The following is a 56319-nucleotide window of genomic DNA, read 5'->3' as shown; positions in this document are numbered from 1 at the left end:
CAGATGCGCGGCTTCGATCAGCGGCGTGCGGCTCGGCGTCGTCGTGATCGCGACGTCCGCTTCGGCCAGCGCATGAGCGACATCGCGTGCGGCTTCGCAGCGCACGCCGAGCGTTGCGGTCATCTCTTCGGCAAACCGCTCTGCGTTGGACCGATTGCGCGCCCACACGCGAACGTGTTCGACGCGGCGCACCAGCATCAGCGCCTGCAGTTGCAGACGCGCCTGTTCGCCCGCGCCGAGCACCGCGACTTGCGGCGTGTGCTGCTTCGCGAGCCAGCGCGCCGCGACTGCGCCGGCGGCTGCGGTACGCACCGCCGTCAGATAGCCGTTATCGAGCAGCACCGCTTCGGTCAGGCCGGTCTTTGCGGACAGCACCAGCATCAAGCCATTCAGGCTCGGCAAACCGAGCGCCGGGTTATTAAAGAAGCCCGGACTCACCTTGATCGCGAAGCTGTCGAAGCGCGGCAGATAAGCGGTCTTGACATCGACCTCGCCGTTTTGCGCGGGCAGATCGAGACGCAAGATCGGCGGCATCGCGACATCTTCCGTAGCCAGCGCGAGGAAGGCGGCTTCGACCTGATCGATTGCCGCGAGATCGAGCGGCACGAGTTCGCGAAGCTGCGCTTCGCCGAGCAATGTGATGGACGTCATGAGCTTTGATGAAAATGGGATTGCGCGGGCATCGCATTGACGATGCGGCGATGCAGATCGATGTCGATATTCGCGCCGGTCACAATGATGACCAGCGGGCCGCGTTCAGCACGCGTGTCGTGCAGCAAGCCGTCGAGCAGCGCGGCGATGCCGACTGCGGCCGCGCCCTCCACGACGAGACGCTCATGCTGATAGGCATGCACGATGCCGCGCGCAATCGAGTCTTCATCGAGCAACAACGTGCTGTCGATGAGATCGCGCGTGAGCTGGTACGTATAGCGGTTTTTGAGGCCGATGCCGCCGCCGAGCGAATCGGCCAGCGTATCGAGTTCCTCGACAAGCACGGGCCGTCCGGCTGCGAGACTCGCATGCATCGCTGCGCCGCGCGCCATCGTCACGCCGGTCATGCGAATCGCGCGATTCGCGCTTCGGGCCGCGAACGCGACGCCTGCAAACAGACCGCCGCCGGACAACGGGACGGCGATATGCGCGACGTCCGGCAACGCTTCGACGATCTCGAGCCCGATGGTCGCCTGCCCCGCGATCACGTTGAGATCGTCGAACGGGGGCACATAAGCAAAGCCCTCTTCGCGCACGAGCCGCAGCGCTTCATGCTCCGCATCGTCCTGGCTTTTGCCGACAATGCACACTTGCGCGCCGAGCGCGCGCACGGCCTCTACTTTGTTGCCGGGCACGAGCGCCGACATGCAGACCGTCGCCTCGATACCGAGCGCACGCGCCGCATGCGCCACCGCACGCCCATGATTTCCCGTCGATGCAGTGACGACCTTGCGACAGCCCTGCTCCACGAGTTGAGCGAGCGCGTTGGTCGCGCCGCGCAGCTTGAAGCTGCCGGTGGGCTGCACCGTTTCGAGCTTGAGGAACACCGGCGCACCGGCAATGGCCGACAGGCTCGGCGATTCGATGAGCGGCGTGCGCAACACGCGCCCCTCGATACGGCGACGCGCGCGATAGACATCGGCCAGCGACAGAACAGCGGACATGAACTCGGCCCTGCACGAAAGGGTTAATCCGATGCCTGCGCTGCTTCACGACGACTAACGCGTCATGCCGGCTGCGGCCGCATCGTTTGAATGCAGCCCAGTCTAATGTTCTAAAAAACGATTTCTATTGTCCTAGTTCATTTCCCGCACACTGCGCGAGCCATGCAGCGTTTATGTGAAATCGTGCACCTGAGGATACTGCTCGAACACCTCGCGCATCGTGTCGAGCGCCGCCTTGTAGGTATCGTCGCTCACTTCCGCGCCGACACACACGCGCACTGCGTTCGGCCGGTCCGCGCCGCGCACGAGAAACGGATCGGCGGAAGTCACCGCGATGTCGCGATTGCGCAGTTCCCGCACGAGCCGCTCGGCCTGCCAGTGCTCGGGCACGCGCAGCCACGCGGACAGCGCTTGCGGATGCGCGCCAAGCACATAGCCGCCGAGCGTTTGCTGAAGCAGCGCCTGGCGTCTTCCCAGGCGTTCGCGCTGAACCTGCACGAGGCGCTCCGCTGTGCCGTCGACGATCCAGCGCGTCGCGACCTCGGCCATCGGCGACGTGGCCATCCAGCTACTCACGCGCAACACGCTTTCCGCGCGTAGCGCGAGCCGCCGCGGCGTGGTCAGATAGCCGATGCGCAAGCCCGTCAGCACCGACTTCGTCATGCTCGTGCAGTAGAACGACAACTCGGGGATGAGGCTCGCAATCGGCGTCGCGGCCTTGGCGGGCAACGGTCCGTAGACGTCGTCCTCGATCACGTACACGCCGTAGCGCTCCGCAATCCGTGCGATCGCCCGGCGGCGCGAGTCGGGCATCATCGCGACAGTGGGATTGTTCAGCGTGGGCGTGCAGACGAGCGCACTGATCCGCTCGCTGTCGCACATCTCTTCGAAATGCTCGGGATGGATGCCGTATTCGTCGATCTCGAGTCCCTTGAGCGTGAAGCCGAGCACGTTGGCCGAGCCGATCACGCCGTGATCCGTGAGGCTTTCGCACAGCACGGTATCGCCGGGACCGACGAGCGACGCGAGCGCGAGAAAGATGCCGTGCGCCGCGCCGTTCGTCACGAGCAGCGTATCCGCCGAAGCCGGCATGCCCAACGACGCGAGCCACGCCACGCCCGCCTGCCGATGATGCTCGAAGCCCGCGATCGGCCGGAATGCGCGAATCCACGGCTGGTCGTCGAGCGTGGACAGCGTCGCGCAGACCTTGCGCCACATCGCATCGTGCTCGGGCGTATGAATGATGCGCGCAATCGAAAAGTCGACCACCGAGCGCTCGGCCGTGTCGAGCATGTAGTTCGACATGGTTTCCGTGACCCGCGCCGCAACGAAACTGCCGCGCCCGACCTCGCAGCGAATCAGCCCTTGCCGCTCGAGCTCCTTATAGGCGTTGGTCACCGTCTGCACGCTGATCGCCAGTTCCGCGGCGACATCGCGCTGCGGCGGGAGCCGCGCGCCCGCAGGCAGCGACGCGCTTTCTATATCGCCCGCAATCGCCTTCACCAGCCGTTTGTATTTCGACTCCACGCCGTGCACCGCACGCACCGCATCACGCCACTGCCCAATCACTTGCATCCTCCGTCATTCGATGTCGCGAGCCCGTGCGACGAGTTACCGCGCCCGTCCTGTCGTCGTATACCCTTGCCCGACAACCGCGTATAAGCCCGCCATGCCGCCTATTCACGCTTCTCATACTGCCGCGAAACAGGCCCGGAAAATTATTGTCCTAGAGCAATCGGATTAAAAAATTGGCTTTGTATGCTGCATTCAGGGTTGCGGCGGAAGGCCGGGCAAGACGCCTAATTCATCGCCTAATTCATCACCTCATTCACCACTGCTATCAACGGAATCGATATGAAAGCGAAGCGCACTTCAGGATTGCTGGGAGCCCTCTGCGTCGCCGCGGCGACCCTGAGCATGGCGGCGCAACATGCGTCGGCTGAAACGACGTTGCAGCGCATCCAGCGCACCGGCGAAGTACGTATCGGCTACGCGAACGAAGCGCCGTTCGCGTACACGACGCCGGACGGCAAGGTGACCGGCGAGTCTCCGGAAATCGCCCGCAAGATTTTTGCGCGGATGGGCGTGAAGAAAGTGGACGGCGTGCTGACCGAATGGGGCTCGCTGATTCCTGGCCTGCGCGCGGGCCGCTTCGACGTGATCGCGGCCGGCATGTACATCACGCCGGAGCGCTGCAAGCAGGTCGCGTTCGCGAATCCGCAGTATCAGATCCAGGACACGCTGCTCGTGCCCAAAGGCAATCCGAAGAATCTTCATAGCTACGCGGATATCGGCAAGCAGCCCGACATCAAGCTCGCGGTGATGGCCGGCGCGGTCGAACTCGCCAATTCGCGCGATGCCGGCGTGAAAGACGCCCAACTCATGCAAGTGCCCGACACGACCGCGCAATTGCAGGCCGTGCGCGCGCGCCGCGCCGACGCCGCGGCGGGCACCGCGTTGACCATGAAGGGCCTCGCCGCGAAAGCCTCCGACCAGGTGGAAGCGGTTGCCAATTTCAAGGGCGACCCGAAGCACACCGGCTACGGCGCGCTCGCGTTCCGCCCGGAAGACACGGACCTGCGCGATGCGGTCAACAAGCAATTGCACGATTGGCTCGGCACGCCCGATCATCTGCAAACCGTCGGCGCATTCGGTTTCGACAAAACCAATCTGACGACGCGCACCGCCGCCGACATCTGCGGCAAGTAAGCGAGTCTCGGGCGTGCCGGCCACGCCGGCTCTGAATTCAAAGGCGTGTGCACGCGCACATGCCGTCATGCAAGCGAGGACCCGCCATGCGTGAACTGTTTCCCCTGCTGCTTCAAGGCACACTCGTGACGGTCGAGATCGCCGCGCTGGCCACGGTGCTCGCGATCGCGATGGCGTTTATCGCGACCGCCGCCAAGCTCGCGCCGTGGACGCCGCTGCGCTGGCTCGGCAATGCGTACGTCGAGATATTCCGCGGCACCTCGTTGCTCGTGCAACTGTTCTGGTTTTTCTTCGTGCTGCCGCTGCCGCCGTTTCGCATCGAAATGACGCCGTTTACGGTGGCTATCGTCGGACTCGGTTTGCATTACGGCGCGTACGGTTCCGAGATTTTGCGCGGCGCGTTGCGTTCGGTGCCCGGCGGACAATTCGAGGCCGCGCTCGCGCTCAACATGTCGCCGCTCACCAGAATGCGCCGCATCATATTGCCGCAAGCGATGATCAATGCGCTGCCGCCCGCGACCAATCTGATGATCGAGTTGCTCAAGGGCACCTCGCTCGTGTCGCTGATTACGCTCTCCGATCTGACGTTTCGCGCACGGCAACTCGACGAAGCGACCTTCAAGACCGCGGAGATTTTCATGCTCACGCTCGTCATCTACTTCGTGCTCGCGCAGATTCTGGTTGCGTTGATGCGGCATTTCGAGCGCCGCGTGAGCCACGGCATTCTCCAGAGGGCCGCCCGATGAGCAGCTTCTTCGACCTGCATTACGCGGAGCAGATTCTGCCGGCGCTGTTGCGCGCGTCGATGTACACGATCTTCATCACGTTGATCGGCTTTGCGATCGCGCTCGTGCTTGGCCTCGTGCTGGCCGTGCTGCGACGCAGTCCGGTCAAGGCAGTGTCGCGCACAGTCGGCTTTATCGTCGAATTCATTCGCAGCACGCCGCTGCTGATTCAGGTCTACGTACTGTTTTATGTGCTGCCGGTGTATGGCATCACGATGTCCGCATTGACGGCGGGCACTGTCGGTATCGCGCTGCATTACGCGTGCTACACGTCGGAGGTGTATCGCGCGGGACTGAACGGCGTGGCGCGCGGCCAGTGGGAAGCGGCGTGCGCGTTGTCGTTGTCGCCGTGGCGCACGTATAGCGGCGTGATTCTGCCGCAGGCGATTCGCCCGGTGATTCCCGCGCTCGGCAATTACCTGGTGGCGATGTTCAAGGACACGCCGGTGCTGTCGGCGATTACCGTCGTCGAATTGATGCAGCAGGCGAAGAACATCGGCTCCGAAACGTTCCGCTATCTCGAGCCGATTACGCTGGCCGGCATCTTCTTTCTGTTAATCAGCATCACGTTCGCGCAACTCGTGCGGCGGCTCGAATACGGTCTGAGGTTGCCATGACCGTGAGAACCGACGTCGACACCCCGACCCCGCCGCATTCGGCCTTATCCGTGGAGAACCCGATGAAACGAGACGATCCCGCTTCCGTACTCGACCCGCAGGCCGGCGCACCGGGCGAGGCGCCCATGGTGCGCTTCGCCGGCGTCACGAAGCGCTATGGCGCGCTGACGGTGCTCGACGAACTCGACCTGGATATTGGCCGCAACGAGAAAGTCGCGATCATCGGTCCGAGCGGTTCGGGCAAGTCGACGTTGCTGCGCGTGCTGATGACACTCGACCCGCTCACGGGCGGCATGATCGAAGTAGACGGCGAGCCGCTCACGCATATGCGCAAGAACGGCGAGCTGGTGCCCGCATCGCTGAAACATTTGCGGCGCGTGCGCAGCAAGATCGGCATGGTGTTTCAGAGCTTCAATCTGTTTCCTCACATGACGGCGCTCGCGAATACGATAGAAGCACCGATGCAGGTACTCGGCCTTTCGCGCAAGGAAGCGACCGAGCGCGCACGCGATCTGCTGTCGCTCGTCGGCCTCGAGGACAAGTGCAATCACTATCCGTCGCAGTTGTCGGGCGGTCAGCAACAGCGCGTCGCGATTGCGCGGGCGCTGGCGATGCGGCCCAAGGTGATGCTATTCGACGAAGTGACGTCGGCGCTCGATCCCGAGTTGTGCGGCGAAGTGCTGAACGTGATTCGCCGGCTTGGCAGCGAGCACAATCTGACCATGCTGATGGTCACGCATCAGATGGGCTTCGCGCGCGAATTCGCGGACCGTGTGTGCTTTTTCTCGCAAGGCAAGATCATCGAGCAAGGTCCGCCGCAGCAGTTCTTCAGCGCGCCGCAGCATGAGCGCACGCAGCAGTTCCTGCGCGCGGTGAAGGAAGCGGTGTAGCGTCAGGGCGGCGCTTATCGCGCCGCTTCATGCGGTCACGCGGTGCCGCGGCGGCCGCGTGCGATTTCATCGCCGGCGTCGTGCGGCAGGCGCGCGGTGACCGGAATCGACAGGAACGAGAACAGACCGACCACCACGAACGCCGGCCAGAAGTCGGAGAACACGATGCTCGAATGGCCCTGCACGTTATGCGAAATCTGCAGCACGATGCCCGCGATGGTCACGCCGAGCCCGAGTGAAATCTGCTGGATCACGCTGGCGACACTCGTCGCGCGGCCGACGTCGCGGCTCGGAATGTCGGCATACGCCAACGTGTTGAGCGAAGTGAACTGAAGCGACGGAAAGAAACCGCCGAACAGCACGACACACCAGATCAACCAGTGCGGCGTGCCGGGAAAGAACAGGCCGTAGACTGCAATCGCCACGCCCGCACAGCCCGCGTTGAACATCAGTACCGTGCGAAAGCCGAAGCGTCCGAGTATGCGTGAGGCTGCCGCCTTCATGAAGATCGAGCCGAACGCGGAAGCGCAGGTGATCGAACCCGACACGAATGCGGTCATGCCGAGACCTTCCTGCAACGCGAGCGGCAACAGATACGGCACCGCGCCGAGGCCAATGCGAAAGAGCGATCCGCCCGCCACGCTCGCGTGAAAACTGGGAATGCGCAACAGGCGCAGATCGAGCACCGGCGCTTCCACGCGATTCGCGTACAACACATAAATCACGAGCAGCACGACGCCGACGCCGCACATGCCGAACGACACCGGGTTCGACACGAGTTCGCCGCCCACCAGCGAAAGCCCGAGCATGAAGAGCGACGCGCCGCTCGCGGACAGCAGAAAGCCGGTCCAGTCGAGCGGGCCCGGATGCGCTTCGCGCACATTGGCGATGTGCTTGTTCGCCAGCCAGATGCCGAACAGGCCGATCGGAATATTGACGAAGAAGATCAGCCGCCAATGCAGATACGTCGTGATGAATCCGCCGAGCGGCGGACCGACCACCGGCCCGAGCAACGCGGGCACCGTCAGATAATTGACCGCACGTATGAAGTCCGACTTCGGCACCGAACGGAAGATGATGATGCGGCCGACCGGGACCATCATCGCGCCGCCAATGCCTTGCACGAAGCGCGCGACCACGAACATGCCGAGCGACGTGGACGCCGCGCACATCAGCGAGCCGGCCATGAAAATGCCGATCGCCGTGCGAAACACCGTGCGCGAGCCGAAGCGGTCCGCGACCCAGCCGCAAATCGGAATGAATACGCCGAGGCCGATCACATACGCGGTAACGGCGAGCTTTAGCGTGATGGGGTCCTGACCGAGATCGCGGGCCAGCACGGGCAGCGACGTCACGATAACCGTGCCGTCCACGTTTTCCATGAACATCGCGCACGCGACGATCAGCGGGACGATGAAAGCGCCTAAAGCGAAGGGCATTGGCAGGGCGACGGGTGACAAGGCCGTCGGCGTAAAGCGTCGATTATGGCATTGCATCGGCGACGCATGTTGTTGCCGATGGTGCTCGTATAGACCTTGAACGACAAAGAGCCGGCATCGAGCCGGCTCTTTGTCGTGTGCGTCAAACGCGCTTAGCGAGGAGTCAGTGGGGACTCAGCGTGAAGCGCTGACGAGCGGCTGCAACTGCGGCAGGATCTCAGTCGTGGCGCGCGCCACGTCGTTCGGGAAGTCGATTTCGATCCACGGCGCGCCGGTCACGTCGGCCGTATCGAACACCTGGCTGCGCTCGAGCAGCAGGTCGCGCACGGCTTCCTCGTGCGGCAGGTTGGCCCGGCCGCTGTCGACATAACCCGCGACGATTTCCGCAAAGCGCCGCGCGGTTTCTTCGCGGAAACGGAAGAAGCCCACCGACTCGCCAATCGTGTCGTACTCAAGATTCACGGCAAGCTGCTTGCGCAACTCGACCGGCACGCCGTCTTTCAGACACAGTTTGACGGGCTCGTCGCCGGCTTCAAAGTCGCGGTCGATCAACAGACGGTTGACCGTTTCGCCCGCGACCAGCGCGGCCAGGATGCGCTCGTCGTAGAGCACGTCGGCGTCCATCAGCAGGACGTCGCCGCCACGCGTGAGCGCCTCGGCCACCGTGTGCACCGTCAGCACGCTGCCCAGGTCATAGCGCGTGTTCAGCACGGTTTCGACCGGGTGCGGCCAGTTGATGCGCGCCAGTTCTGCTTGCACCGACTCGGGCTGAAAGCCGAGCGCCAGCACGACTTCGGTCACGCCGGCGGTTTCGAGCATCTGCAGATGCCGCTCGAGCAGGCTCATGCCGTCGAACTGCAACAGGCATTTCGGGAACTGGGCTTCCGGCGGTTGCTGGAGACGCAGGCCGAGGCCCGCAGCGAGAATGATGGCACGCATGCGCGGTCCTTTGAAAAGATACGGAGTTTAATCGACAGCGGGAACGCGCCCAAGGGCACGCCGCCTTTGCCAGCTTCTTTCGCTGAAGTGCAAAACCAGCAGACCCGGCAAGCCTAGCAGGATTTCGCGCGCGCGCTTGGTCAGCGAGAGCGCGAGCGCCGCGTCCGGCGGCAAGCCGACCAGCGGCGCGAGCAGCAGATAACCGCCTTCCTGCACGCCGAGCGAGCCTGGAATCATGAAAGCCGCGCCGCGAATCGCCTGGCCCAGGCTTTCGAGCAGCAGCGCGTCGACCCAGTCGACGGGATGGCCAAGAAAGCGCAGCGCGAGCCACACTTCCACCGTGCCGACGATCCAGCCGGCGAGGCTGAGCGCGAAGCTCGCCGCGACCCGGCCGCGCTCGCGGTACATGGCCTGCACGGCGGCGTCGACGGCTTCGGCGCGGTTCATCAGCCCGGACCAGTCGCGCTTGCCGAACACTTTCGACAGTACGCCGAGCAGCCGGCCGAACAGTCCGCGCCGCTGCGCATAGTAAAAGCCGACGATCATGCCGCCGAGCACCGCCGTTGCGATCCACGTCGCGGTTTGCAGGTCGTGCAGCGCGCCGTGCGCGGCATAGGCGCCGAACGTCAGCAGCCCGAACAGCGCGAAGATGATTTGCGCGAGCGCCTGAGCCGTCGTGCTCACGGTGATGGCCGCGGCCGCGTCGCGCATGCGCATGCCGCGCTGCGACAGTTGCCGAACCATCACCACAGGCCCGCCGATCTGGCCGGCCGGCAGCAGGCTGTTCACGGATTCGCCGATCCAGCGGGCGAACAGCGCGTCGCGCACTGCAAGGTGCTGCTGCGGATGAGGCGCCCGCTCGCGGCCACGCGGCAACAGGACGGAGATCGCGACCGCGTCGAGTGCGAGCGGCACGACGTGAAACGCCGCGACGAGCGCGAGCCCCCAGCCGGCCGCGAGCAGCGTCGAGGCGACCGAACCGAAACCCTGCCATGCGAGCAGGCCGACAAACAGCGCCGTCCCGATCGACAGCAGAATCAGGGCCGCGCGAGTCATGCGCGGTCCTTGCGAGTACCGCGGGTATTCGCCTGAGTCATTTGACGAAACACCTGGCGGAAGCCGAAATAAGCAATCGCGTCTTTCATGTTGGAAATCAAACGGCGCCACGGACGCATGTTCGGGTCCGTGACGTATTCAAACGTGAGCGATACGCGCATTTCATTCGGGCCGGCCGGCGTGATGCGATGGCGCAGCTTGTCGCCGTCGAAAAACACGAGGCCGCCCGGCGGAATTTGCACTGAGCCGGGTTGGTCCGGCACATCGGGATTGCGCGTATGCAATTCATAGTCGAGCCGGCACGACGATTCGTCGATCACGCCGAGCAGCAGCGTGTAGCGGCGGCCGTCGTAGTACGAAGTGTCGTAGTGCCAGCCAATGTGATCGCCGGGCCGCGTGTAGTAATACAGGGCGTAGGCGTGCGGATCGTCCGCGGGCGACACTTGCAGCTTGTCGCCGCTCAGTTGTTCGAGCCAGCCGATCAGCTCTTTCGAGCGATACAGTTCGGCGATAAACGGCGCGAGGCGGTCGATCGTATGACGGCTCACGCTGCCGCCCTGCTTGTGGCCCGGCAGATAGTTGCGGTTGACTTCGTCGAGCAGCGCACGCGCGCTGTGTACGAGCTGCGCGGTGACTTCGGGCGCGAGGAAGTCCTCCATGTAGAGGAACGCGCCCTGATCGGCGAAGTCCTTGCGCAGCCGCGGAGTGTCGAATGCGCGCGTGCGGCTCGCGACGGCACGGTCGGCGTCCGGCGCTGCCGGGGCTGCGGGAACTGCCGGGGCTATGTCCAGCGCAGCCGCGGCGTGTTGTTCGGGAATCGATGCGCTCACGTCGTCTTCGGCGTGTGTACTCATTTGCCTGCCCACGCCTGAGTCGTTTCGGTGGCAGCCGCAGCCGCCGCGGACGGCTGCGCCGTGCGGCGCACCACGCGCCAGTAGTCGATCATGACCCACACCGCGAAGAGCGGCGCGCCGATCGACGCGGCGACGACGAACGGCATCGTCACACTCGTCAACGTGACGATGGGCAGCAGATACAGTACGTCTTCGGTCTCGAAGCCGCCGACGGCCGCCTGCTTCGTGCCCGCCTTGCCCGCCATTTCCTCGATACGCATGCGCAGAAAGAAAATCAGCGCGACCGCGACGCCCGCGACGGCGCCAAGCCAGCCGGCATCCACGGTGAAGCCGCCGAGATTCGACGCGCCTGCGCCGATACCCATGCCCATGAACAGCATGACGGTGACGAGCGCGTCCGAAGCCAGGTCGTAAAAATGACCGATCCGGCTCGTCTTGCCGCTGATGCGCGCAAGCTCGCCGTCGGTGTGATCGACAAAGTTTGAGAGCACGATCAGCACCGCGCCCGCATTGGCCCATGCGAAGCCGCCGCGCGCGAGGCACAGCGCGCCTGCGACGCCGATCAACAGACGCAGCGTAGTCAGATGATTGGGCGAAACACGCGTGTTCACGAGCGGAGTCACGAGCCGGCGGGCCAGCCGCGCGTCCCAGGTCCTGGGCGGCGGCACATTAATTGGAGTGTGCGGTGTTGAATTCATAACCCGGAAATATATACGGGATCGCGAAAGATTGCTTTCTTCGCGTCAGTTTCTTTGCGGTTTATGCGGCTCGCTAATCGTTTGCTAATCGTTTGCGGATCGGTTGCCGGTAATTTGCCAATGCTTTGTCGACGACTTGCGATGATTTGTCACCTACCGCGAATGAAGCAGGATTTGCCGAACCGCGATAAAGTGCGAGTCCTGCTGGGCCGGCCTCGCGCGATCGCACCGATGCGCAACGTCTTCGCGAGCTGCCTGCTCTGAGTTTATCGCCGCGCCGCGCGTTGTAGACACGCTACATCGACACTATATCGACACTACATCGCGCCAGATCGACTATGCCGCCGTCCGTGCCATGAAACGCTTTTTTTCTTCTTCCGTATCGCGTGCCTTATGCCGCGCCGTCTTCGCTATCGCGGCCGGCGCGCTGCCGCTCGCCGTGCATGCCGCCGCGCTCGACGCGCCGCTCGCCTGCAATGAAACCGGCCATCAGTTCATCGCCGATCTGGCCGGGCAGCAACTGATCGATCCGAAACCGACGCGGGTCGAAAGCAATTCGATCAACGCATTCTCTCCCGCGCAAGGCGCAGACCTCAGCGCATTCGGATTTCACGTTTTCGCGGTGGTCGGCTACGAAAAGGACGACCCGATGTTCCGCGTGGGAGACGGCGAGCCGGTCGCGCGCTCGGCCTATGGCGTGGTCGTGTTCGGGAGCGAATCGAAGGTGAAGAACGCGGTGACGTCGGCCGGCGGGACGGCGATCGTGCACCGCGTGGCGCCGCTCATCACGGCGATCTTCTGCAAGCGGAGCTGAGGCGGCGCATGGGCGCCCCGCGCATGGGCGCCCCGCGCATGGGCGCCCCGCGCATGGGCGATTCGATGCAGGCGCGCGCCGCCTCGGGTGCGAGAGTTACAGCTTGATCGACGTCGGATCGGCCGTCAGATAGCCGACCGTCGCGCCGAAGCGGTCCTTATAGTTGGCGCGCACGAGCGGATCGAGCGTCGCTTTGACCTTGTCGTGCAGCGGACTTTCCCAATCGCCGACGTGCTGGAAGTTGCTCATCACGTAGGTCCAGCCGTTGATTTCATCGACCGCGTGCAGGCCTGTCGATTCCGCGCCGGCCGGACATGACAGCACGCGCGAGAGCGTCTTCGTGTCGACGTTGTACGCCCACAGGAAGTTGTTCACGTGCATGCCGCTGTCCTCGCCGATGAACAGCGTGCGCAGCTTCTCCGAAAACTTGAGGTTGTCCGGGTTCGCGATGCGCTCGGGATTCGCGGTGTTGCCCAGCGCATCCGCCGTGGAGAGATCCTCGCCGACGAGCGCCGCGGGCGCCGCCATGTCGACCGGCACCCACTCGCTATTGATCGCGCCGCCGCTGCGGTCGAGCTGGCCGCCCTTCATGTTCAGCGCGTAGACCGCGCCGGCGCTGATGGTTTTGTCGACCGCGACATCCGTCGATGCCGCATTGCCGCGCACCATCGACTTCTCGATACGCGACATCGCCGAATACAGCACCTTGTCCTTGATATTGACGGTCGTCCCTTCGAGTTTCGTGAAGCCCATGCTCCCGCCGGCAAGCGCCGCGTAGCGATGCGTCTCCAGGAAGGTCGCGGCCTTGTTCATGCCCGGCTTCACGCGAATCCAGTTGAACGTGCCGTTGAAATTGATCTTCGTGTACGACGGGTCGGCGGGATCGGCGGTCTTGACGTCCATGATGTCGGCCGCGGTCAGCGTGTTCGCGAGCGACTCGATTTCGCTGCTCGTCGCGTGGCCCAGGTTGATCCACGACAGCGTCGCCGCGCCCGCGCCGCTCGACGACACCTGCGTCCATTTCGCGACGTACAGCGTGCCCGCCGACAGGTCCGCTTCGCGGTCCGCGATGAACATGAAGAGGCCGCCGTTGGTGGCGTCGTCGCCCATCAGCACGGTGCGCTTGTCCGGCATTACCTGAACCAGTTCGTGCGAGATGCGGCCAAGGCAGTAATGTTTCTTGATGCTGCCGGTGCCGTCGGGATTCACGGTCACTTCAGGCAAATGGCCGTAGTGATACGGATTCGCCGCGGTGTCGCTGCCGTACAGGTTGCGGCTAAAGCCCTTGAACTGGCTATTGGAAGAGATCGTCGCCGCGTCCGGCTCGTACTCTTCGCTCGACAAATGCGTATTCCACGGCGACAGGCTTGCGCCGCACGTGATCCACAAGCCATGCACCTTCGACGTATCCACGTTGTGATAGCCGACCAGCGTGAGCTTGCCGGTCGCCTGGTCCTGGTCGAGCGTGAGCACGGCAATCGGCGACGGCAACTGGCCGTACATCGACACGAGACTCTGATCGCGCGTGGCGTATTCGAATTGCACGACAGCGAACACCGCCTTGCCCTTGATGCCCTTGACCGTGGGATTGTCGAGGCGAATCAGCGAGCTGCCGTCCGGGCAATCGGAATAGAACTGGCGCTCCTTGCCGGCCACGGATTGATCGACGATCGGCTGATTGTTGATGTCGACGTAGCCGCCCGCGAGAATCGTCCCGCCCTGAATGTTCGGCACCATGTCGCCGGTGATGAAAAACGGCTGATACGACAACTTGAACGCGCGGCTGCTGCCGTCGCTCAACTGCACCGTCAGCGTGGAGGCGACCGTGGTCTTTGCCATCGCCGCGGGGTCGGCCAGCGTCGGCGCGGCCATCGAACTGAAAGCCGCCGACACGAAGTTGGCAACCGGTTTGACTGTCGTCGCGAGATCGTTGCTGCTGCCTCCGCAGGCGCTCAACATGGACGCGGTGGCGAGGCCGCCTAACGGCAGCATCGGTACACCGGCAAACAGTTTCAGGGCCTTGCGGCGGGAGAGATCGAACGGCTCTGCCATGTTGTCGTAATCCTGGTTGTGGTGGCGTGGGTTAACTCACAGCCGGCACGGCCCGGATCGAAACCATGGTTCACGCTCGCGCCGCTATGACGCGAGGATTCTATGAAGCGAATGTGAAAGTATATTGACAGCCGTTGGTAATACTTGCGGCGCCTACCCTGCGCTGCTCATTCCTTTGCGAGCGGGATTTTCAGCCAGGACGGCGGAATTCGTTTTCGACCCACGCCGAAGCGCTCGCCTTGCTCAGCTTGAAATTCGGCGCGACCTGCACTTGCGCGAGCTGCTCGCCGAAAGTGTCGAGCGCGGTCAGCAGCGCGTACGGCTCGTCTTCGTCGGGGACGATGTCGAGCGTGATGTCGAGTTCGTCGTTGCCGTCCGCGCTCGGCACACGTACGGCCTTGTGAAGCTGCGCGCGCAACTGCTGCTCATGACGGCGCAATACTTCCGACGCGGTTTTGACGAGCGTGTTGAATGCGCCGGTGTCGAGCGGCTTCGGGTCTTTCTTGTTGCGGCCCATCGTCCACGGGCCGACGAGCGCGGGTTCCGCTTCGCCGTCCTTGATCATTGCGACGGCCCAGCCTTCGTCGTCTTCGTTCTTGATGACGCGCGCGGTCCAGCCGTCGTCGCGCCAAAGACGGTCTTCGTGGACCACGTCCAGTTCGCCTTCGAGTTGCGCGGCGTCCGGTGCGGACGAGCCTTCCGTCGTGGAAAGAGCAGGATCGGACGATGGAAGGTTGGGGTCGGTCATTGCAGGTTCACTCACTTTCGCTGGACTAGTACACATGTCGAGCCTGCAATTCTACCTGCCTTGAGCGCGCGGAACGCCGCACTATGACGAACGGACAAGTCGAAGCGGGCATCTGGCGATTTGCGCGGCCGCTTGTAAAGCCTCTATAAAAGCCGCTCAAAAACGCAGCGACGTATCAGCTTGTAACGGAAGTGACGGCGCGAATGCGTGCTGGGTATACTCGGGCGTCCGCCTTTTGCTCGCGATTGAAATCGTGCTTGCAGCATGATTGTCAAACCGGCGAAGAGCGGCTTTGTCGCGAAGCGTGCATTGCGTTGGCCGCTGCATTAGCCAGCGCATTGATTAGCGCACGGCGCACGTCATGCTTCGCCCGCCCCCAAGTTCCCGCGCCCGACCACGGACGCCGACGACATCGCCATGAAACGAATCTTTCTGCTCGCTTCCACCACCGCTGTCATTGCGACACTCGCGGCTTGCGGCTCGTCCAGCGGACCTTCCGCGCGCGACCCGTCGCAGCCCATGATCTATGTGTCCTCGCAGCGCGCGCCCGCGTACGTCGCGAGTTGCCTCGAAAGCCGTTTGTCGCGAGTGCGTCTGTCGCGCGTCGGCACCGCGACCGAAATCGCAGTCGGCTCCGACTCGAACAATTCGTACTTCGTCACGCTGACGCCGTCGAACGCCGGCTCCGTCATCAAGGTGATGCATCCGGCCAATGCGCCCGACGATCCGCCGGAACCGGAAATGCGCTTTAACATTGCGCGATGCGCGACGTGAGGTTTGTGCGAGGCATGCTCGTTCTCATGTGATGCGCGCATGACTCGCGCTTCACGCGCCATGCCGGGACATGAACTTTTAGTTCGGCGTCCCGGCTATTTTTTTGGGCGCGCATCTGCGAACATAGCCGCCCTTTCTTCTTCACGCGGCGCGGCGCGCCACTCATTCCGATGGCATCCAGCAACGCACATCACGCAACCGGTTTCGCGGCCGGCGCCATTGCCGCGGCGCTCGTCATGCACACGGGCGGCGGCCACGACGGCCTGTTTTATCTCGGCGTACTGATGAGCTTTATCGCGGGCGTCGCGGGAAGCACGGCGCCCGACTGGCTCGAAGTCGCCTGGTGGTCGCGCAAACGCAAGCTGTGGATCACGCACCGTACGTTGACGCACTGGGGCATCGGCTGGATCGCATTGCTCGCGGTTTCATACTTCCAGCTCGGGCACTCCATCTATGCGGCGGCCGCCTTCGGCTTCGCATGCGGCGGACTGATGCATCTGCTCGCCGACTGGCCGAACCCGCTCGGAGTACCGTGGATCGCCGGACGGCATTCGTTGAACCTATGGAATAGCGGACATTGCGACCTGATCGTGGTCGCCGCTTCATGGGCCGCGGCCTGGTTTATCGGGCGACATGTGGGGCTGCCGGGCATGCGCGAACTCGATCTGCTGAAGCATTTGCGGTTCTAGCGGCGGGCTTGCCGAACGCGCATCGAAGCGCCGCTCGGCTCACGCGTCCCCCCACGCTGTTTAACGCATCGCTGCAGCATAGTTGGCCGGCGTAACACCGAGCAGGCGCACGAAAGCCCGCGTCATGTGACTCTGATCGGCGAAGCCGGCCGCAGCCGCCGCGTCGGCAAGCGATACGCCGCGCGCTATCAATTGCCGCGCCAGCACCACGCGCCGTTGCATCCGGTACGCGTGCGGCGGCAAGCCCGTTTCGTGCGCGAAAGCTCGCAGTAACTGAAAGCGGCTGATGCCCGCTTCATCGGCGAGATCGGCGAGTGTGAGGGGCGCGGCGGGGTCGTCGTCGATGCGTGCTTTCGCGTGCGCGATAGTCGCAACCGAACTCGTGCCCAACATACGCGCATGACCGGTTGCCCGACAGGTTGCATGCGCGGACAGCAAATGCGCGACCAACTCGACCAGCGCCTGTTCACACGCGAGATCGTCACGCGCGGAAGGCTGCACGGCCATCGCAAACAATCGTTCGAACAAATGCTTGAGCAGCGGATCGTGCGCGACCGGCTGCGTGAGCTCGACCTCGCGGGCTTCGGTCGCGTTCAGTTCGGCTGCGGCGCTGATGAGCATCGACGGCTCGAAATACAGCATGTGCCACGCGCGGCCGCGCTCGTCGAGCGGACTGCCGTCGTGCACTTCGCCGGGGTTGACCATGATCGCGTCGTTCATGCGCGCTTCGACGGGACCGCGGCCGCTCGCCGACTTATGTCCGCCGCTGACGATCACGCCCACGCCGAACCGGTCATGCGAATGACGCGGAAACGCGCGCGCGGTTTCGGCGACGGTCGCCTCGACGCCGGCAATCGCGCAACGGGGCATGTGGACGCGGCCACGCGTCCCGTCGCGCGCCGGCATCAGCGCCGCCCTTCGTCGCCGCGCTCGCCTTCGCGGACCTTGCCTTGCGAGACGCTGCTGCCGGGCGGCACGCTATGCGTGAGCCACACATTGCCGCCGATCACCGAGCCGCGCCCGATCGTCACGCGTCCGAGAATGGTCGCGCCGGCGTAGATCACGACGTGGTCCTCGACGATAGGATGCCGCGCATTGCCTTTGATGAGCGTGCCGTCGACATCGGCGGCAAAGCTCTTCGCACCGAGCGTCACCGCCTGGTACACGCGCACGTGCTCGCCGATGATCGCCGTTTCGCCGATCACGACGCCCGTGCCGTGGTCGATGAAAAAACTCGGGCCGATCGTCGCGCCTGGGTGAATGTCGATGCCGGTCGCGGAGTGCGCGATCTCGTTGATGAAGCGCGCGAGCAACGGCACGCCGAGACGATGCAGCGCATGCGCGAGACGATGATGCGTCATCGCCCATACGCCCGGATAGCAAAGCAGAATTTCGGTGATGTGCTGCGCGGCCGGGTCGCCGGTGAACGCGGCCTGAATGTCGCTGACAAGCAGCGCGCGAATGCCCGGCAACTGCGTGCCGAACTGGCGAGCCACTTCGAAGGCGCGCTCGCGCAACTCGGCCTCCGGCGTTTGCGCGTGTTCCGGCAGAAATCGCAGCGCACGGCGAATCTGTTCGGCGAGCAAACGCAAGGTGCTTTCTAACGTATGGCCGACGTAGTAGTCGACGGTTTCGTCAGTCAGATCGGGCGCGCCATAGTGCGTGGGAAACAGCGCGGCACGCAAGCCGGCGACGATGCCGACCACCGCTTCGCGTGACGGCAACTCGCGAATGCCGAGCGGATGCCGCGTGCGATGCAGTTCTTCACGCGACGCGCGCAAGTCCGCGACGATTTGTTCGAGGCCCCAGTTCTGGGAAGGCACATTAGGCATAAACGGACAGCGCCGTGCGGCGAGCACGGTATCGAGTGATTGTCCCGAGAGATTACCGCGTTTTGCGCGGGCTCGCGCAGCATTGCGCGAAGCGCGAGTGCGGGTGCAAGTCCAGGCGCAAGTGCCCGCCTAGATGGTCACGCTGCTCGCGTCGATCCAGCGCACGGCCCAATCGCGCGCATGGGCGATGGCCGTGGCTTCGTCGGGGAAGCAAAGGTCGGTTGGAAAAAAACGGTTGGCGACGAGTTCGCCGTCGCTCGAGCGCGAGATGACCACGTAAGGCTGCCACTTGCCATCGCCGGCGCGCGCCGGTGCGCAATTTAACAAATAGCCGCGATGTGTGAATGCAGCATCAAAGTGCATATGTCACCCGCCCTGACGGCCCCGTAGAATGTTTTAAGTAAGCCCGCGTTCATCGCGCCGCGTTTGCAAACAGCGGCAGCAATTCCACGCCGGAGTATGATCATACTCTGTAGAAAATGCGCGTTCATTAAAAAAAACGAAAGACGCGCGAACGCAATCGCCCTGCAAAAGGAACGGACCTTGCTCTCGGGGACCTCACTTCCTGAAAGGAGAATGCATATGAACAGCGCTATCGACAATTCCGCAGACGCGCCCAAAGCAACCGTCAAAAGCCACTCATGCAGCGCGGAACTGTATAACGACCGCACGCACGACAGCACCGTGGACACCGACGGCAAGAACCACGAAGCCGCGCGCATTGCGGGTCAAAGCCCCATTGCCGTCGACGAAATCACGACCAGCAACGCGACGCTCGTCAACAGCGTGGCGGAAGCGCTCGACGGCATGGCGGGATTCGACAGCCGGGTCGGCGGCAATCATCTGCTGCTTGCGCTCGAGCCTGGCTATACCGTCGTCGACAAAGGCATGGTCGAGCCGCAGGGAATCCATTCCGCAGAGGATCTCTTCGACTATTCGCGTGCGGGCGAGAATCGCGGTGAACGCGGCCGCATCCATTATGCCCTTAATCATTTGCGGCCTACGCGCGTGATCGAAATACATCGAGTTAGATAATCATGTGGTTTGCGCGCGTGTTTGAATCACGGCGATGAAGCCGAGTGGCCCGGACATAACAGCGCGCACGCCGTTTAAATAGCAATGCGCGCTTTTTATCGGATGTCTTCGATTACAAACCGGTGGTTGCGAGACCTGCTCGCCGCCGGGCGTTTTTCTGCCATGCGGCCCGGTGCACAATCGGCGCACATCAACTCGACGGAGCGGTAAATGAAAAAGATCCTCGTGATCGGCGCCACCGGCACACTCGGCCAGGCAGTGAGCGCGGAGCTGAAGGCTCGGCATGAAGTCATCGAAGTGGGCGCGACGCGCGGCCAGTATCAGGTGGACAGCACCGACCCTGCGAGCGTCGAGCGGCTCTTTCGCGAGATCGGCAAGGTGGATGGCGTGGTCACGGCCATCGGCAAAGTGCATTTCGGACCGCTGCCGCAAATGACGAGCGAGCAGTTCTGGGTCGGCCTGCGCGACAAGCTGATGGGACAGATCAACGTCGTGCTCGCAGGGCAGAACTATGTGAACGACGGCGGCTCGTTCACGCTGACGAGCGGCATTCTCGCCGACGAGCCGATCCGCGAAGGCGCGAATGCGACGACCGTCAATCTCGCGCTGGAAGGTTTCGTGCGAGGCGCGGCGATCGAACTGCCGCGCGGTATTCGCATCAATGTCGTGAGCCCGACAGTGCTGAGCGAATCGATGGAAAGCTATGCGCCGTACTTCCGCGGCTTCGAGCCGGTCACCGCGCAACGCGCCGCGCAAGCGTATCTGCGCAGCGTGGAAGGCGCGCAAACGGGGCGCGTTTATCGCGTCGGCGAATAAGCCTCGCGTGTGGGCCCACCTGTGAGCCGCGCGCGATGCGCGGCTCCGCTCAATGCTTCTGCTCCTTCACGCGCGAGACGATCTGCGTCGGGCTCACGAACTGCAGCGCGATCAACACCCAGATCAGCGTGATCGCCATGTAGATCATCGCCATCGCGTCGATGGATTGCGGCGCGCGCACGCCCGTTGAAAACACCGCGTAGTACAACGCGACCACAAGCGTTTGCGTCGCGGGCCCAGCAGTGAAAAACGTCAGCTCGAACATGCCGATGGTCCGCACCAGCACGAGCAGCGCGGCGGCAAGCATGCCGGGCACGAGCAGCGGCAGCAGCACGTAGCGGAAATAGCGGAATGTGTTGGCGCCGAAGATGCGCGCCGCCGCTTCCAGATTCGGATCGATCTGTTCGATGAATGGCGTCATCACCAGAATCACGAACGGCAGCGCGGGCACGAGGTTCGCGAGTATCACGCCGCTTAGCGTGCCGGCGAGGCCGACCTTGTACATCACGGTCGCCATAGGAATACCGTAAGTGACGGGCGGCACCATCAACGGCAACAGGAATATCAGCATCGCGAGGCGCTTGCCGGGAAACTGCACGCGCGCAAGCGCATAGGCCGCGGGCACGCCGAGCAGCACTGACAGCAGCACGACCGCGCCGACCACTTCGACCGTCACCCACAGCACGCTCGCCAGTTGAAAATCGCTCCACGCCTGCGCATACCAATGCAGCGTGAAGCCTTGCGGCAGCAAGGTGCCGAACCAGCGCGTCGCGATCGAGTTGACCGCCACCGTCGCGATCAGCAGCACGACGTTGACGAGGAAGAACACCATCGCGCCCCACACGATCACGCGCCACACGCGGCCCGGCACGCTCGCGCGCTGCTTCGCGCGCTTGTGGGGTTCGCGGGCGTCGTCGCCCTGCTGCGTGGATGCGGACGTGGACGTCGACCACGAGCCCGGCGCGCCGCGATGTTCGCTCGTCATCAGCCTTTGCCTCCTGTTGCCGGGCCGCTATACGACAGGCGGCGCGCGCCGAGCATCGCGACGACCACGAGCAGTTGCACGAAGCCCATCACCATCGCAATCGCCGACGCAAGCGAATAGTCGTAGCTTTCGAACGCGGCTTCGGCGGCGGCAATCGACATCACGCGCGTCGGCCCCGCTGGCGCACCCAGCAGCACCGCCGACGGAAACACCGAAAACGCCTGCACGAACGAAAGACACGCGGCCATCGTCAAGCCCGGTATCAGAAGCGGCAAATAGATGCGGCGGAACTGCTCCCACGGACTCGCGCCGAGCGTGGCCGCGGCGCTCGCGAGCGTCGGATCGATGCCGGTCACATACGAGAGCGTCAACAGGAACGCGAACGGAAAGCCGGACACGATCAGCGAAATCAGCACGCCCCAGAAGTTATGCGTGAGCCGCACTTCGCGCGTATAGAGATGCAGGCCCTGCAGCGCCTGCGGAAACCAGCCGTTGGGTCCGAAGTAGGTGAGCATGCCGTCGGCGATCAGCACGGTGCCGAGCGTGACCGGGATCACCAGCAACGTCGTCACGAACTTCTGATAACGCGAATGCCGACGCAATGCGAACGCGACCGGCACCGACACGCCGACGTTGATCAGCGTCGCCGGCACCGCGAGTTTCAGCGTGACGATGATGGTCGGCCACATCGACGTATCGGTGAAGAACGTCAGATAGTTGGCCCATGCACTGCCGCCGTTCATCGGCCTGAACGACAACGCAAGGCCGTACGCGAACGGATAGATGAACAACGCGACGATGACGAGCAGCGCCGGCGTGACGAGCCATGCCTTGCCGTCGCGCTGCCTTGCGGGAGCGGTGCGAGCGGTGGGCGAGGTCGGCGGAACGGGCGCGGGATACGTCGGCGTATTCATGGTTGTGCCGCCTCGGCGTCGTAGACGAGCGTGCGCAACGGCGGCACGCGCAGGCTGATGCGCTCGCCCTCTTCGAATTCGCCGGCCACGCGCGCCCACAATTCGCCGAACGCGGTCTTCACGCGCAGCAGCGAACTGTTGCCGCCATATTCGACGACGGTGACCAACGCATCGAACGCGTTCTCCGCGCCAGGCGCCGCGCGTTCCATGTCTTCCGGACGCAGCGCGACGCTCACGCGCTTGCTGTTGAACCCGGCCATCGGCGTGCCGATCAGACGCACGCCGTCTGCGCTCACCAGAACGCCTTCGCCTTGCGTGCCTTCGAGTGTGAATTCGGCGACATTGCGATAGCCCATGAAACGCGCGACATGCAGATTCCGCGGACGCGTGTACACCTCTTTCGGCGTCGCGACCTGCTGCACGACGCCCTCTCTCATCACGACGATGCGGTCGGCCATTGAAAGCGCTTCGTCCTGATCGTGCGTGACGTACAGCGTCGCGCGTTCGAGCTGACTGTGAATGCGCCGGATCTCCGCGCGCATTTCGATGCGCAGCTTCGTGTCGAGATTCGAAAGCGGTTCGTCCATCAGAATCAGCGGCGGCTCGATCACGATGGCGCGTGCAATCGCCACGCGCTGTTGCTGGCCGCCGGAAAGCTGTCCCGGCAACTTGCGTTCGTGGCCGACGAGCTGCACGAGTTGCAGCGCCTCACGCGCGCGCCGCATGATTTCGCTTTTGCCGACGCCGCGCATCTTCAGACCGAAGCCGACGTTGTCGAGCACGCTCATGTGCGGAAACAGCGCGTAGTTCTGAAACACCATGCCGAAGCCGCGTTTTTCCGGCGGCAATACGTCGATACGTTTGTCGTCGAGCCAGATGCCACCGCCGCTCAACGGCTGCAAGCCGGCGATGCAGTTGAGCGCCGTCGACTTGCCGCAGCCCGACGGTCCCAGCAATGCGATGAACTCGCCGCGCCGGATATCCAGATCGAGCCCTTGCAGCGCCGCGATCGACTGGCCTTCCGCATTCGTGAAACTGCGGCTCACCGAATCGAGCCGCAACTGTTCAAAGTGATGCTTCATGGCGGTTCCCTGATGCGCGCGACCGGTCACGGGTCGCGCGCGAATCGCACTGGCATGAGTGGAAGCGCGGGCTGTCCGCCGTGGCTATTTGGTTTTTTGCGCACCCACTTCCGTGTCCCACTTCTTGAAGGCCGCGACCATCGCCGCTGCATTGAGCGGCAACGCGTGCGGACGTTCCGCGAGCAGCTTGGCGTACTCGGGACGTCCGTACTTCTTCAGGACTTCCTGGCTATGCGCGGGCGCTTGTGCTTCGGTAACGCCCTTGATTGCCGGTCCCGGATAGAAGTAACCGTCGTCGTAAGTCAACGCCTGCTGCGCGGGCTCGAGCATGAAATTCATCAGCTTGTAGAGCACGTCGAGCTTTTCCTTCGGCACGCCCTTCGGAATCACCATGAAGTGCGCGTCGTTCACCCACGTCATGTTGTCGAACGCCTGCACGCGAAATTCGGCCGGCACGATGCCGAGCGCGCGCGGGTTGATGTCCCAGCCCGTCACCGTCACCGTCATGTCGCGCGTGCCCTCGCCGAGTTCTTTCATGACCGCCGACGTGCCGCCTGGATAGTACGGAATGCACTCGTTCAATTGCTTGAGGAAAGCCCAGGTCTTGTCCCAGCCGTTGATCGGGTCCTGCGGATTTTTATCGCCGAGCACATAGGGCAAGCCCATCAGAAACGTGCGGCCTGGTCCCGAGTTCGCGGGCCGCGCGTAGATGAGTTTGTCCGGGTGAGCCTTGCACCATTGCAGCAGTTGCTCGGGCGTTTTCGGCGGATCGCTGACTTTGGCCGGGTTGTATTCGAGTAGCGGTCCGGCCGGCATATACGCGACTTCGAGGCCGAAGCCTTGCGCGAGCTCCTGCATCTTGCGCGGGCCGGGCGCGTACTTGTCGAGCACGCCGGGGAACTGCGCGGCGTTATCGGGCAGCAGCTTCGTCCACAGGTTCTGTTCGATGCCGGCCGCGAGCGCGTCGGTGCCGGTCAGCACGAGGTCGATGTCCGAGCGGCCGGCCCCCTGCATCGCCTTGATCTTGCCCGGCAACTGCGGCGCGGGCGCGTTCGTGTAGGTGATATTGGCGACGAGGTTCGGGTACTTCGCCTTGAATGCCTCGAAGCCCTTTTGCGTGAGTTGAAGATCGCCGGCGACGTCGACGATATTAAGCGTGACAGGATCGGCCGCGAGCGCGGCGGACCCGAATGCGGCGCTCGCCGCGAAACATACCGACACCAGCCTGAGCGCCAACCTGTGTGAAACAGTCATTGCGTCTCCTCGCTTCTTGGTATGAGGTCCGCCGGTCGAGTGCCCCGAGCGTCTCTTTCAACCCTTGCAACATAGCGAAGCGGAACAGCCGATGTCAAGCAAATGTGCTTGCTGGCGCGTAGCACGGGATTTCGCTGTCTAAGGCCCGAAGGCCTTTGCCGTCAATGATTTGGCGAAGTTGTATAGGAGGGCAAACCCCGAGCCGCTGGTTTGTGGATGGAGGCAGCGTGCGTTTGTCAGGCAACTAGCCTGGGCAAACCATGCGCGCAGCGTTGCGGCATAGAAAGCTGAGATTGCGATCAGCCGCCGCGCGCGCCTTGCGTGTTCACATACAGCGAGTAAAGGCCGTGGCTCGCCGCCATGAAAAGCCGGTTGCGATGACGCCCGCCGAAGCACACGTTCGCGCAGCGCTCCGGCAATGCAATGTGGCCGATCGGCTCGCCTTGCGGCGTGAAGATGCGCACGCCGTCGAGTTCGTCGGTGCCCATGCCCCAACCGCACCACAGGTTCCCGTGGATGTCGACGCGAAAACCATCCGGCGTGCCTGGTCCTGCGTCGATCAGCACGCGGTTGTTCGAGAGCGCCGCGCCCTTGCCGCCGGCATCGGCATCGACGTCGAACGCGCGGATCTTGCGCGGCTCGCCCCGCGATTCGACGACATAGAGCAACGACTCGTCCGGCGAAAACGCGAGGCCGTTGGGTCCGAGTATGTCGTCGGCGACCACGCTCACTTCGCCCGACTGGCCGTCGATGCGGTACACGCAAGCCGGCAGTTCCGACTCCTGCTTCTCGCCTTCGTAGAAGCTGTCTATGCCGAACGTCGGATCGCTAAACCAGATGGAGCCGTCCGATTTGACGACCACGTCGTTCGGCGAATTGAAACGCTTGCCGCGATAACGATCCGCCAGCACGGTGATCGAGCCGTCGTATTCGGTGCGCGTGACGCGGCGCGTCAGATGCTCGCAGCTCACGAGCCGGCCTTGGCGGTCGCGCGTATGGCCGTTCGCATTATTCGACGACTGGCGGAACGTGCTGAGCGCGCCGCTCGTTTCGTCCCAGCGCAAGATGCGGTCGTTGGGGATGTCGCTCCACAGCAGATAGCGGCCGTCGCCGAACCAGACCGGTCCCTCGGACCAGCGCGCGCCCTGATACAGGCACTCGACCGACGCCGACGCCAGGATCAGCGACTTGAAGCGCGGATCGAACACGCGCACGGAAGGATCGGGATAGCGTCGGCTGTTGTCGGTCATGCTGTCTCTACGTGGATGGATTGAGCGTGGATTGAGCGGTCACGGCGCGCGCTCGTATTCTCTTTCGAGCGCGAGCAGCGTGCGCGCGGCATCGGCGATCTTCGCATGATGTTCGGGCGGCGTCGAACTGAGCAGCGGCAGCAGCGGCCCCATGTCGGCGATCTGCGCGAACGTGACCGCGTCATGCAGCACGCGGATCAGCGAGATGTCGTCGCGCAAGGTTTCGAGCGGCAGGAACGCGTCGTACAGGCGCTGCGCGGTCTCGTGGTCGCCGCTCTTCGCCGCGTGCAACAACGCGGTCACCATGCGCGGCGCGATGCAGCCGGAGCCCGTCGTCCATGCGGCGAGGCCGAACTCGCGCAGATGCACGAGCGCCGGGCGCTCGCCCATGCCCGATACGATCTTGCCCGCCGGCACATGTTGGAGCAGCCGGCGCAGATACGGATCGTCAGCGGGATTCTTGCGGACGATCGCATACTTGACCGCCAGCAACGTGCCACGCTCGACAAGCCGCGCGAGCGTCTCCACCTCCACATAGTCTTCGCTCTTGATGTACAGCGTGAGCGGAATGCCCGCTGCATCGACGATGCGCGTCAGCCCCGCTTCGACGCCCTCCGACGTCGTGAAGCCCGCGAGCGGCAGCACCATCGCCGTGCGGCAGCGGGTCTGCGCGAGAATCCGCGCCTGATCCAGCATTTTTCCGTAGTCCGGGCCGATTGCGGGAATCACGCGCGTGTCGTCGCTCGTGCTCTCGGACAGCATATCCAGCAAGTCGCGATATTCGCTCACGGCAACGTGATACAGATTGGCGTTGCCGCCATAAAGCAGCGTGCGCACGCCGCCCGCCTCGATGTGGCGGATCAGCGCGGCGTTCTGAGCGGCGTCGAGTGCATGGTCCGCGCGGCGCGCCAAAGGCGGCACAGCCATGACCGACGCAGCGAGTTCGCTGTCTTCGAATGGGGATTCGTTCATGAGACGGGACGGGAGTCGAGTGGAGTGGAATGGAAACAGGCTCCCAAGGTAGCATCGGCTGCGAGAAGTTGTCAAACAACTTTGCGAGCGATAGCGCGGGCGCGAAGGGTTCGCGTTCGCGGCGAAATGCCCAAACGCAACGCATCGCCTTTTATATGACAATGCGTGCGAGGACCGTGAATAGCGTGAGGAAGCGAAACTGCATCGCAAATCGGTGATTGCGGTAATAGCCGCGATTTGGCAAATGAGGTCGTTTTGCCCGTTTGATTGGCAGTCGTCGCAGCGCGGGGATGAGGCCGCGAAACCGGCGGCGCAGCGTTAAACCGTTGCTGCGTGCGGCTCGCGGCGGCATAGGGGCTGGAGGACGCATAACCTGCAATCCGCGACGAGCGGATTTACTGCGGGCAGCAATTATGCAGAGGTAAAGCCCGGATTAATGCCGGCAGTCTCGTGCGGGGCTCTTTCTGTGCAACAGGCTTTTAGTGATAGATTGCGATTAAAGCAGCCGTAAATAAAAACCTGCGCAAATGACCTACCGGATATTTGCGAGTCTGAGAGAGTCGAAATTGTCGCTACATTTTATCGAGCAGATGGCGCCGCTACTGGACGCCGCCGACGAGGCGGCGTGGTTCGGCGCCGTCGCGGATCTCGCCGAGACGTGGGGATTCGACCGGCTTCTGATTGCCATGCTGCCGCGCCCGACCATTCGGCTGGAAGACGCGTACGTGCGCAGCACCTATGCGCCCGCGTGGCGCCGCACTTACGACGAGCAGGGTCTCGTGCACATCGACCCGACCGTCGCGCATTGTGCGACGCGCTCCACGCCGCTTGTCTGGTCGCCGGAAATCTTCATCACGGCGCCGCAGCAGTCCATGTACGAGGAAGCCCGCGCGCACGGTTTGCGCGCCGGCGTGACATTGCCGATTCACGGCCCGAATCAGGAAGCCGGCATGATGTGCTTCGTGAACGACGCAAATCCGACCGACACCTTCTGGCGTCATATCGACGTCGTGCTGCCCAACCTTGTGCTACTGCGCGACCTGGTGATCGACACCAGCCAGCGCCATCTGCATACGCACACGCAGACGCTCTTGCCGAAGCTGACGCCGCGCGAACGGGAGTGTCTTCAATGGACCGCGCGCGGCAAATCCACGTGGGAAATTTCGCATATCCTGAACTGCTCGGAAGCCGTGGTGAACTTCCACATGAAAAACATCAGGACGAAACTCGGCGTGAATTCGCGGCGCGCGGCAGCCGTCATTGCGACACAACTCGGGCTTATTGACCCGGGTTGAGCAAGGCGGCGGCGTCGCGGCTGTGGAGCACGCGCTCGGCGCGGCCGAGGTCCGCATCCGAGACGGTCTTGGTGAAATACAGGCCCAGCAGGATCGAAACCGGTGCCGGAATTTCGGCGCCGGATTCAAAGCGGCTGCCGCGCGACTGGGTGACGCCGAAACGCGCCCAGAAACGGCGCTGGCTCTCTTTTTTCTTTTTGCGGTAAGCAATGATCAAGACCCGGTCCACCGCTGTGGAAGGCTCCGCCGAACGCGTTTGGAGGCCGGTTTGCGGTTGCCAGTGATTGTCCAGAAGTTCCATTTTCGTGTCCCGTCGGTTGAGTGCTGTTGCTATCTCAAATTCTGCGTTATCCGATAAGCATGCACACCTATCCAGGTAGATAGGTGGCGGAACGATTCAGAATGCATAAGTTTTCCTGCGTATTGGTTTTCCCCAACACGTTCAGGAGAACGTCATGCAAACAGCAATCCGGATTGGAATGCGTCAAGAGTTCGACAACGAAGACATCAACGAGATGTACCGCCTGCGGGCGCGGGTGTTTCACGGCCGGCTGGGGTGGGATATTCCGACCATAGCGGGCATGGAGATCGACGGCTACGATGCGCTGGGACCGCATTACATGCTGATTCAGGGCGACGACCGGCGCGTGCGCGGCTGCTGGCGCCTCATGCCGACCGAGGGGCCGAACATGCTGAAAGACACCTTCCCGCAACTGCTGCACGGCGCGGCGGCGCCGGTTGGGCGGCACATCTGGGAACTGAGCCGCTTCGCGATCGACACCAGCGGCGAGGAGAAGTCGTTCGGTTTCGCCGATGTGACGATGCAGGCGATCCACGAGCTGGTCACGTTCGCGGACCGCATGGGCATCACGCGCTATGTGACGGTGACCACGACGCCAATTGAACGGCTGTTGCGCAAGACCGGCATTGAAATCAGCCGGCTCGGTTCACCGCTGCAGATCGGCGTGGAACGCGCGGTAGCGTTGGATATTGCCGTGAGTCCGAAAACGCGCACGGCTCTGTTCGGGCCGATGGCCGCAGCCGCTTAGCTCCTCCACTGCTTCGCTGCTCCGCCGCCTGGCTGCCGGCCGCCGGCCATCGCAACTGTCCACGCGCTGCTAACTCTGCTCGATCCGTGCGCGGCGGATCACGCGAAGCTCCCTACGAACCAAACATCCGTTCGAGCGCATTTTCCAGGTGCGCTCGCATCGCCTGCCCTGCCGCCTGCGGGTCTTTACGGCGGATCGCGTCGAGCACCGCTCTGTGCTCAGCCTGCACAAGGCGCTGCCGCTCCACCGTTTTCACGAGCGAGAGATTGCGCGACAGGTTCATGCTGAAAACAATCTGTTCCTCGATGAACGACATCACCGTGATGAAAAACGGGTTGCGCGACGCGCGCGCCACCGCGAGGTGGAACAGGAAGTCGTCGTGTGCGCCGATGCCGCGCGTCTCGATGATGCGTTCCAGTTGCTGCCACGCTTCTTCGATCGCGGCGATGTCGTCGGCGTCGGCTTTGAGTGCCGCATGCTCCGCCGCGCCCGTCTCCGTGACGATGCGAAATTCATAGCAACGGCGGATGTCGGACAGCGTTTCGAGCGGCGCAAAACGCCGCACGTCGGGATCGGGCCGCCGCGCGACCGTCGTGCCCGAACCGTGGCGCGTCACGATGATGCCGTCCGCCCTCAGCCGCGCCAGCGCCTCGCGCACCGTGGGCCGCGAAGTCGAAAAACGCTCGGCCAGCGCGTGCTCGGTGGGCAGCCGCTGACCTTCCTTGTACTCGCCTTCGAGAATGCGATTCAGGATGTCGCCGTAAATCTTGTCGGGCAAGCCCGTCGTTTTGCGCTCGTTCATCGGCCGGGCGGATGCAGCTTGTCAGAGTAGGCTCCAATTGTAAGGCAAACCCTGGCGGCATTCGCCGCGTTTCGCGCTCTTGCAATCGGGCGAAAGGCCGCCGCACCTCGCTGCCAATGTGCGGTCTGTCCGCGCGGCTCCACGTCAAAATTTGTGAACCGCTTGATTTACATCCTGTCCGAACGCAAGTCGGTGGATCATGATCGAAGTTTCGCAACCTGACGTGGAGTGGATATGTACACACGCATTCTTGTAGCGGTCGACGGCAGCCAGACTTCGCGCCACGCCTTCGAGGCGGCGCTCGCGCTCGCCAGATCGACGGGCGCTGTTTTGCAGCCGCTCTATGTCGTCGAAAATACGCCGATGTATTTCGAGGCGCCCGGCTACGATCCTTCGGTGCTTCGCAACCGGCTGATCGAACAGGGCAAGGAACTCGGCGTGGAGTTGGCGCGCGAAATGGACGCGCAAGGTGTGAAGGGCGAGATTGTCGTTAGCGAGGCGGCGTCGCTCGATGATGTATCAACCGCTGTGCTGAAAGCCGCTGCCGACTTCAACGCCGATCTGCTCGTCATGGGCACGCACGGCCGGCGCGGATTTCAACGGCTGATTCTCGGCAGCGTCGCCGAGCGCTGCGTGCGCCAGGCGCGCTTGCCGGTGCTGCTGATTCCATCGGCGGCAACCAAGCAGGCCGACGATCCGCACGCGGATATCTGAAGTCGCCGCAACGGCGTGCGGCGTGCGGCGTGCGGCGTGCGGCAGCATCAAGGCTGCCCGCCGCGTTGCAATGCGCGATGAGTCACGTGATCGTCCAGCAAGCGCCGCATCGTCGCGAGCAGGATCGCGCCGTCCACGGGCTTGCGCAGGAATCCGTCGAAGCTCACGAAGGCGGGCGGGCTCGGTTCTCCCGAGACAAGGATGAACGCGACGTCGGCGAGACCCGGCAGCGTGCGCAACCGGTGACATAGCTCGCTGCCCGACATGACCGGCATGCGCCAGTCGGCAACCACCACGTCGACCGGCGCGGCCATGAACTGCGCGAGCGCCGACTTGCCGTCGAGCGCCGTCTTTACTTCGTAACCCCCCGCGGCGCAGACGGCGCTCCATGCGTCGAGCGCCTCGGCGTCGTCATCGACCAGCAGTACGGTTGCCATGTGCAATTGTCCTATCGCTTCGACGACCTGCTTCGCAACCCGCATGCCAACGCGCGCTGCCCGCTTGCGCGAGCCGGCGTGCCCGTAGGCAAGCCGCGAAATCAGGCTGTGAAACGAAGCCGGAAAGCGCGAGGCTGCCGCCATGCGGCATGGTTAATTGCCGCTCGCGAGAGCCTCGCGTGTTGCTGCCTGTTGTTGTTAACAATAGCAACTCAATCGCACCTCGGCAGGCAAACCGCTTGACGTTGCAACGTCAGCCGCGCGCGAGAGCAGCCGCGACGAGGCGCTGCTGTTCGTCGCGATGCGCGCGTATCGACGAGTGCGCGCCCGACGGACTTTCGCGCCGACACACGTCGACAATGCGGCAGTTCGCCGGCACTGCCTGCTCGATTTCGTCGCGTACGAAATGCCATGCGCCGTGCTTCTTTTCCTCTTCCTGCGCCCACACCACTTCCTCGAGTTGCGGGAAGGCGGCGAGCGCAACGGCAAGCTCGCTCGTCGGAAACGGATACAACTGCTCGACGCGGATGAGCGCGGTTCGCGTGTCGCCGCCAGCATCGCGCGCTGCCTGCAAGTCATAGAAGAACTTGCCGCTCGACAGCACGACGCGCGTCACGTCTTGCGGCGAAGCGACGCCGCTGTCTTCCAGCACCGGAAGAAACGCGCCGCCGATCAACTCGCCGAGCGGCGAATGCGAGCGCGCATTGCCATAGAGCTGTCCTTTCGGCGACATCACGACGAGCGGCTTCGGCTCCGCGCTCAACGCCTGCTCGCGCAGCATATGGAACCATTGCGATGACGTCGACGGCATCACGACCTTCATGTTGCCGCCCGCGCATAGTTGCAGAAAGCGGCTGACATACCCGGTCGAATGCTCGGGGCCGACGCCTTCGTGGCCATGCGGCAGCAGCATCGTCAAACCGGAGCGCTGGTCCCACTTGTACTCGCCCGCGGCAATGTATTGATCGATGATGACTTGCGCGCCGTTCACGAAGTCGCCGAACTGCGCTTCCCAGATCGCGAGGTGAGAGCCGGTCTGCACGCTGTAGCCGTATTCGAAACCCAGCACCGCCTCTTCGGTCAGCGGCGAGTTGACGATGTCGAACTCGCCTTGATGCACACCGAGGTTTTGCAGCGGCACATAAGGCTCGGTCGCGTTTGCGGTGTCGCTTGCCGCATTGCCCGCCGCATTGCCTTGCGAATGCCACACCGCATGCCGATGCATGAATGTGCCGCGACCGACGTCCATGCCGGAGATGCGCACACTATGGCCGTCGTCAAGCAACGTCGCGTATGCCAGGTTTTCCGCGAAGCACCAGTCGACGGCCGCGGCTTCATCGTCAACGCTCTTTTGCCACTGCGCGGTAATGTTGCGCAGCAACTCGTGCAGCCGGAACGCGGGCGGCGTGCGAGTCAACGCCGCGGTCAACGACTGCATGCGCGCGAGCGACAACGGCCGCGTGCGCTTTATCCGGTTGCCGCGAGGCCGTGACGAAGTTCGCGCGGACGGCGGCGTCGTCTGAAGCTCCTTCAACGCTTCAGCGCGCAGCACGTCGAGCGGCGTTTCTTCGCCGATGGCCGCGTGATACAACTCGGTGACGGTCTGATGCGTCGCGATCGCCGCTTGCTGCAACGGCTGCGTGAGCGCGGGGATGTCATGCTCCGAGTGACCCAGACGCCGATAGCCGATCAGGTCGATGATCACATCGGCCTCGTGCTCCATCCGGTATTGCAATGCGAGCTTCGCGGCGCGCATCACTTCGTCGGGACGATCGGCGTTCACGCGGATCACGGGCGCGTCGATCATCCGCGCAATGTCCGTGCAATACGAATAGGCTTCGGCGTCCATCCGGTTCGGCGTCGTGAAGCCGATCTGATTGTTCACGATCACATGGATCGTGCCGCCCAATGCATAGCCGTCCTTGCGTGTCATGTTGAGCGTTTCCATCACGATGCCCTGGCCCGCGAAGGCGGCGTCGCCGTGCATGACGAGCGGCAGGCAGCCGAAGCCGCGATGCTCGTCCTGGTACGCGCGCGCCATGCCGCTCACGACCGGATAGACGCTTTGCAAGTGCGACGGATTGGGCGCAAGGAAGATCGCGACATCGCCGTCTTGCGTCTTTCTCACCGTACTGGCGCCGAGGTGATACGGCAGATCGCGCTGCACGGCCGCGGCTTCCGAATCGGGATCGAGACAATCGACCAGCTTCGCCGGATCGAAGTCCATCACGTTGGCAAGCACATTCAGGCGCCCGCGATGCGGCATGCCCGCGAACACCTGCCGAACGCCATGAGCGGCAGCCTGATCGACGATTGCTTCAATGAGCGGCACGAGGCTCTCGCAACCTTCGAGCGAGAAGCGCTTTGCATGTTCGAATCGGGCCGCCACATGACGCTCCCACGTTTCAGCGGCCACGAGGCGGCGCAGCAGACGGCGGCGCGGCTCGCGCGCCGGCAACGGCGCAAGCTGCTCCGTCTTGAGCCGCGCGGACAACTGGGCGCGGCGCTGCTGATCGCGGATGCCGGTCAGATCGAGGCCGATCGCGCCGCAATAGACGCGCCGCAATTGCCGCTCGAGTTCATGCACCGCAGCCGAAGGCGGCAGCAGCGGATTTTCGGCGCCGATCGGCTGCGCCGGATCGAGCCCATGAAACACAGGGTCGAGTTCGGGCACCTCGGGCACGGGCGCAAAGCGCAGCGGATCGAGCGACGCCTGACGATGACCGTGCTGACGGAACGCGTCGATGAAGCGCCGGACCTGCAGCGTCCGCGCTACCGGCGACAGGTCGCCTGCCGGTTCGATAACCGCGCCGGCTGGCGAGCGTGAAAGAACAATCGATTCGGAAGAGACGTGGGACATGTTGGATAGCGTGCGGAAGAAACCGTTAATCGGATTCCGCTGTCCGCATGCGAATGCTCGGGGCGTACGCCCGCGACGGCAACGCGACGGTTGGCCGTGATCTTCGGCAGACAGCGAAACGGGAAAGAGCGCGATGCGGATGCGGGCTTGCAGCAGCGCTCGGTCTTCTATGTGTTATCGAGCCGGTCCGCGCGACCGGCTCGTGTCTCCGTCCGTTGCCTGCCTCGACTTCTACTGGGCCGACACGAGCCACGCACCCGCATCGCTGACATCATTCGAGCGATGCGCATGCGAGTCGCGCGTGACGCGACGTTGTTTCGACGTGGCGTCGTCGAGCTTGAAGGTGCTGACGGTCTGCGTGAGTTGCTGCGCCTGGTCTTGCAGAGCCTGCGCCGCGGCGGCGCTTTGCTCGACGAGCGCGGCGTTTTCCTGCGTCACCTTGTCCATCTGCGTGACGGCGTGGTTGATCTGCTCGATGCCTTCGCTTTGCTCCTTGCTCGACGAACTGATCTCGGCCACGATTTCCGTCACATGACGAATGCTCTTCACGACTTCGCCGATGATCTGTCCGGCTTCCTCGACCATCTTGCCGCCGGTGCCGACCTGACTCACCGAGTCGGCGATCAGCTCCTTGATTTCCTTCGCGGCAACGGCGCTGCGCTGCGCGAGGCCGCGCACTTCGCTCGCGACCACCGCGAAGCCGCGCCCGTGTTCGCCCGCGCGCGCCGCTTCCACCGCAGCGTTGAGCGCGAGAATATTGGTCTGGAACGCGATGCCGTCGATCACGCCGATGATCTCGACGATCCTGCGCGACGACTCGTTGATGGCGGTCATCGTGCTGACCACCTGGTTCACGGCTTCGCCGCCGCGCACCGCGACATCCGACGCGCTCGACGCAAGCTGATTGGCCTCGCGTGCGTTATCGGCGTTCTGCTTGACCGTCGACGTGAGTTGCTCCATCGCGGCCGCCGTCTCTTCGAGCGAGCTCGCCTGATGTTCGGTGCGGCTCGACAGGTCCATGTTGCCGCTCGCCACTTCGCGCGTCGCCTGGCTGATCGTGTCCGTGCCTTGGCGCACTTGCGCGACGATGCCGTGCAGATTGCCGGTCATGCGTTCGAGCGCGGTGAGAAGGCGGCCCACTTCATCGGTCGAATCGATGTGCAGATGATGCGTGAGATCGCCGGCCGCGACCGCTTCGGCGAGAACGACCGCACGGTTGATCGGCCGCGTGATGGTGCGCGTGATGAAGATGCCGGTCGCGATCGCGATCACCGTGGCGAACAGCGCAAGCAGAATCATTTGCAGCTTCGCGTTGTGCGCTTCGGCGACGGCTTCGGCGACATCGCGCGCCATCCGGTCCGCCTGCACGTCGACCATCTTGTCGACGAGGACGTAATACGCATCCTGCAGCCGCGCCATGTCGCCCTGATAGACGTCGCGCGCGTCCTGCTGCTGGTTCTTGCTGACCAGATCGAAGAAGCTCTTCACGCTCACGCCGTAAGCCGAGCGCGCGTCGAACTGCTGCTTGAAGAGCGCCCGGGTTTCATCGCTCGTCAGGTGCTTTTCGAGCTCGGCGTAGGCTTGCGCATTCGCTTTGCGGATCGCCGCGTAGTCGTCCATGTACTGCTTGGCTTTATCGGGCGACGTGGTCAGCAGCAGATTGCTCAGAATGCCGTTTGCCTTGTATCCGTTGCTCTTGATCTGATTGCTGAGCGCGATCAGCGTATAGCGATTGCTGACGATCTCATCCATCTTCGTGTTGGTCGACTCGAGATGCTCGATGCCGACGACAGCCGTGCCGACCAGCAGCGCGACCATCAGCGCAAAGGCGGAGCCAAGACGAACCCCGATTTTCAAATTCGAAATCTTCATGTGTCTAATTCCTTCCCCAACCGCTCGATAAAAGTTGTCGCGAAGCGCGCGCAGTTCACCGCATTGCGGCACCGCCCCGCGCTTCGGCGTGAACACATCCGCCTCGTCTCAAGGCGGTTCACTCGATGACGCCGACTGGGCACGTTGTAGTCCGCCCCTTTCTCGTTGCCGCCGAATTCTTCAGACAATATGACGACAAAAATTACTAAACCTTGAGAGTCGTGTGCGCGAGAAAGAAAAAAATTCGTCAAACGTTTGCGAGTGCGCGGGAAAGTCGCTGGTTGACGCAAAACGTTGAGTAAGAGCTCGCGCGGGCGGGAAAGCGCATTCGGACGCTTCCGCGTTTGGAGGACGCAAGGCGCGGCGTTCTGACGTCGCTCAAGATGCCTGAGCGCGGGAGCGCGTCATTTTGCCGCGAAACGGGGGACAGAGCCGGTGGGACAATCAATCATTACCTCCTGACATCGGCTCAGACATGTTGACCCCTACCGTTGTGATTCCCGCCCCGCCTTCGGCCCCGAGTTCCGCCCCGGGTTCGGCCCCGGCTTCCGCCGTTCCGGGCGGCTCCGCCGTCACCTCGCCCGCACCGCGAGCCAGCCGCCGGGCGACGCCGCGTGCCGCCACGCGCACGCCCACCCGCAGCGCCGCGCGCTGCTCGAGCTGCTCGATGCGGCAGTTGTGCATGCCGCAAGGCTTGTCGAACGACGAACTCTCCAAACTCGAAACGCTGATCTGCTCGGCGCGCTCCGTGCATCGCGGGGAAGCGCTGTACCGCAGCGGCGACCGTTTCGACAACATTTACGCAGTGCGCTCCGGCTCGATGAAAACCGTCATGGCGCACCGCGACGGGCGCGAACAGGTCACGGGCCTGCGCCTTGCCGGCGAAGCGCTCGGCCTCGACGGCATCAGCGAAGACCGGCACGCATGCAGCGCGCTCGCGCTCGAGGACAGCACCGTGTGCATCGTCCCCTACACCGCGCTCAAGTCGCTGTGCCGCGAAATCGGCTCGATGCAGGAGCGCCTGCACAAGCTGCTCGGCGAGCAGATCGTGCGCGAAGCCGCCCAGATGATGGTGCTCGGCTCGCTGTCGGCGGACGAACGGGTCGCGGCCTTTCTGCTCGACGTGTCCGAGCGCAATGCGCAGCGCGGCTATTCGTCGGCGGAGTTCAATCTGCGGATGACGCGCGAGGACATGGGCAGCTATCTCGGCATGACGCTCGAAACCGTGAGCCGCACGCTGTCAAGATTTCAAAAGCGCGGCCTGATCGACACGCAAGGCAAGCACATTCGCATCGTCGATCTGGACGGCTTGCGGCAGGTCTAAACCCCGCGCACAGGGCCGGCCGCGGCCCTTTGCACGTTTTTCCGGCGGGTCTTTTGCCTTGGCATGGCAACTGCGAGCGGGTACAGTCTTTGTTTAGTCCGTCCCCCGCAAGGAGACCCGGCGAATGAACCGCGATCCCCGCCCGCATCACCCGCTCGTTCAGCGTCTGATCGACGCGCGTCAAGTTACCGACGCTCTCTTCTCCATCGTCAAGCCCGAGTTTCTGTACGAAAGACCGATCCGCGAGCGGCATCGCATCGTGTTTTATATCGGTCACCTCGAAGCTTTCGACCGTAATCTGTTCGATCAGCGTCTGTTCGAACTGCCCGCTTTCGATCCCCAACTCGATCAGCTTTTCGCCTTCGGCATCGATCCGGTTGATGGCGGCTTTCCCACCGATCAACCAGGCGACTGGCCTTCGCTCCAGACCGTGCGCGAGTATGGCCTGCGCGCTCGCGAACAGATCGACCGCGAACTGCGCGCGCTGACCGATTCCGCGCGCGTCGATGCGTCGGAGCAATTGCTGAATGTCGCGATCGAGCATCGGCTGATGCACGCGGAGACGCTTGCGTACATGCTTCATCAATTGCCGCTCGCACAGAAAGTGACCGAGCTGCGCGAGCCTGTCGTGACCGGTCCGGGGCGCGCGAACGGCGTATCGTCGATGGTCCGCGTGCCTGCGGGCTCGGCCACGCTCGGGATGCGGCGCGACGGCGGCCGCTTCGGCTGGGACAACGAGTTCGGCGAATTGCAAGTGGACGTGCCGGCCTTTGAGATCGACCGCTATATGGTGACGAACGGCGCGTTTCGCGAGTTCATCGACGCGGGCGGTTATCGCGAGCCGCAGTGGTGGTCGGAGCAGGACTGGGCGTGGAAGGAAGCCGAGGGCATCGAGCATCCGGCATGCTGGTCGCGGCGCAGCGTCAATAGCGAACGTAACGGTGAAGACAGCGGCGAAGGCAACGGCCGTCGCGACGAATGGACGTTGCGCACCATGTTCGACGACGTGCCCTTGCCGCTCGACTGGCCCGCGTACGTCAGCCACGCCGAGGCGAGCGCATATGCGCGCTGGGCCGGCAAGGCGCTGCCCACCGAAGCGCAATGGCAACGCGCCGCGCAGGGCGCGCCGCACGCGGGCTCGGGCAACTTCGATTTCCGTAGCTGGGACCCTCGGCCCGTCGACGCTTATCCCGACAACGTGAGCGCATTCGGCGTGGAAGGCCAGTTCGGCAACGGCTGGGAATGGACGTCGACATTGTTCGACGGCTTGCCGGGGTTCGAGCCGTTTCCGTTCTACCTGGGTTACTCGGCCAATTTCTTCGACGGCAAGCATTTCGTGCTGAAGGGCGGATCGGCGCGCACCGCGCAGTGCATGTTGCGGCCGACGTTTCGCAACTGGTTTCAGCCGCATTATCAGTACGTTTATGCGGGGTTCCGCTGCGTGAGCGCGTGACGAATCACGCATAAGAGAACAAGCCTGCCGAAAAAACCGGCAGGCTTGCTTATGCGTCGCTTCCTGCTCGCGCGACTCGATCAGGCGTTGAAACCGCCGTCGATCGTCAAGCTCGCGCCCGTGACAAATGCCGCTTCCGGGCTGACAACATAGGCGACCATCCCTGCGATTTCATCCGGCCGTCCATGACGCGGAAGCGCCATGAAACCGTGCAGCATCGACGCGAAATCGCCGGACTCAGGGTTCATGTCCGTATCGGTCGGACCGGGTTGCACGTTGTTGACCGTGATGCCGCGCGGACCGAGATCGCGCGCGAGGCCTTGCACGAGTCCGCGCAACGCGGACTTACTCATTGCATACGCGGCGCCGCCGGGAAACGGCATGCGTTCGGCGTTGACGCTGCTGATGTTCACGATACGGCCGCCCTCGCCCATATGCGGCAACACCGCCTTCACCGCGACGAAAACAGCGCGCACGTTGACTTGCAGCGTTCTGTCGAAATCCTCGAGCGAGAACGTCTCGACCGGGCCTAGCGCGAGCACCCCCGCGTTGTTCACGAGAATATCGATCTTGCCGAATTTGCCGGCGACATCGTCGATCGCGCGGCTCACCGCCGCGGCATCGCCCGCGTCCGCTTGCAATGCGAGCGCGCGGCCGCCCTGCTGCTCGATGCTGCCGGCGAGTGCCTGCGCGGCCGCCGACGAACCCTTGTACGTGAACGCTACCGTCGCGCCTTCCTTCGACAAACGTTGCACGATTGCCGCGCCGATGCCCCGGCTGCCGCCGGTGACGAATGCAACTTTGCCAGTCAGATTTGCAGTCATGTCTTGCTCCAATGGGTGAGTGAGTGGAGAGCAGTATCGTCCTGACATTCCCCTTCGACTAGCGTGTGATCTAGACTATCTCTTTCAACTATTTGTCCGAAATCGCCGTGGAGCCTCTCAACCTGATCGAATCGTTTGTGCTCAGCGCAGAGCACCTGAGCTTCTCGGCGGCGGCGCGCCAGCTCGGCCTGACACCGGCCGCCGTGAGCAAGAACGTGGCGCGGCTCGAGACCTCGCTGGGTCTGCGGCTCTTTCAGCGCAGCACGCGCAAGCTCACGCTGACGACCGAAGGCGAGAAGCTGTTGCGCGAAGTCGCCGCGCCGTTCACCGCGCTGCAAGATGCGTTTGCCGGTGCTGCCGTCCAGGACGGCAGGCCGGCGGGCACGCTCAAGGTGAGTTTGGGACTGGCATTCGGCCGCGAATATCTGGTGCCCTTGCTGGGCGAATTCCTCGAGCACTATCCGGCGATAGTGCCGGATTGGCACTTCGATAACCGGCCCGTCGATCTGATCGCCGACGGCTTCGATGTCGCCATCGGCGGCGGCATTGAACTGACGCCGGGAATCGTGGCGCGCGAGTTGGCGCGCACGCATGTGATCGTGGCGGCATCACCCGCTTATATGGCGACGCGCACGATGCCGAGGCACCCATCCGAACTGAGCGCGTTCGACGGAATCGTTCGCCGCTCGTCGACAACAGGCCGGTTGCGCGCGTGGACGCTGCAGAACCATGTGGGCGAGCAGTACCAGGCGGAGTGCCGCACGCGCATGATCTTCGACGACCCCGAAGCGATCGCGCACGCAGCGATGCACGGCCAGGGCGTCGCCTTCCTGCCGATGCCGCACGCAGCGCCCTGGCTCGCAAGCGGCGCGCTGATGCGTCTCTTGCCGGCGTGGTACGCGGACCAGGGACCGATATCGATCTACTACCCGAACAAAAAACTGTTGCCGGCGAGGACGCGCGTGTTTATCGATTTCGTCGTCGATGCATTTCGAAAGCAGAAGCTGGCCGCGAAATTCGACGGCCGATAAGGCGGCGCGTGTCCACCTATAACGCACATGCTACGATTATCTGCCGTCATCTCAGCGAGCTTTCCGCACGCATGCTCAGACTCGTTTATGTGCTTGTTTCAGCAGCGCTCGCCGCGCCGCTGTCGGCTTTCGCATTCGGAGGCGGGAATCCCGAGTACGACCAATGCATTCTGAATTCGCTCGCGAATAGCCAGAGCAATTACGCGGCGCGCGCCATTACCAATTCGTGCATCGCGCTCTACAAAAACGGTGCACTGCTGTTGCCGCGCGAAAGGGCCTATCACGTGTGCGTCTTGCAGAATGTGCAGAGCGTGCGAGGCGCGTTTGCAGTCAACGAAATATTGCACGCGTGCCGTCGGCAGAATCCTATGTGACGCGATGCCGACTCACGTTGCGCAACCGCGCTTGTTCTAATCAACCCGCCGATCTAAAGCGCGACGCTCTCGAGCCGCGACGCCAGAAACTCCACGAATAGCCGCGTGCGCGCAGGCAGGCGCCGCGTAGGCAACCATAGCGCCTGCAACGGCAGCGGCGACAGTTCATAGTCGGTCAGGATCAGTTCCACGCGACGCTGCTGCACCAGTTCGCCAATCTGCCAGTACGCGGCGCGGCCAATGCCGAGACCGCTCGCAACGGCATCGTTGATCGCCGCCGTGCTGTTGCTTTCGAAGCGCCCGCGCACCTGCACCGACTCCTCCACTCCGCGTTTGCTGCGATAGCGCCACAGCGAGGCTTCCGGTAATGACGAGCGGACCACGCAATCATGCTGCTTCAAATCAGCCGGCCGCAGCGGACGCCCGCGCGCCTCGAGATAAGCGGGCGACGCGAACGTCACCCGGCGGATGGTGCCGAGCCGCCGCGCAATCAGATTCGAGTCAGGCGTCTCGCCGATACGGATGGTGACGTCCGCGCCGCTCGTCGCCGGATCGTCGTACTCCTCGGACAGATCGAGCGACGCCGTAAGTCGCGGATAGCGCGCGAGAAACGCCGCCACCAGCGGCGCGAGATAGCGCGGACCGAAGAGCGTCGGACCGCAGATACGCAGACGCCCCGACACCGTAGTTGCGTGCTCGGCCAGTTCGGCGCGCGCCATCGCCAGATCGGCGAGCACCTGCTTGATGCGCGTGTAGAACTGCTCGCCCGCCGTGGTGAGCCGGCACTGCCGCGTGGTGCGCGCGACGAGCAGCGTTCCCGCCTCGCGCTCGAGCACTTGCAGCGAGCGGCTGACCGCTTGCAACGACCGGTCGAGCCGTCGCGCGGCTGCAGTCAGGTTGCCTTCCTCGGCAATCGCGACAAAAACCTCGAGGTCGCGCAGCGATCCATTATCCATTTTTGCGGGAGAAAGAGTCATTTTCCGCCCCGATTATCTATCAGATAAGCGCGAGTAGCATACGAAGCATCGTTCTCGCGGAGCCACCTGCGTATGCCATCGACCAATCAGAGTCCTGCCGCCGTTGCGACGCCCGCATCCATCGCGACGCGCCCTTATGCGATTGCCGTCGGCATCGCGGTACTCGGTTTGTACGCGTCGCAAGCGCTCGTCAACGATCTGGCCACGTCTGTCGGACTCGGCGCGTGGGCCAACATGGTGACGATGCTGACGCTCACCGGCTACGCCGCCGGCCTGCTGCTTCTCGTGCCGCTGGTCGACCTGTTGCCGAACCGGCCGCTCATCATCGCGACGCTCGGCGCGCAAGTGTTGGCGCTCGCCGTTCTCGCCGCCGCTCGCGAGCCGGTGGTCTTCCTCGCGGCGTCGTTTTTCGTCGGGCTGACGTCGAGTGCGATACAGATGCTCGTCCCCGTCGTCGCATCGCAAGCGCCGGAGGCCGATCGCGGCCGCGTCGTCGGCGATGTGATGAGCGGCCTGATGCTCGGGGTGCTGTTGTCGCGGCCGGCCGCGAGCCTGATCGCCGGCGCGTTCGGCTGGCGCAGCTACTACGCGATCGACGCCGCCGCGCTTGCCGTCATGTCGGCATGGCTGTGGACGCATGTGCCCGATCGGCGTCCCGTTCATCAAAGCTCGTATGCCGCGTTGATCGGCTCGCTGCTGCATCTGATCCGCGACGAACCGGTGCTGCGGCGGCGCGCGCTGTACCAGGGTCTGTTGATGGTGTCGTTCAACCTGTTCTGGACGAGCGTGGCTTTGAAGCTCGCGAGCGCGCCGCTGCGGCTCGGCCATGTCGGGGTGGGTCTGTTCGCGCTGGCCGGCGCGGGCAGCACGATCATCGCGCCGGTCGCGGGACGTCTTGGCGACCGTGGCCTCGACCGGCAAGCGACCATCGCCTTCCACTCGATCGTCGTATTGGCAAGCTGCATCGCGCTGCTCGGCGGAAGCAGCGGCCTGCCGCCGGCCGCTTCGCTCGCGCTCCTCGTGCTCGCGGCGCTGCTGCTCGATCTCGGCGTAATCGGCGATCAGGCGATGGGGCGCCGCGCGGTCAATCTGCTCAACCCGCAGGCACGCGGCCGCGTGAACGGCCTTTTCACCGGACTCTTTTTCGTCGGCAGCGCAATCGGTGCGCTGCTCGCGGGGCCCGCATGGGCGTTCGGCCATTGGATGGGTGTGTGCATCGCCGCCGCGGCATTTGCGCTCGCGGCTAGCGTACTGCATGTCGTGCAGACCGCGGCGCCGACGCGAACGTCGCGCACGGCGCCTTCTGGTGCCGAGCCACGCCCTTGATATCGCACCTTCTCACTTGAGGACAAACCGATCATGGATGCAACCCGTTCTACTTTCCGCTATTCGACCGTGAACGTCGACGGCGTCGACATTTTCTATCGCGAGGCAGGGCCGAAGGACGCGCCGACCCTTCTACTGCTGCATGGCTTTCCATCGTCTTCGCGGATGTACGAACCACTCATGCCGTTTCTCGCGCCGGAGTTTCGCGTTATCGCGCCGGACTATCCGGGCTTCGGCAATAGCGAGGCGCCTTCGCCCGAAAGCTACGCGTATACGTTCGACAACATCGCGCGATCCATCGAACTGTTCACCGATGCGTTAAAGCTCGATCGCTACGTGCTGTTCATGGCCGACTATGGCGGCCCGGTAGGATTCCGGCTTGCGATGGCCCGGCCCGACAAAGTGAAGGGCATCGTGATTCAGAATGCCGTTGCGCATGAAGAAGGACTCGGACCGCTGTGGGAAACGCGCAAGGCGTTCTGGAAAGACCGCGCGCAACACGAAGCGAGCTTGCGGGCCAATCTCGCCTCGCCGGATGCGTTGAAGCTGCGGCACGTGGGCACGAGCCCGAACCCACAGCGCTACGACCCGGACAACTGGCGCGACGAAGAACAGTTTCTTGCGCGCCCTGGACAGGCCGCCATTCAGACCGACCTCTTCTACGATTACCGCACGAATCTTGAATCGTATCCGCGCTGGCAAGCGTGGTTGCGTGAGCATCGGCCGCCTACGCTCGTGACCTGGGGCAAGTATGATCCGTCGTTCACCGTGCATGGCGCCCACGCCTACAAGCGCGACGTTCCGGACGCCGAAGTGCATGTGCTCGATGCCGGCCACTTCGCGCTGGAAGAAGCGAGCGACGACATCGCTGCGTTGACGCTCGATTTCATGCGGCGGGTGTGGGCACCGTGAGACAGTATGCATCGCGCATCAACGACTATCGACCCGTGCTCTTTGATTAAAAAATTAATGTAGCGCCGGCTTTATTGTCCTTGTCAGATAGCTACCACAGCACGCTTTCATGACAGGTAAATAACGAACAGCCCGCGATGCGCACTGCGTTTACCGATACGGTCCAGGAGAGCTTCACCACGCTCACGCCGACAGCCAAGCGCATTGCCACCTATATGCTGGCGAATCTCGATCGGCTCGGCCTTGAGACGGCCGATCAGATCGCGCAGCAAACGGGAACAAGCGGCATTTCCGTTGGACGCTTTCTGCGCAGCGTCGGCTATCGCAATCTGGATGACCTGAAGCGCGAGTTGCGCGGCGCACAAACGCGTCCGTGGTTCATTACCGACCGGCTCGACGAGTATCGCAGCGAGCGCCACGACGAACACTCGGAGGGCATGAGCCGGCAGCATGCGGCACTCGCACGGTCGCTCGATCTCGAAGTCGATGCGGTGCGCTACGTCTATCAGCTCGCAGAAAGCGAAGCATTTGGCCGCGTCACTCAACATGTTGCGACGGCGGACGCGGTCTATATCGTCGGCATTCAATCGACTCGCGGCATATCGAACGCGTTCTTCAGCTACCTCGAATATCTGCGCCCGCGTGTGTTCTATTCCGACGGCATGTCGGGTTCCTATGTGGATTCATTGAACTCCGAATTCGCTTCGCCCTATCTGATTGTGACGGACACGCGCGCCTATTCGCGCATCGCACGCCGTTATTGCGAAGCCGCGGCGCAGCGCAACATCGCGTTTGCGCTCGTCACCGATCTTTATTGCCCGTGGGCGCGCGACTTCAATTGCGATCTGTTGCAAGTGAAGACGGATGTCGGCCAGTTCTGGGATTCCCTTGCGCCGCTCACGTGTCTGTTCAATCTCTTGCTGAGCTCGATTGTCGAGCACCTCGGCCCTGCCATCGACGAGCGCGTTGCGCGTAACCGCGAACTGCAACGCGAACTCGATCAGTTCGAATTCTGACCACCATGACCGACAAACATCGCCTGATACACATTACGCACGACACGCATCGTGTGGACATCGACCTCGTTTATGCGACGCCGCGCAACTTCACCGGCAAGCCGATTTACCGCGAAGCGCATTGCCTGCTGCTCGAACCGGCCGAAGCCGCATTGCGTAAAGCCGTCGAACTCGCGGAGAGCATAGGCATGAGCTTGCTCATCTTCGACGCGTACCGTCCGCCTCAAGCGCAAAAAGTACTGTGGGACTTTCTGCCCGATCCGACTTACATCGCGGAACTCGGCCGCGGCTCCAACCATAGCCGGGGCACGGCTATCGATCTCACGCTGATAGACGGCAATGGCGAACCGCTCGACATGGGCACCGGTTTCGATGAAATGGTGAAAGCCTCGGAACACTTTCACCACGGCCTGCCGCAACACGTGCAGCGCAATCGGCTGCTGCTGCTCGGCATCATGCACGCAGCCGGCTTTACGCACATCGCAAGCGAATGGTGGCATTACGAATTGCCTGGCTCGCGCGCGCTGCCGGTCATCGACAACAGCGAGAGCGGCCCATTGAAGTTGATGTGATTGGTTTCCGGCTGTCCATTTGCAGGTTCTCTTCCTTTAGATACGGAGCGAGTATGAATCTGGTTTTGCGCAATGCGCTGGCAGCAGTCGCGGTGGTATCCGCGCTGACATTTTCCGTCACCATGACAGGCAGCGCGCTCGCGGCGACGCCGAAAGACATGCTTGTCATGGCCACGACGCTCGACGAGTTCTCGACACTCGATCCCGGCGAAGTCTATGAACTGGTGCCCGAGGAATACGTCGCGAATACCTATGACCGTCTTGTGCGAGTCGATCTGAAAGACCCGTCGAAATTCAATGGCGACGTCGCACAATCGTGGAGCGTGAGTCCCGACGGTCTCACGTTCACTTTCAAGATTCGCTCTGGCCTCAAGTTCCATTCGGGCAATCCGCTCACGGCCGATGATGTCGCGTGGTCGATCCAGCGCTGCGTGCTGCTGGATAAAGGCGCTGCCGCCGTGCTGCAAGGCATTGGCCTCACCAAAGACAACGCGCTGCAGAAAGTCCAAAAGATCGACGACTCGACAGTCAGCATCACGACCGATCAGAAATACGCGCCCACCTTTGTACTCAATGTTCTCGGCGCGTGGCCCGCATCGGTGCTCGATAAAAAGCTGCTGATGTCGCATCAGAAAGGCAACGACTTCGGCAACGAATGGCTGCGCACGAACGAGGCCGGATCGGGCGCATACAAGCTCGTCAAATGGACCGCCAACGACAGCATCATTCTGCAGAAATACGACGATTACCGCATGCCGCTCGCGATGAAGCGCATCGTGCTTCGTCACGTTCCCGAAGCGTCGAGCCAGCGCCTGCTGCTGGAAAATGGCGATGCTGACGTCGCGCGCAATCTGAGTCCCGACGATCTCGCGGCATTGACGAAATCCAACAAGGCGCATGTGATGGCCGTGCCGCAAGCGACACTGCTCTATCTCGGTCTGAACGTGAAGAACCCGAATCTCGCGAAGCCGGAAGTACAGGAAGCAATGAAATGGCTGATCGATTACAACGGCATTCAGACGAACGTCGTGAAGACGACTTATAAGGTTCATCAAACGTTCTTGCCGGAAGGTTTTCTCGGCGCACTCAACAGCAACCCCTATCACCAGGACGTTGCGAAGGCGAAGGCACTGCTCGCCAAAGCAGGCTTGCCGAACGGCTTTAGCGTCACGATGGATGTGCGCAGCGCCTATCCGTACAACGAAATTGCACAGGCAGTGCAAGCCAATCTGGCTCAAGGCGGAATCAAAGTCGAGATCATTCCTGGCGATAACAAGCAGACGCTCGCGAAGTATCGCGCGCGTCAGCATGACATTTATATTGGCGAATGGTCCGCCGACTATATCGACCCGCACAGCAATGCGCAGGGCTACGCATGGAATCCGGACAACTCCGACAAGTCCTCGTACAAGATGCTCGCATGGCGTAATTCGTGGGACATTCCCGATCTGACGAAACAGACCAACGCCGCGCTTGCCGAGTCGTCCACCACAAAACGCGCACAGCTTTATCAGGCGATGCAAAAAGACATGCTCGCGCATTCGCCGTTCGTCATCATGTTCCAGCAGGTATCGCAGGTAGCAATGCGTCCTGGCGTGTCAGGGCTCGAAGTGGGGCCGATCAACGACCTCGTTTCGTATCTGCACGTGAAGAAGCAGTAATCGCCTGGCGGCGCTGGATCATGTCGACAACCCTGACTCCTATCGACCGCATTCGCGCCGTGTCCGCGCGCCGCGCAAGCGTGCGTTGGACACTGCGCGTGCTGCGCTGGGCGCTCACGCTCGCCATCACGTTTACGGGCCTGCTTGCCGTGACGTTTGTGATTGGCCGCAAGGTGCCGATCGACCCTGTGCTCGCGATACTCGGTGATCGCGCGTCGGCGGCCGCCTATGCGGCCGCGCGTATCCAGTTGGGTCTCGACAAGCCGCTTGCCGAGCAATTCCTGATCTACGTGAATGCGGTATTGCATGGCGACCTCGGCATGTCGCTGCTGACGGCCAAGCCCGTGCTCGACGACATCCGCCGCGTCTTTCCCGCGACGCTCGAACTGGCGACGCTCGCGACCATCGTCGGCGTATTGGTCGGCGTGCCGCTCGGCGTCGTGGCGGCGACGCGGCATAACCGCTGGATCGATCACGTTGCGCGCTTCGTGGGGCTGATCGGCAGTTCCGTGCCTGTATTCTGGCTCGGCCTGATGGGACTGTTGCTGTTCTACGCGAAGCTGCATTGGGTGTCGGGCCCTGGCAGACTCGACCCGGTGTTCGACGGCATGGTGGACTCGCGCACAGGCAGCCTGCTCGTCGATTCGCTGATGGCTGGCGAATGGGACGTGTTCTTCAATGCGATCTCACACGTCGCGTTGCCTGCCGCGATACTCGGTTACTACTCCGTTGCGTATCTGAGTCGAATGACGCGCTCGTTCATGCTCGATCAGTTGAACCAGGAGTACATCACGACGGCGCGCGCGAAGGGCGTGCCCGAACGGCGCGTCGTGTGGGTGCATGCGTTTGGGAATATCGCGGTGCCGCTGCTCACGGTGATCGCGCTTTCGTATAGCTTCCTGCTCGAAGGTTCGGTGCTCACCGAGATCGTATTTGCGTGGCCCGGCATTGGATCGTATCTGACGGGTGCGCTGCTCAATGCCGACATGAATGCCGTACTCGGCAGCACGCTCGTGATAGGCGCTACTTTCATCGCGTTGAATCTGCTCACCGACGCGCTCTATCGCGTGTTCGATCCGCGCGCCCGCTGATGCAAAGGAGACTACTTACGTGCGTCCTCCTCTCGAACATTCGACGCAGGACTGGCCGATGAATGCGCCGCGCCTTTCGTGGAAGCAATGGCTGCTCACCGACACGCCCGAGTCGCGCAAGCAGGCCGCGTTGGGCCTCGCCTATCGACGCTGGCGGCGTTTTGCGGGTAATCCTTTATCCGTGTTCGGCTTCGCGATTCTGATGGTACTCGTGATCGTCGCGATCATCGGACCGTGGATCGCGCCACATGATCCGTTGCGCCAGGTGCTGTCCGACCGCTTGCTGCCACCGGGCTCGGCATCGCATTGGCTCGGCACCGATCAGCTTGGGCGCGATATTCTCTCGCGCATCATTTATGGCTCGCGACTGACTCTGTCGATAGCGATCCTCGTGGTCGTGGTGGTCGTGCCAATCGGCCTGATGATCGGCACGACCGCGGGCTTCTTCGGCGGCTGGGTCGATAACGTGCTGATGCGCATCACCGATATTGCGCTCGCGTTTCCGAAGATCGTGCTCGCGCTTGCGTTCGCCGCGGCGCTCGGGCCCGGCGTGATCAACGCGGTGATCGCGATTTCCATCACCGCGTGGCCCGCGTATGCGCGTCTCGCGCGCGCCGAGACGTTGAGGCTCGTGCAGGCCGACTTCATTCAGATCGCGCGTCTGCAAGGCGCGTCGAATCTGCGCATTTTGCTGCGCTATGTGATGCCGCTGTGCATGTCGTCCGTGATCGTGCGCGCCACGCTCGACATGGCGGGCATCATTCTCACTGTCGCGGGTCTCGGCTTTCTCGGGCTCGGCGCGCAACCGCCGAGTCCCGAATGGGGCTTCATGGTCGCTTCCGGCCGCAACGTGCTGCTCGATTCATGGTGGGTCGCGACGCTCCCAGGTTTCGCGATCCTGCTCGTGAGCCTCGCGTTCAACCTGCTCGGCGACGGATTGCGCGACGTGTTCGATCCGCGTCACGGAGACTGACATGCGCAACGACGAAGCGGATGCACCGCTGTGTGAAATCGACGATCTGCGCATTGCCTTTCGCGCGCACGACGGCACGCTGAATGAAGCGGTGCGGGGTTTGTCGTTGACGTTGAAGAAGGGCGAGCGACTCGGCATCGTCGGCGAATCGGGTTCTGGAAAGTCGCTCACGGGCCGCGCGCTGCTCGGCTTGTTGCCGCCCGCCGCGCATTGCACGGCCAAACAGTTGCGCTTCGACGGACACGACATGCTGACCATGCCGACGGACAAACGCCGCCGTTTCTGCGGCTCACAAATGGGCATGGTGCTGCAGGACCCGAAGTATTCGCTCAACCCGGTCATGACCGTCGAGCAGCAGATGCGCGAAGCGTTCGCGTTGCACGAGCCGAAGCTTGGCCGCCGTGCAATGCGGGCAAAAGTCATTGCGGCGCTCGAGTCCGTGCATATCCGCAATCCTCAACGCGTCGCCCGCTCTTATCCGCATGAACTATCGGGCGGCATGGGCCAACGCGTGATGATCGCGATGATGGTTTCAACAGGCCCGCGTCTGCTGATCGCCGACGAGCCGACGAGCGCACTCGATGTACTCGTCTCGATGCAAGTGCTGGCCGTGCTCGATGAGCTGATCGAAAAGCATCAGACTGGCCTCATCTTCATCAGTCACGACCTGCCGCTCGTGATGTCGTTCTGCGACCGCGTGGTCGTGATGTACGCCGGCCGCGTCATCGAAACGTGCGCCGCGCGCGATCTGATTCACGCGCAGCATCCTTATACTCGCGGGCTGCTTGCGGCGAATCCGCCGCTTGTCGACCCACCCGCCGAATTGCCCGTGCTCTCGCGCGACGCCGCGTGGCTCAGCGAGATCGGCGACGTCAGCGACATCGGCCAGCAGCAAGGAGCGTCGCTATGATCCGCGTCGATGCACTGACCGTGCGCTTTAAGACGGCTGCCGGACTCTTCGATGCGGTACGCGGTGCGAGCTTTCATGTCGAGGCCGGTGAAGTCTTCGGTCTCGTCGGTGAATCGGGCTCCGGCAAGTCGACTATTCTTCGCGCGCTGAGCGGACTCGCGCCGGCTGCCGAAGGGTCCGTGCACATCGCCGGAGCGGATCGCGACATGCGCGGGCGCCATGTGCAGATGGTCTTTCAGGACCCGTATGGCTCGCTGCATCCGCGCTTCACCGTCGATCAGACGCTGCGCGAACCGCTCAACATAAACGGAATCGGCGGCGAGGAAGCGCGCATTGTGAATGCGCTGCGTGAAGTCGGCCTCGATCCGTCGTATCGCTTTCGCTATCCGCATCAATTGTCGGGCGGACAGCGACAGCGCGTTGCGATCGCGCGCGCGTTGATTGTCGAGCCGCGCGTGTTGCTTCTCGATGAACCGACTTCCGCGCTCGACGTCTCCGTGCAAGCCGAAATCCTCAACCTCCTCAAGCGCCTGCATCGCGAGCGGAATCTCACGATGATTCTCGTCAGCCACAACCTGGCGGTAGTCGGCTTTCTGTGCTCGCGCGTGGCGATCATGCGCAATGGAGAGATCATAGAAGAGCTGCCGATCGAGAAGATTCGCGCGCAGCAGGTCGAGAGCGAGTACTCGCGCACTCTGTTGCTCGCGACCGGCGGTTATCAGCGCAAGGCCGTCGAAGCATTGGGCGTGGATGCGTCTTTATGAAAGATCGCGTCGAAGCAACCGCCGACTCGCGCTCGCGCGCAGCAGGAGTATTTGTCCCGATTGCTTCGTGTTGCCCTGCTGTGCCGTAATGCGGACAGGGACCGTCGAGAAAGTTAAAGACGGAGCGTTATCAGTCTTCCTGGCGGCCGTTCGCGGACGCCATAGCAGTGACCTCATGCTTGCCGACAAAAAGGAGAAGACATGCGTTTTGCTAAGACTTTCACCCCTATCGCAGTTGCAGTTGCGGCACTGCTCGCCGTCGCACCGCTCGCCTCTCGCGCGGAGACGGTCGTCAAAATCGGCTTTGCGGCACCGCTCACGGGGCCCAACGCCAGTTACGGCAAAGACCTGCAGAACGGCGTCAAAATGGCGCTCGACGACGCGAAAGCGCAAGGCGTCAAGATCAACGGCCAGCCTGTCTCGTTCGAACTCGTCTCCGAAGACGATCAGGCCGACCCGCGTGTCGGCGTGCAGGTCGCGCAAAAGCTCGTGGATGGAGGCGTGTCGGTTGTCGTCGGGCACTTCAATTCCGGCACGACCATTCCCGCTTCGGATCTCTACGAGAAAGCGGGCTTGCCCGTCATCGATCCGGCGGCCACTAACCCTGTCATCAGCAGCCGCGGCTACAAGAACGTCTTCATGGTGATTTCGAGCGACGCGCAAAACGCCGGCACCGCAGGCGCCTATGCAGTGACGACGACGAAGGCCAAGCGCATCGCGGTGATCGACGACCGCACGGCCTTCGGTCAAGGCGAAGCCGATGAGTTCGTGAAGGCAGTGAAGGCGCACGGCGGCGACATCATCGATCGCGAATACACGACGAATCAGGCGACGGACTTCAAGACGCAGCTCACGAACCTAAAGAGCAAGAACCCCGATCTGATTTTCGTGGGCGCGCTCAATCCGCAAGCGGCCGGCATCATGAAGCAGATGAACCAGCTCGGCCTCAAGGCGCAGTACGTGGGCGGCGGCGGAGTGAAGGACGTCGACTTTATCAAGCTCGCGGGCAACGTGTCGGAAGGCGCAATGGCATGGGAGTACGGGCGCCCGCTCGACAGCACGCCCGTCGGCGCGAAGTTCGCCGAGCGCTTCAAGCAGAAGTTCGGCCAGGACGTGCTCTCGTATGCGCCGTTCGGCTACGACGCCGCGTGGACCGCGATCAAGGCGATGCAGGCAGCCAATTCGACCAAGCCCGACGACTACCGCGCGAAGCTGCAAAGCATCAACTTCGAAGGCATCACAGGGCAGATCGAGTTCAACGCGAACGGCTCGCTTAAGACCGGTTCTTCCACGCTTTATCAGGTGAAGAACGGACAGTGGGTGACGGTGAAGACGGTTAGTGGGCTTTGAGGGTTGGGGGCGTTGTTGAGTGAGAGTCAACTCAACGACGCCTCGAACACGCGCCGATAGTTGCCGCCTAGTAGGTGTCCGGTTTCTGTTTGGGAGAAGCCGGTGGCGAGCAATCGCCTCGCCGGCAATCCCGTGGTTAGTAAAGCAGTGGAAATGAAGACGCAAAAAAGCAGTAGCAGCCTTAGGATCGTCCTGAGGTTATGGACGGCGCTGCCTGTACTGGTTGCATCGCGCCGTCCAAGGTATCTTTGAACCGGCACCTGTCGCGTTCATTGCCCGTCACGCAGACTCATTCGACCCGGGTAGGCCCGCCATCCTCGCGTCCCATCACGATCCACGTCACCGGACCTTCGCGACCATCCCGACCGATGCCATCGGGGAACGTATCGCCCTCCCTGAACATGCGCTCCTGGACGAACGCGCCCGGCGATTCCAGCACGCCCCACCGGCCCGTGTGCGGGCAGCGCTCGCCGGTCTTGCGTGAGATATGTGGCTTCGGTGTATCGGCAGAACGCGCGGCGGCCTGCTGCTGACGCGCGTAGTCCACGAGGTCCTTCGGGTACACAAGGTTGTCCCGATAGCTGCTGTCGTCAATGTCCCACAACACCGTTACCAGCGCGGCTTCGAGGCACCAGTAGCCGAAGTACAGGCCGTCCGTGTGGGCACCATGCCAGTAGGTCGGCTTCATGCCCTTGTACCAGCCGTCTACGAATTCCTTCACCAGCGCAGGCCGTTCTTCAGGCGTTCGCACCGTCGCACTTGCCAGCGGTCGATACGGCACCGCGTGAAGCACCACGCGCGGCGCTTCGACGTGCGTACCCGTCAGCGCCTGCACTACGTTTTCGAAGAGGCCATCACGCCCGCGGTTGTACTTGTGCGTCTTGTCCACCCAGCCGATCACCGTCGGAATGAACTCCGGATGACCCAGAAGCCGGGACAATGCCAGCAGCCAGAACACGTACACATAGGCGTCCAGCTGGGTGATTTCCAGCGTGTCCGCTACGTTTTCTGGCGGGTTCTTGCTGCGCGGCGATACTTCGTGCTGAATGTAGACATCGAAGCGCTCGATGAGGTCCGGCAATTGCGCCTTCAGTTCCTCGATGGGTTGGCCTGCTGTGTAGTTAAGCAGAAGCAGTTGCAGACTCTTTGACGCTATCGCCCACCGAAGGCTTGAATCAGCACCTGGCCCCACGGGTTTGTCGGACGCGAGCGACTCGTAACTCAGCTGAATGCCGTACCTGTAGGCGTCTTCTTCTTCAACGTAATCTTTTTCACTCAGAAACTTTTGTCGCCTGCTTTTGTTAAAGGCACTCATGCAAAACTCCCAGATGTATCAGTCCCAGACTGCGCCGAAGCGAGCTGCAAAGGGTCCTTCAGATTCATTCCCGCCCCTACGACGTCGATCAACACAAACAGCTTTGACGACGAACCGGTTGGGCCAGGCAGGCAGACGAAAATCCAGCGGGCGTATCTATTGATTTTTATTTGGTGCTCTTTGCCCTCCCTTTCTCGGCGAGTCATATCTCCGTTCTTCACGCTTCGATTCAACGCCTGCGGAATCCGTTCTTCAGTCCAAGGCACACTCATCTGCGTTCCGTCGCACGTTTCCCTCAGCCTCCGTTTCACTTCCTTCTGGATACCATCCGTATCGCTCGGGTCGAAAGCTTTCGAGATGTGCTTTGCCTCGAACACCACGAACAGTGGATAGGCTACCGGACTCGTCGCCTCCGGGTTCAGGGTCCTGCTCTGATGATTCGGCGGCCTCATCCTCTCGGGAATGAATACCAGCTTTCCGCCGGGTGGCGGCTCGCTCACGATGTTCGGCATCGGGTTCGGTGCGCTCATATCCCCCTGCTTCTCGAACAGCCCGTCGAGACCGCGGCCCTTCGGTGGATCAACAAGCCGCTTGTAGCCGAGCGACTTCTCCATCAGGGTATAGCCATCGTTCTCGCACTTTGCCCCGTTCTGCTTGTTAACTTCCGTCTGCGGCTTGCACTCATTGTTGACCGTATCGATCTGGACAACGGTCTTTACCTGCGGAGCAGGAATCGCCAGCTTCTTTTGCCGTGCGTAGGCTTCCTGCTGCTGGCGGATCTTTTTTAGCGCCTCGTTTTCCTCGTCGTTCAGACCCGGCGAGTAGATAAGCAGCGTAATCGCGATGATCGTCGGAAGCACTGATAGCTTCGTCAGTAGCTGGGTCAGGGCCGCGCCCCCTGCTTCCGCAGCGGGCGGAAGAACCGGATTTGGCACGTCCGTCACCGGAGCCGGTCTCAGCCACGGTGAACTGTCCGGCGCCACAAACGCAAGCAGGCTTGCCGCTGCCCTCAGCTTGCCGTCTTCCTCCTTCAGCACGCCCAGCCACGCCACGGCTTCGGCCTGCGCTTTCTTCCCGCCTCCCGACCAGTCGAAACTCTCGACATACTGCTTCGCGCTGCCGTAAGCCTGACTGTGCATGAACGCCCGCACGTCCGGCCAGGTCCCACCGTCATTCACGATGCCAAGAAAGATACGCGCGGTGCCGTAACTCGGCATGAAGCCCGAAAAGAAGAACGACAGTTGGTCCGAGGCAAGCGAACGCTCACCGCCACTGAGCACCCACGACAGGAAATCGCGGATCACGTGCAGGAAATCGTCGTCGTCGTGAAACCCCTTGACACGCGACAGCCACTGTCCGGCAATTGCCAGCGCGGACTGCTGCTGGCGAATCCTGTCGATGGGGTAGAACATGGCGAGAAACCTTTCGATTTCGGCCACCGCCATGCGAACGGAGTCTTTCAGGTCCGGCTTGACCTGCGTGACAGGTAACACTCTTGCAATCATCAAAGGAACTTCCGAACGAGGTTGATAGCGGACTGTGCGTCGGTGGCCACATCAGAATCGGTATTGGGACGCTTCGGCTCACCCGCCCACTGACGCGCGTCCTCGCTCAACTCGACAGTCCCCTTACCGGGCGGTACGCCATCGAGGCGCGCAAACCCCTTGTCATCGAGCGTGCCGGACAGCGTGGTGCCATTGCGCAGATGCACCTTGTAGGGCGCGTTCCTGACCGGCTCAAGGTCCTCATAGTGGTGACTGATTTCGAGGAAGTGCGGCAGATCGCCCACCTTGCCGGACGGCAAAACCGGGAGGCCCGGCCCCTGCGACGCCTTCCCCTGCTTCTGTACGGTGATGGTCTTGAAGAACAGGTCGAACGGACCGCCGAGCGTAATGCTGCCGTCCTTCAACTGGATGAACGCGCCGCCGCATTCCAGAATGATTTCCTTGGCCGCTGCAAGATTGATCTTGCCGTTGACGCTGGCAACGTTCAGGTCTCTGTCGGCGATGAACGACATCGGGCCGTCCTGCGCCTGGATTTCGACCGCACCTTTGGCCGCAAAAATCTTGATGCCCAGCTTCTGCGCGAATAGCGAAAGCTTCTCGCCCGCAGCGACCGTGAAGCGCTTCAGCACACTCCAGTCGGCACTCTTTCCGGCGACAGCCGAGATACTGTCCTGCGCCGAAAGCTGCACGCCGCCACCCGCGACAATAGCCGCCGATGCCGGTGTACTCATCAGCAGCGCCGGCTGCTTCAGGCCGTCGAAATCCGCCTTCATCTGCTGCTGCGCATCGGTGTCGGCAGGCTCGGCCTTTGCACCGCTGGCCGAACTGGCCAGCGCCTTTGCCAGTTCCAGCGCGCTCTCAAGCTGCGCGATGGTTTCCTGCATGTCGAGCTGCTGACCGGTTGCAGCAGGGCGGTCATATGCGCTCAGATGCAGTCCCTTGCCCGCGCGATTCACCCCGTAGCCCGATGTCCTCAGCTCATAGCCTTCACCCCTTTGCTCGAGCTTGCTGTTGACGAGGTAGCCGAGATTCAGTTGCGACTTGCCCGAGTGG

Annotated in this window: 55 protein-coding genes (1 of these 55 only partly in view); 26 read left to right on the top strand and 29 right to left on the bottom strand. The window is 62.8% G+C overall.

Annotation, left to right across the window (positions count from 1 at the left end; all coding sequences use genetic code 11):
* The 3 genes from P0D87_RS19735 to ehuR all read right to left on the bottom strand — a co-directional run.
* Positions 1–651 carry the 5' portion of a cyclodeaminase gene (locus P0D87_RS19735; protein WP_053859972.1) on the bottom strand. Its footprint begins 351 nt before the window's first position, so only the first 651 of its 1002 coding nucleotides appear in the window; its start codon is at positions 649–651; its stop codon lies off the left edge, out of view.
* Entirely contained in the window at positions 648–1655 is a 1008-nt protein-coding gene (gene eutB / locus P0D87_RS19730; RefSeq protein WP_053859971.1) for a hydroxyectoine utilization dehydratase EutB, read from the bottom strand. Before eutB ends, P0D87_RS19735 begins: the two co-directional genes overlap by 4 nt.
* A gap of 171 nt (positions 1656–1826) precedes the next feature.
* Positions 1827–3230, bottom strand: a complete 1404-nt coding sequence (gene ehuR, locus P0D87_RS19725) for a MocR-like ectoine utilization transcription factor EhuR (protein ID WP_029966828.1) — start codon at positions 3228–3230, stop codon at positions 1827–1829.
* A gap of 279 nt (positions 3231–3509) precedes the next feature.
* On the opposite strand from ehuR, the gene ehuB reads away from it, so the two are divergent.
* The 4 genes from ehuB to ehuA all read left to right on the top strand — a co-directional run bounded on the left by ehuB (position 3510) and on the right by ehuA (position 6656).
* Positions 3510–4364: an ectoine/hydroxyectoine ABC transporter substrate-binding protein EhuB gene (gene ehuB / locus P0D87_RS19720; protein ID WP_006049622.1), complete on the top strand. Its 855-nt coding sequence runs from the start codon at positions 3510–3512 to the stop codon at positions 4362–4364.
* Positions 4365–4450: 86 nt separating this feature from the next.
* Positions 4451–5110, top strand: coding sequence for an ectoine/hydroxyectoine ABC transporter permease subunit EhuC (ehuC, locus tag P0D87_RS19715; RefSeq protein ID WP_029966830.1), 660 nt, complete (start codon positions 4451–4453; stop codon positions 5108–5110).
* Entirely contained in the window at positions 5107–5766 is a 660-nt protein-coding gene (ehuD, locus tag P0D87_RS19710) for an ectoine/hydroxyectoine ABC transporter permease subunit EhuD (RefSeq protein ID WP_053859970.1), read from the top strand. The genes ehuC and ehuD overlap by 4 nt, the downstream gene beginning before the upstream one ends.
* A gap of 62 nt (positions 5767–5828) precedes the next feature.
* On the top strand, positions 5829–6656 hold the full coding sequence (gene ehuA / locus P0D87_RS19705) for an ectoine/hydroxyectoine ABC transporter ATP-binding protein EhuA (RefSeq protein WP_053859969.1): 828 nt from the start codon (positions 5829–5831) through the stop codon (positions 6654–6656).
* Positions 6657–6691: 35 nt separating this feature from the next.
* Here the strand turns inward: ehuA and P0D87_RS19700 are convergent, their stop codons facing one another.
* From P0D87_RS19700 to P0D87_RS19680, 5 genes are all read right to left on the bottom strand, one after another.
* A complete protein-coding gene (locus P0D87_RS19700; protein ID WP_053859968.1) occupies positions 6692–8095 on the bottom strand; it encodes an MFS transporter in 1404 nt (467 codons plus the stop codon).
* Between the two features lie 174 nt (positions 8096–8269).
* On the bottom strand, positions 8270–9034 hold the full coding sequence (locus P0D87_RS19695; RefSeq protein ID WP_006049628.1) for a phosphocholine cytidylyltransferase family protein: 765 nt from the start codon (positions 9032–9034) through the stop codon (positions 8270–8272).
* A gap of 27 nt (positions 9035–9061) precedes the next feature.
* Positions 9062–10090 (bottom strand): lysylphosphatidylglycerol synthase domain-containing protein, encoded by a 1029-nt coding sequence (locus tag P0D87_RS19690; RefSeq protein ID WP_006049629.1) that lies wholly within the window; start codon positions 10088–10090, stop codon positions 9062–9064.
* Positions 10087–10944 carry a HalD/BesD family halogenase gene (locus P0D87_RS19685; RefSeq protein WP_029966840.1) on the bottom strand — a complete coding sequence of 286 codons (858 nt, stop codon included), beginning with the start codon at positions 10942–10944 and terminating at the stop codon, positions 10087–10089. Before P0D87_RS19685 ends, P0D87_RS19690 begins: the two co-directional genes overlap by 4 nt.
* Complete coding sequence (locus tag P0D87_RS19680) at positions 10941–11642, bottom strand: CDP-alcohol phosphatidyltransferase family protein (RefSeq protein ID WP_053859967.1); 702 nt, start codon at positions 11640–11642, stop codon at positions 10941–10943. The genes P0D87_RS19685 and P0D87_RS19680 overlap by 4 nt, the downstream gene beginning before the upstream one ends.
* Positions 11643–11997: 355 nt before the next feature.
* On the opposite strand from P0D87_RS19680, the gene P0D87_RS19675 reads away from it, so the two are divergent.
* Complete coding sequence (locus P0D87_RS19675) at positions 11998–12456, top strand: hypothetical protein (RefSeq protein ID WP_053859966.1); 459 nt, start codon at positions 11998–12000, stop codon at positions 12454–12456.
* A gap of 96 nt (positions 12457–12552) precedes the next feature.
* Here the strand turns inward: P0D87_RS19675 and P0D87_RS19670 are convergent, their stop codons facing one another.
* Positions 12553–14508, bottom strand: a complete 1956-nt coding sequence (locus tag P0D87_RS19670; RefSeq protein WP_053859965.1) for a PhoX family protein — start codon at positions 14506–14508, stop codon at positions 12553–12555.
* 190 nt (positions 14509–14698) lie between these two features.
* Positions 14699–15256: an SH3 domain-containing protein gene (locus P0D87_RS19665; protein WP_029966850.1), complete on the bottom strand. Its 558-nt coding sequence runs from the start codon at positions 15254–15256 to the stop codon at positions 14699–14701.
* A gap of 417 nt (positions 15257–15673) precedes the next feature.
* Between P0D87_RS19665 and P0D87_RS19660 the strand changes: the two genes are divergently transcribed.
* Together P0D87_RS19660 and P0D87_RS19655 are read left to right on the top strand one after the other, a co-directional pair.
* Complete coding sequence (locus P0D87_RS19660; RefSeq protein WP_053859964.1) at positions 15674–16030, top strand: hypothetical protein; 357 nt, start codon at positions 15674–15676, stop codon at positions 16028–16030.
* 170 nt (positions 16031–16200) lie between these two features.
* Positions 16201–16719, top strand: coding sequence for a metal-dependent hydrolase (locus P0D87_RS19655; protein ID WP_006049636.1), 519 nt, complete (start codon positions 16201–16203; stop codon positions 16717–16719).
* Positions 16720–16779: 60 nt separating this feature from the next.
* On the opposite strand, the gene P0D87_RS19650 is transcribed toward P0D87_RS19655, so the two are convergent.
* From P0D87_RS19650 to P0D87_RS19640, 3 genes are all read right to left on the bottom strand, one after another.
* Positions 16780–17625, bottom strand: coding sequence for an AraC family transcriptional regulator (locus P0D87_RS19650; protein ID WP_053859963.1), 846 nt, complete (start codon positions 17623–17625; stop codon positions 16780–16782).
* A complete protein-coding gene (gene epsC / locus P0D87_RS19645) occupies positions 17625–18551 on the bottom strand; it encodes a serine O-acetyltransferase EpsC (protein WP_006049638.1) in 927 nt (308 codons plus the stop codon). The genes P0D87_RS19650 and epsC overlap by 1 nt, the downstream gene beginning before the upstream one ends.
* Positions 18552–18680: 129 nt before the next feature.
* A complete protein-coding gene (locus P0D87_RS19640; protein ID WP_006049639.1) occupies positions 18681–18914 on the bottom strand; it encodes a hypothetical protein in 234 nt (77 codons plus the stop codon).
* Between the two features lie 219 nt (positions 18915–19133).
* On the opposite strand from P0D87_RS19640, the gene P0D87_RS19635 reads away from it, so the two are divergent.
* Positions 19134–19586: a DUF3005 domain-containing protein gene (locus tag P0D87_RS19635; RefSeq protein ID WP_006049640.1), complete on the top strand. Its 453-nt coding sequence runs from the start codon at positions 19134–19136 to the stop codon at positions 19584–19586.
* Positions 19587–19796: 210 nt separating this feature from the next.
* Complete coding sequence (locus P0D87_RS19630) at positions 19797–20402, top strand: short chain dehydrogenase (protein WP_006049641.1); 606 nt, start codon at positions 19797–19799, stop codon at positions 20400–20402.
* 49 nt (positions 20403–20451) lie between these two features.
* Here P0D87_RS19630 and P0D87_RS19625 read toward each other — a convergent pair whose 3' ends face one another.
* From P0D87_RS19625 to P0D87_RS19600, 6 genes are all read right to left on the bottom strand, one after another.
* Positions 20452–21387: an ABC transporter permease gene (locus P0D87_RS19625; protein WP_053859962.1), complete on the bottom strand. Its 936-nt coding sequence runs from the start codon at positions 21385–21387 to the stop codon at positions 20452–20454.
* Positions 21387–22301: an ABC transporter permease gene (locus tag P0D87_RS19620; RefSeq protein ID WP_053859961.1), complete on the bottom strand. Its 915-nt coding sequence runs from the start codon at positions 22299–22301 to the stop codon at positions 21387–21389. The genes P0D87_RS19625 and P0D87_RS19620 overlap by 1 nt, the downstream gene beginning before the upstream one ends.
* Complete coding sequence (locus P0D87_RS19615) at positions 22298–23383, bottom strand: ABC transporter ATP-binding protein (RefSeq protein WP_006049644.1); 1086 nt, start codon at positions 23381–23383, stop codon at positions 22298–22300. The genes P0D87_RS19620 and P0D87_RS19615 overlap by 4 nt, the downstream gene beginning before the upstream one ends.
* 84 nt (positions 23384–23467) lie before the next feature.
* Positions 23468–24637, bottom strand: coding sequence for an extracellular solute-binding protein (locus P0D87_RS19610; RefSeq protein ID WP_053859960.1), 1170 nt, complete (start codon positions 24635–24637; stop codon positions 23468–23470).
* A 299-nt stretch (positions 24638–24936) separates the two neighbouring features.
* Positions 24937–25887, bottom strand: a complete 951-nt coding sequence (locus P0D87_RS19605) for an SMP-30/gluconolactonase/LRE family protein (RefSeq protein WP_053859959.1) — start codon at positions 25885–25887, stop codon at positions 24937–24939.
* Between the two features lie 39 nt (positions 25888–25926).
* Positions 25927–26859, bottom strand: coding sequence for a dihydrodipicolinate synthase family protein (locus P0D87_RS19600; RefSeq protein ID WP_053859958.1), 933 nt, complete (start codon positions 26857–26859; stop codon positions 25927–25929).
* A gap of 590 nt (positions 26860–27449) precedes the next feature.
* On the opposite strand from P0D87_RS19600, the gene P0D87_RS19595 reads away from it, so the two are divergent.
* Positions 27450–28154, top strand: a complete 705-nt coding sequence (locus tag P0D87_RS19595) for a helix-turn-helix transcriptional regulator (RefSeq protein WP_029966858.1) — start codon at positions 27450–27452, stop codon at positions 28152–28154.
* Here P0D87_RS19595 and P0D87_RS19590 read toward each other — a convergent pair.
* Positions 28138–28455, bottom strand: a complete 318-nt coding sequence (locus P0D87_RS19590; RefSeq protein WP_006049650.1) for a helix-turn-helix domain-containing protein — start codon at positions 28453–28455, stop codon at positions 28138–28140. The genes P0D87_RS19595 and P0D87_RS19590 overlap by 17 nt on opposite strands.
* A gap of 154 nt (positions 28456–28609) precedes the next feature.
* Between P0D87_RS19590 and P0D87_RS19585 the strand changes: the two genes are divergently transcribed.
* A complete protein-coding gene (locus tag P0D87_RS19585) occupies positions 28610–29203 on the top strand; it encodes an acyl-homoserine-lactone synthase (RefSeq protein ID WP_029966860.1) in 594 nt (197 codons plus the stop codon).
* A 112-nt stretch (positions 29204–29315) separates the two neighbouring features.
* On the opposite strand, the gene P0D87_RS19580 is transcribed toward P0D87_RS19585, so the two are convergent.
* On the bottom strand, positions 29316–30005 hold the full coding sequence (locus P0D87_RS19580; protein WP_006049652.1) for a FadR/GntR family transcriptional regulator: 690 nt from the start codon (positions 30003–30005) through the stop codon (positions 29316–29318).
* Positions 30006–30239: 234 nt separating this feature from the next.
* Between P0D87_RS19580 and P0D87_RS19575 the strand changes: the two genes are divergently transcribed.
* Positions 30240–30719, top strand: a complete 480-nt coding sequence (locus tag P0D87_RS19575; RefSeq protein ID WP_006049653.1) for a universal stress protein — start codon at positions 30240–30242, stop codon at positions 30717–30719.
* A 47-nt stretch (positions 30720–30766) separates the two neighbouring features.
* Here P0D87_RS19575 and P0D87_RS19570 read toward each other — a convergent pair whose 3' ends face one another.
* From P0D87_RS19570 to P0D87_RS19560, 3 genes are all read right to left on the bottom strand, one after another.
* Positions 30767–31156: a response regulator gene (locus P0D87_RS19570; RefSeq protein WP_006049654.1), complete on the bottom strand. Its 390-nt coding sequence runs from the start codon at positions 31154–31156 to the stop codon at positions 30767–30769.
* Between the two features lie 253 nt (positions 31157–31409).
* The gene (locus P0D87_RS19565) at positions 31410–34016 is read right to left on the bottom strand and encodes a 2-oxoglutarate dehydrogenase E1 component (RefSeq protein WP_053859957.1); all 2607 of its coding nucleotides are present in this window, start codon (positions 34014–34016) and stop codon (positions 31410–31412) included.
* Positions 34017–34247: 231 nt separating this feature from the next.
* Positions 34248–35888: a methyl-accepting chemotaxis protein gene (locus P0D87_RS19560; RefSeq protein WP_029966864.1), complete on the bottom strand. Its 1641-nt coding sequence runs from the start codon at positions 35886–35888 to the stop codon at positions 34248–34250.
* Between the two features lie 475 nt (positions 35889–36363).
* On the opposite strand from P0D87_RS19560, the gene fnr reads away from it, so the two are divergent.
* Positions 36364–37212, top strand: a complete 849-nt coding sequence (gene fnr, locus P0D87_RS19555) for a fumarate/nitrate reduction transcriptional regulator Fnr (RefSeq protein ID WP_149029233.1) — start codon at positions 36364–36366, stop codon at positions 37210–37212.
* A gap of 124 nt (positions 37213–37336) precedes the next feature.
* A complete protein-coding gene (locus tag P0D87_RS19550) occupies positions 37337–38665 on the top strand; it encodes an SUMF1/EgtB/PvdO family nonheme iron enzyme (protein WP_053859956.1) in 1329 nt (442 codons plus the stop codon).
* 80 nt (positions 38666–38745) lie between these two features.
* Here the strand turns inward: P0D87_RS19550 and P0D87_RS19545 are convergent, their stop codons facing one another.
* Positions 38746–39489, bottom strand: coding sequence for an SDR family oxidoreductase (locus P0D87_RS19545; RefSeq protein ID WP_006049659.1), 744 nt, complete (start codon positions 39487–39489; stop codon positions 38746–38748).
* A 107-nt stretch (positions 39490–39596) separates the two neighbouring features.
* On the opposite strand from P0D87_RS19545, the gene P0D87_RS19540 reads away from it, so the two are divergent.
* Together P0D87_RS19540 and P0D87_RS19535 are read left to right on the top strand one after the other, a co-directional pair.
* Entirely contained in the window at positions 39597–40520 is a 924-nt protein-coding gene (locus P0D87_RS19540) for a LysR family transcriptional regulator (RefSeq protein WP_053860806.1), read from the top strand.
* 71 nt (positions 40521–40591) lie between these two features.
* Positions 40592–40894, top strand: a complete 303-nt coding sequence (locus P0D87_RS19535) for a VF_A0006 family four-cysteine protein (protein WP_053859955.1) — start codon at positions 40592–40594, stop codon at positions 40892–40894.
* A 53-nt stretch (positions 40895–40947) separates the two neighbouring features.
* Here P0D87_RS19535 and P0D87_RS19530 read toward each other — a convergent pair whose 3' ends face one another.
* Complete coding sequence (locus P0D87_RS19530) at positions 40948–41871, bottom strand: LysR family transcriptional regulator (protein ID WP_321175820.1); 924 nt, start codon at positions 41869–41871, stop codon at positions 40948–40950.
* Between the two features lie 72 nt (positions 41872–41943).
* Between P0D87_RS19530 and P0D87_RS19525 the strand changes: the two genes are divergently transcribed.
* The 10 genes from P0D87_RS19525 to P0D87_RS19480 all read left to right on the top strand — a co-directional run bounded on the left by P0D87_RS19525 (position 41944) and on the right by P0D87_RS19480 (position 52446).
* Positions 41944–43197 (top strand): MFS transporter, encoded by a 1254-nt coding sequence (locus P0D87_RS19525; protein ID WP_053859953.1) that lies wholly within the window; start codon positions 41944–41946, stop codon positions 43195–43197.
* 33 nt (positions 43198–43230) lie between these two features.
* The gene (locus tag P0D87_RS19520) at positions 43231–44109 is read left to right on the top strand and encodes an alpha/beta fold hydrolase (protein ID WP_053859952.1); all 879 of its coding nucleotides are present in this window, start codon (positions 43231–43233) and stop codon (positions 44107–44109) included.
* Positions 44110–44246: 137 nt separating this feature from the next.
* Positions 44247–45125 carry a sap1 transcriptional regulator SapR gene (gene sapR / locus P0D87_RS19515; RefSeq protein ID WP_053859951.1) on the top strand — a complete coding sequence of 293 codons (879 nt, stop codon included), beginning with the start codon at positions 44247–44249 and terminating at the stop codon, positions 45123–45125.
* 5 nt (positions 45126–45130) lie between these two features.
* Entirely contained in the window at positions 45131–45697 is a 567-nt protein-coding gene (ddpX, locus tag P0D87_RS19510) for a D-alanyl-D-alanine dipeptidase (RefSeq protein WP_053859950.1), read from the top strand.
* 53 nt (positions 45698–45750) lie between these two features.
* Positions 45751–47358 carry an ABC transporter substrate-binding protein gene (locus tag P0D87_RS19505; RefSeq protein ID WP_053859949.1) on the top strand — a complete coding sequence of 536 codons (1608 nt, stop codon included), beginning with the start codon at positions 45751–45753 and terminating at the stop codon, positions 47356–47358.
* A 20-nt stretch (positions 47359–47378) separates the two neighbouring features.
* On the top strand, positions 47379–48449 hold the full coding sequence (locus P0D87_RS19500; RefSeq protein WP_053859948.1) for an ABC transporter permease: 1071 nt from the start codon (positions 47379–47381) through the stop codon (positions 48447–48449).
* 58 nt (positions 48450–48507) lie between these two features.
* Positions 48508–49422, top strand: a complete 915-nt coding sequence (gene nikC, locus P0D87_RS19495) for a nickel transporter permease (protein ID WP_053860805.1) — start codon at positions 48508–48510, stop codon at positions 49420–49422.
* A 1-nt stretch (position 49423) separates the two neighbouring features.
* Positions 49424–50332 (top strand): ABC transporter ATP-binding protein, encoded by a 909-nt coding sequence (locus P0D87_RS19490; RefSeq protein ID WP_053859947.1) that lies wholly within the window; start codon positions 49424–49426, stop codon positions 50330–50332.
* Positions 50329–51096, top strand: a complete 768-nt coding sequence (locus P0D87_RS19485; RefSeq protein WP_053859946.1) for an ABC transporter ATP-binding protein — start codon at positions 50329–50331, stop codon at positions 51094–51096. Before P0D87_RS19490 ends, P0D87_RS19485 begins: the two co-directional genes overlap by 4 nt.
* 201 nt (positions 51097–51297) lie before the next feature.
* Positions 51298–52446, top strand: a complete 1149-nt coding sequence (locus P0D87_RS19480) for a branched-chain amino acid ABC transporter substrate-binding protein (protein WP_006049672.1) — start codon at positions 51298–51300, stop codon at positions 52444–52446.
* A gap of 289 nt (positions 52447–52735) precedes the next feature.
* On the opposite strand, the gene P0D87_RS19475 is transcribed toward P0D87_RS19480, so the two are convergent.
* The 3 genes from P0D87_RS19475 to P0D87_RS19465 all read right to left on the bottom strand — a co-directional run.
* Positions 52736–53761: a PoNe immunity protein domain-containing protein gene (locus P0D87_RS19475; RefSeq protein WP_082367146.1), complete on the bottom strand. Its 1026-nt coding sequence runs from the start codon at positions 53759–53761 to the stop codon at positions 52736–52738.
* A complete protein-coding gene (locus P0D87_RS19470; protein WP_053859945.1) occupies positions 53758–55266 on the bottom strand; it encodes a hypothetical protein in 1509 nt (502 codons plus the stop codon). Before P0D87_RS19470 ends, P0D87_RS19475 begins: the two co-directional genes overlap by 4 nt.
* Positions 55266–56319, bottom strand: a 1054-nt coding sequence (locus P0D87_RS19465) for a DUF2345 domain-containing protein (protein ID WP_408637003.1), incomplete at its 5' end; no start/stop codon positions are given. The genes P0D87_RS19465 and P0D87_RS19470, both read right to left, overlap by 1 nt.

The sequence above is a fragment of the Paraburkholderia sp. RL17-368-BIF-A genome, assembly GCF_046054045.1.
In the GTDB taxonomy this organism is placed as follows: domain Bacteria; phylum Pseudomonadota; class Gammaproteobacteria; order Burkholderiales; family Burkholderiaceae; genus Paraburkholderia; species Paraburkholderia graminis.
The sequence above is the reverse complement of the archived record's forward strand: the minus strand, read 5'-3'. Positions and strand labels throughout refer to the sequence as shown.

Bases quoted from the DNA above. Each gene is read 5' to 3' on its own strand.
- eutB (WP_053859971.1), bottom strand. From the start codon at position 1,655: ATGTCCGCTGTTCTGTCGCTGGCCGATGTCTATCGCGCGCGTCGCCGT.
- ehuR (WP_029966828.1), bottom strand. From the start codon at position 3,230: ATGCAAGTGATTGGGCAGTGGCGTGATGCGGTGCGTGCGGTGCACGGC.
- ehuB (WP_006049622.1), top strand. From the start codon at position 3,510: ATGAAAGCGAAGCGCACTTCAGGATTGCTGGGAGCCCTCTGCGTCGCC.
- ehuC (WP_029966830.1), top strand. From the start codon at position 4,451: ATGCGTGAACTGTTTCCCCTGCTGCTTCAAGGCACACTCGTGACGGTC.
- ehuD (WP_053859970.1), top strand. From the start codon at position 5,107: ATGAGCAGCTTCTTCGACCTGCATTACGCGGAGCAGATTCTGCCGGCG.
- ehuA (WP_053859969.1), top strand. From the start codon at position 5,829: ATGAAACGAGACGATCCCGCTTCCGTACTCGACCCGCAGGCCGGCGCA.
- P0D87_RS19700 (WP_053859968.1), bottom strand. From the start codon at position 8,095: ATGCCCTTCGCTTTAGGCGCTTTCATCGTCCCGCTGATCGTCGCGTGC.
- P0D87_RS19695 (WP_006049628.1), bottom strand. From the start codon at position 9,034: ATGCGTGCCATCATTCTCGCTGCGGGCCTCGGCCTGCGTCTCCAGCAA.
- P0D87_RS19690 (WP_006049629.1), bottom strand. From the start codon at position 10,090: ATGACTCGCGCGGCCCTGATTCTGCTGTCGATCGGGACGGCGCTGTTT.
- P0D87_RS19685 (WP_029966840.1), bottom strand. From the start codon at position 10,944: ATGAGTACACACGCCGAAGACGACGTGAGCGCATCGATTCCCGAACAA.
- P0D87_RS19680 (WP_053859967.1), bottom strand. From the start codon at position 11,642: ATGAATTCAACACCGCACACTCCAATTAATGTGCCGCCGCCCAGGACC.
- P0D87_RS19675 (WP_053859966.1), top strand. From the start codon at position 11,998: ATGAAACGCTTTTTTTCTTCTTCCGTATCGCGTGCCTTATGCCGCGCC.
- P0D87_RS19670 (WP_053859965.1), bottom strand. From the start codon at position 14,508: ATGGCAGAGCCGTTCGATCTCTCCCGCCGCAAGGCCCTGAAACTGTTT.
- P0D87_RS19665 (WP_029966850.1), bottom strand. From the start codon at position 15,256: ATGACCGACCCCAACCTTCCATCGTCCGATCCTGCTCTTTCCACGACG.
- P0D87_RS19660 (WP_053859964.1), top strand. From the start codon at position 15,674: ATGAAACGAATCTTTCTGCTCGCTTCCACCACCGCTGTCATTGCGACA.
- P0D87_RS19655 (WP_006049636.1), top strand. From the start codon at position 16,201: ATGGCATCCAGCAACGCACATCACGCAACCGGTTTCGCGGCCGGCGCC.
- P0D87_RS19650 (WP_053859963.1), bottom strand. From the start codon at position 17,625: ATGCCGGCGCGCGACGGGACGCGTGGCCGCGTCCACATGCCCCGTTGC.
- epsC (WP_006049638.1), bottom strand. From the start codon at position 18,551: ATGCCTAATGTGCCTTCCCAGAACTGGGGCCTCGAACAAATCGTCGCG.
- P0D87_RS19640 (WP_006049639.1), bottom strand. From the start codon at position 18,914: ATGCACTTTGATGCTGCATTCACACATCGCGGCTATTTGTTAAATTGC.
- P0D87_RS19635 (WP_006049640.1), top strand. From the start codon at position 19,134: ATGAACAGCGCTATCGACAATTCCGCAGACGCGCCCAAAGCAACCGTC.
- P0D87_RS19630 (WP_006049641.1), top strand. From the start codon at position 19,797: ATGAAAAAGATCCTCGTGATCGGCGCCACCGGCACACTCGGCCAGGCA.
- P0D87_RS19625 (WP_053859962.1), bottom strand. From the start codon at position 21,387: ATGACGAGCGAACATCGCGGCGCGCCGGGCTCGTGGTCGACGTCCACG.
- P0D87_RS19620 (WP_053859961.1), bottom strand. From the start codon at position 22,301: ATGAATACGCCGACGTATCCCGCGCCCGTTCCGCCGACCTCGCCCACC.
- P0D87_RS19615 (WP_006049644.1), bottom strand. From the start codon at position 23,383: ATGAAGCATCACTTTGAACAGTTGCGGCTCGATTCGGTGAGCCGCAGT.
- P0D87_RS19610 (WP_053859960.1), bottom strand. From the start codon at position 24,637: ATGACTGTTTCACACAGGTTGGCGCTCAGGCTGGTGTCGGTATGTTTC.
- P0D87_RS19605 (WP_053859959.1), bottom strand. From the start codon at position 25,887: ATGACCGACAACAGCCGACGCTATCCCGATCCTTCCGTGCGCGTGTTC.
- P0D87_RS19600 (WP_053859958.1), bottom strand. From the start codon at position 26,859: ATGAACGAATCCCCATTCGAAGACAGCGAACTCGCTGCGTCGGTCATG.
- P0D87_RS19595 (WP_029966858.1), top strand. From the start codon at position 27,450: ATGGCGCCGCTACTGGACGCCGCCGACGAGGCGGCGTGGTTCGGCGCC.
- P0D87_RS19590 (WP_006049650.1), bottom strand. From the start codon at position 28,455: ATGGAACTTCTGGACAATCACTGGCAACCGCAAACCGGCCTCCAAACG.
- P0D87_RS19585 (WP_029966860.1), top strand. From the start codon at position 28,610: ATGCAAACAGCAATCCGGATTGGAATGCGTCAAGAGTTCGACAACGAA.
- P0D87_RS19580 (WP_006049652.1), bottom strand. From the start codon at position 30,005: ATGAACGAGCGCAAAACGACGGGCTTGCCCGACAAGATTTACGGCGAC.
- P0D87_RS19575 (WP_006049653.1), top strand. From the start codon at position 30,240: ATGTACACACGCATTCTTGTAGCGGTCGACGGCAGCCAGACTTCGCGC.
- P0D87_RS19570 (WP_006049654.1), bottom strand. From the start codon at position 31,156: ATGGCAACCGTACTGCTGGTCGATGACGACGCCGAGGCGCTCGACGCA.
- P0D87_RS19565 (WP_053859957.1), bottom strand. From the start codon at position 34,016: ATGTCCCACGTCTCTTCCGAATCGATTGTTCTTTCACGCTCGCCAGCC.
- P0D87_RS19560 (WP_029966864.1), bottom strand. From the start codon at position 35,888: ATGAAGATTTCGAATTTGAAAATCGGGGTTCGTCTTGGCTCCGCCTTT.
- fnr (WP_149029233.1), top strand. From the start codon at position 36,364: ATGTTGACCCCTACCGTTGTGATTCCCGCCCCGCCTTCGGCCCCGAGT.
- P0D87_RS19550 (WP_053859956.1), top strand. From the start codon at position 37,337: ATGAACCGCGATCCCCGCCCGCATCACCCGCTCGTTCAGCGTCTGATC.
- P0D87_RS19545 (WP_006049659.1), bottom strand. From the start codon at position 39,489: ATGACTGCAAATCTGACTGGCAAAGTTGCATTCGTCACCGGCGGCAGC.
- P0D87_RS19535 (WP_053859955.1), top strand. From the start codon at position 40,592: ATGCTCAGACTCGTTTATGTGCTTGTTTCAGCAGCGCTCGCCGCGCCG.
- P0D87_RS19530 (WP_321175820.1), bottom strand. From the start codon at position 41,871: ATGACTCTTTCTCCCGCAAAAATGGATAATGGATCGCTGCGCGACCTC.
- P0D87_RS19525 (WP_053859953.1), top strand. From the start codon at position 41,944: ATGCCATCGACCAATCAGAGTCCTGCCGCCGTTGCGACGCCCGCATCC.
- P0D87_RS19520 (WP_053859952.1), top strand. From the start codon at position 43,231: ATGGATGCAACCCGTTCTACTTTCCGCTATTCGACCGTGAACGTCGAC.
- sapR (WP_053859951.1), top strand. From the start codon at position 44,247: ATGCGCACTGCGTTTACCGATACGGTCCAGGAGAGCTTCACCACGCTC.
- ddpX (WP_053859950.1), top strand. From the start codon at position 45,131: ATGACCGACAAACATCGCCTGATACACATTACGCACGACACGCATCGT.
- P0D87_RS19505 (WP_053859949.1), top strand. From the start codon at position 45,751: ATGAATCTGGTTTTGCGCAATGCGCTGGCAGCAGTCGCGGTGGTATCC.
- P0D87_RS19500 (WP_053859948.1), top strand. From the start codon at position 47,379: ATGTCGACAACCCTGACTCCTATCGACCGCATTCGCGCCGTGTCCGCG.
- nikC (WP_053860805.1), top strand. From the start codon at position 48,508: ATGAATGCGCCGCGCCTTTCGTGGAAGCAATGGCTGCTCACCGACACG.
- P0D87_RS19490 (WP_053859947.1), top strand. From the start codon at position 49,424: ATGCGCAACGACGAAGCGGATGCACCGCTGTGTGAAATCGACGATCTG.
- P0D87_RS19485 (WP_053859946.1), top strand. From the start codon at position 50,329: ATGATCCGCGTCGATGCACTGACCGTGCGCTTTAAGACGGCTGCCGGA.
- P0D87_RS19480 (WP_006049672.1), top strand. From the start codon at position 51,298: ATGCGTTTTGCTAAGACTTTCACCCCTATCGCAGTTGCAGTTGCGGCA.
- P0D87_RS19475 (WP_082367146.1), bottom strand. From the start codon at position 53,761: ATGAGTGCCTTTAACAAAAGCAGGCGACAAAAGTTTCTGAGTGAAAAA.
- P0D87_RS19470 (WP_053859945.1), bottom strand. From the start codon at position 55,266: ATGATTGCAAGAGTGTTACCTGTCACGCAGGTCAAGCCGGACCTGAAA.